The following is a 57,671-nucleotide window of genomic DNA, read 5'->3' as shown; positions in this document are numbered from 1 at the left end:
CCAGTCCCCGAACATTACCCGGTCTGGAAATCGACGGAACATACGTCATGACTTCTGATGAGGCATTGCAAATGGAGGCATTGCCGAAAACGATTATCATTGTCGGTGGTGGCGTCATCGGAATCGAATGGGCATCCATGCTTGCCGATTTCGGCGTAGCAGTTACGGTTGTCGAATCCTTGGAACAAATATTGCCAACTGAGGATGAAGCAATCGCCAAAGAGGTTGAAAAGCTTTTGCGGAAAAAAGGAATCACCTTTGTTAAAAGCGCAAAGGTTTTAGACAATACGTTAAAGATCAATAATGGAATCCGTATCGAAGCTGAAATTGCCGGCAAAAAGGAAAACTTCACAGCAGAAAAAATGCTGGTTTCGGTGGGGAGACAGGCAAATACGACGAATATTGGCCTGGAAAATACCGATATTGTGGTTGATAAAGGGGTAATCCGTACAAATCAATTTTATCAAACAAAGGAATCCCATATCTACGCCATTGGTGATTGTATCGGCGGGATGCAGCTGGCGCATGTCGCCTCACATGAAGGAATTACCGCAGTCGAACATATGGCTGATCAAAACCCGCTGCCGATTGATTATGAAAGCATTCCAACCTGCATTTATTCGAATCCCGAAGTTGCCAGTGTTGGTTTAACTGAAAAGCAGGCGAAAGAACAAGGCAAGGAAATAAAGATAGGTAAATTTCCGTTTAAAGCAATTGGCAAGGCGCTAGTTTACGGTGAATCAGAAGGCTTTGTCAAAATAATTGCCGATAAAACGAATGACGACCTATTGGGAGTTCATATGATTGGACCGCACGTAACGGACATGATCACTGAGGCAGGCATTGCCAAAGTGCTTGATGCAACACCATGGGAGATTGCCTCAAGCATTCATCCGCATCCGACATTATCGGAAGTGATGGGGGAGGCTGCTCTAGCGGTAGATGGGAAGCAAATTCACGGGTAAATTCGGAATGCAGGCTGTTCACAGCAGTTTGTACAGTAATTTGGATTTGGCGAAGTATTTGCGGTAATACTCGATTTAGGACAGTATTTTGCCTAAATTGGATTGTATACGATATGTTTGGCTTCAGCGAGTATGGTACAGCAGAAACTAAAAAGGAGGCACCTTTTATGTCAACTAATCGTCATGAAGCATTAGGTTTATCAGATAACCAGGTATTAGACATGTTTAAAACCATGTTATTAGCTCGAAAAATTGATGAAAGAATGTGGCTGTTAAACCGTTCAGGCAAGATCCCATTTGTCATTTCCTGCCAAGGTCAGGAGGCGGCACAAGTGGGTGCAGCTTTTGCACTTGATCGTGAGAAAGACTATGTGGCACCATATTATCGTGATATGGGTGTTGTTCTTTCCTTTGGGATGACCGCACAAGATTTAATGTTATCCGGTTTTGCTAAAAAACAAGATCCGAATTCAGGTGGCCGGCAAATGCCTGGTCACTTCGGCCAAAAGAAAAACAGAATATTGACCGGGTCATCACCAGTTACTACTCAGGTGCCACATGCGGTCGGTGTTGCGTTGGCAGCAAAAATGGATAACAACAACATTGTCTCATTGGTGACCCTGGGGGAAGGTTCCTCCAATCAGGGAGATTTTCACGAAGGGTTAAATTTTGCTGGTGTCCACAAATTACCAGTCATTACCATGGTGGAAAACAATAAATATGCTATTTCTGTTCCGATCGAACGTCAATTGGCATGTGAAAAAGTATCGGATCGCGCCCAGGGGTATGGCATGCCAGGCGTAACGGTTGATGGAAACGATCCGCTTGCCGTATACGAGGCGGTAAAAACAGCTCGGGAACGGGCAATTAAAGGGGATGGCCCAACATTAATTGAAACCATTTCATACCGCCTGACCGCCCACTCAAGTGATGACGATGATCGTCAATACCGGGAAAGTGAAGAAGTAGAGGAAGCAAGGAAAAAGGATTCTATTATAACGTTTGCAGCCTACTTAAAAGAAGCCGGAATTGTAACTGCGGAATTGGAAAAAGAGATTCAGGACGATATAAGTGAAGTTGTAAATGAAGCGACAGATTATGCGGAGAATGCAGCTTATGCAGAGCCGGAAGAGGCCTTGAAATTTGTGTATGAAGAAGCATAGAGAAGGAGGGAGTTATCTTGCCAGTAATGTCCTATATTCAGGCTGTAACGACAGCCTTAAAAGAAGAAATGCACCGTGATGAGAACGTATTTGTGCTTGGGGAAGATGTTGGCAAAAAAGGTGGTGTGTTTGGCGCTACAAAGGGGTTATATGATGAGTTTGGTGATATGAGGGTACTGGATACACCGCTAGCTGAATCGGCAATAGCTGGGGTTGGGATTGGTGCTGCCATGTACGGAAAACGTCCGGTTGCGGAAATGCAGTTTGCCGATTTTATTATGCCTGCTGTAAACCAGATTATTTCCGAGGCATCGCGTATCCGCTATCGTTCCAATAATGATTGGGACTGCCCGATTACCATTCGCGCCCCGTACGGCGGTGGTGTTCATGGAGCACTTTATCATTCACAATCGGTAGAAGCTGTATTTGCCAACCAGCCAGGTTTAAAAATTGTTATGCCTTCAACTCCATATGATGTGAAGGGATTACTTAAGGCATCTGTACGTGCTAATGATCCTGTGCTGTTTTTTGAACATAAGCGTGCCTATCGTCTGTTAAAAGGGGAAGTTCCCGAAGATGATTATGTGCTGCCGATCGGTAAGGCTGACGTGAAACGGGAAGGTTCAGATATCACGATTATTACGTACGGGTTATGTGTTCATTTTGCCCTGCAAGCAGCAGAAAAATTAGCAGAAGAAGGAATTGATGCACATATTTTGGATCTGCGGACAATTTACCCACTCGATAAAGAGGCAATCATTGAAGCGGCTCAAAGAACAGGGAAAGTATTGCTAGTTACGGAGGATAATAAGGAAGGCAGTGTGATCGGCGAGGTTGCTGCCATCATAGCTGAAAATTGCTTATTTGATCTGGATGCTCCAATAAAGCGCTTGGCAGGACCGGAAATACCTGCAATGCCATATGCACCAACTATGGAGAAATTTTTCATGGTTAATCCGGATAAAGTTGAAAAAGCAATGCGGGAGTTAGCGGAATTTTAACTAAAGAAGCATTTCACTAGACGCTAGACTGGATTTGGCTTGTTTCGCCATTAATTACAACCGCATTTAGCTATAGTTAATATTCATAAAGGAGGGATCCACATGGCTATGGAGAAGATTAACATGCCCCAGCTAGGTGAAAGTGTTACAGAAGGTACGATCAGTTCCTGGCTGGTAGGTATTGGCGATAAAGTGAACAAATACGATCCAATTGCCGAAGTCATGACCGATAAAGTAAATGCAGAAGTACCATCTTCCTTTACCGGTGTGATAAAAGAACTCATTGCCCAGGAAGGGGACACGATTGAAGTTGGTGAACTGATGTGTTATATCGACGCAGAGGACAGTTCTTCTGATGATAAAGCTCCTGGTGAAAATAATAACGAAAAAGCGCAAAAACCTGAGGAAGAAAGCAGCGCAAATGCCGATCAATCCATGAAAAAGCGTTATTCTCCTGCAGTATTACGGATGGCGCAGGAAAATGATATTGACTTAACACAGGTAAATGGCAGTGGTAAAGGCGGGCGCATTACTAGAAAAGATATTGAAAAAATCCTGTCATCCGGGCAAATACCTGCAGCAAGCGAGGAACCTGGCCGGGATAACCAACGACAAGATTCGATTCCGCAGACAACAGCACCAATGAAAGCAGTCCAGCAAACGACACAAGCTGGTGACATCGAGATTCCGGTTACTGGTGTTCGTAAAGTGATTGCCCAAAACATGGTGCGCGCCAAACAGGAAATCCCTCATGCCTGGATGACCGTCGAGGTGGATGTGACAGACCTTGTTTCCTATCGTAACGAAGTAAAAAATGACTTTAAACAAAAAGAAGGCTATAATCTTACATTCTTTGCTTTTTTTGTGAAAGCAGTCGCGCAAGCATTAAAAGAATACCCGCAATTGAATAGTGTCTGGGCCGGTGATAAAATTATCCAAAAAAAGGATATTCATTTATCCATTGCGGTAGCAAACGATCAGGAATTGTTTGTACCTGTGATTAAACATGCTGATGAAAAAAGCATCAAAGGAATTGCGAAAGACATTTATGAGCTTGCAGCAAAAGCTCGCTCTGGTAAACTAACGTCTGATGACATGCATGGTGGCACGTTTACGGTGAACAATACCGGGTCATTTGGATCGATTCATTCGATGGGGGTAATCAACTATCCGCAAGCTGCAATCCTGCAAATCGAATCAATTGTAAAACGTCCGGTGATTATCAACGATATGTTTGCCGCAAGAGACATGGTTAATTTGTCGTTATCGTTGGATCACCGTATTCTCGATGGGCTTATCTGCGGAAAATTTCTTGCGAGGGTAAAAGAAATTTTGGAACATCTCAACAAAGAAACAGTCAACATCTATTAATTGCTTTGTCCACAAGCAATTTAAATTGAAAACTGTTACTAAAATTGATAAGCTTAAAAAAGGATTTACCTATACTTAAATTACATTAAGGGGATGGATGTTCAGATGGATTTCAATCTATTCATGAATGATGTTGTCGATGCAGCACGCAAAGATATCATCGAAGCTGGTTACGAAGAGTTGAAAAGCCCGGAACAAGTAGAAGAAGCGCTTGACCGTAAAGGCACGACCTTGGTTATGATTAACTCTACTTGTGGGTGTGCCGGCGGTGTTGCTCGTCCAGCTGCTGCTAATGCCATTCATTACGATAAACGGCCGGATCACTTAGTAACCGTTTTTGCTGGCCAGGACCGGGAAGCTACGGAAAAGGCAAGAGAGTATTTTGAAGGGTACCCACCTTCATCACCATCATTTGCCTTTCTCAAGGATGGCAAGATCGTAACAATGCTGGAACGTCATGATATTGAGGGTTTTACAGCGATGGACGTGATTGGCAAGCTCCAGCATGTTTTTGATGAACATTGCGAAGAAATATAATGTTTTCCACGTATTTAAAGGGGGCTGTCTCTGGGTTAACGGGTCAGCCTCATTTTAATCAGACCAATTGATTTACAGTTCTCGTATTGGGTTCCAGATCGTTGTTAGGGGAGATTTTATAGTGAAAATTGGCTATAGGACAATTAAGACAGCAATAGGCACGCCGATTGCTATTACACTCGCTCAATTGCTAGGGGTAACAAATTATGTTTCTGCTGGAATTTTAACGATTTTGTGTATACAGCCGTCACGAAAACGGTCAGTTTTGAGTGCTTGGCACCGTTTTTTAGCCTGTACATTGGCCATTGTCTTCTCCTTTGTGTTCTTTGAAACGATAGGCTACAATCCAATATCAGTTGGAATCATGCTGGCATTTTTCATTCCAACTACCGTATTTTTAAAAATTTCACCGGGGATTGCGACTAGTTCCGTTATTATCTTACAATTGTATGGTGCTGGCCATATTTCCACTGCTTTTGTAATAGAGGAATTTTTGTTGATTTTGGTTGGTGTAGGAACTGGACTTTTGTTAAATTTATATATGCCAAGCTTGGATAATGAATTAACGATAAAGCAGCAGAAACTGGAGGAGAATTTCCGAACAATTTTGCAGGAAATTGCATTATACATACGAGACAAAAATCAAGCGTGGGATGGCAAGGAATTGACGGAGGCAGAACAAATTCTGCAGGAGGCAAATGATTTAGTGGCGCGGGACAGGGAAAATCACCTGTTACGAAATAAACATCCATACGCTGATTATTTTGTGATGCGGACAAAGCAATTTGCATTGCTTCAACGAATGCTGCCACTCGTCACAAGGCTGCCCAATACAGTTACCATTTCCGAGAAGATTGCTTGTTTTTTTGAAAAGTTGGCAGATGCTGTTCACCCTGGCAATACAGCTATTCTGTTTCTCGATGAATTGGATGAACTGCATAAGGCCTTTGACCAGGAACCGCTACCTGTTACGAAAGAGGAATTTGAAACAAGGGCAAACCTTTTTCGTCTGCTGCATGAAATTGAGGACTATTTAATTTTAAAAAAGAAGTTCAAAACAAGTGATGTAAAGAAAAATAAAAAGACTGGAGCTGAACAATCTGCTACCTAATCCAGTCTTCGGTTCTTTTGCCGATTATAAAAACATTGCTAATCCTGTTGTAAACAATGTCAAAACCATAGCGAGTATCATGATGTAGACAACTGCTTTAAATCGTTTTTCACGTTTTGACCGTTTCCTTGCTGCTTGTTTCGCTTGCTTGTTGATTTGTTTCTGAGCCACCGGAATTCCTCCTTCATTCCAACATGCTACTTGTATTTTATCGTTAAAATCGGGATTGGACAAGTGTAAAAAATAATGAATATGGTAATCAGAAAAAGAGATTTGATTTGAGGTGGCAAACAATGTCTGAAGACAAGATTCAACCTGATCAGAAAAAAGCCGTGGATAAGACGGTTGAAAGTTTTCCAGAACAGAGGACTGTTTGCACATCGTCATCGGAAATAGCAGTTAACCGGCTATATTTTGGTGACAAGGATAAGAAGCCAAAGAAAATTTCCCATATCGGGATTGCCGTACAGTCAATCGATGATACGATTTCCTTTTACACCGATGTATTGGGCCTTGAGCTTGAAGCGGTTGAGACGGTAGCGTCAGAAGGGGTAAAGATTGCGTTTCTTTCGATTGGTGAAACCCGGTTTGAACTGCTGGAACCGCTTCATGACACATCAATAATCCAAAAGTTTATCGATAAAAAAGGGGAAGGAGTTCATCATATTGCTCTTGCCGTGGATAATATCAAGGAGCGGCTAGTACAATATAAAAATGGTGGTATCAACTTAATCAACGAGGAAGCAAAACGAGGTGCAGATAACAGCAGAATCGCATTTCTCCATCCGAAGCAAGCGAACGGCGTTCTATTTGAGCTGTGCCAAGAGGAAGGCGGAAGTGAAGGATAATGGATGTTTTGATATAACAAATGATGCGATAGGTCAACCTCGTGAGTAATGGTACTGGATTTGCACCGGGGCATGGTGGAATTAAAATTCAAGCAAAAGGAGCTACAGTACAAATGGTTCAAATAAATCAAGAGCGCTTAATCAATGAATTTATGGAATTGGTACAAATTGACTCAGAGACAAAACAGGAGGCGAAAATTGCCGGTGTTTTAAAGCAAAAATTTACTGACTTGGGGCTTGATGTTATAGAGGATAACAGTAAAGCAGAAACCGGTCATGGAGCAGGTAATTTAATTTGTAATTTAGCAGGAACGAAAGCTGATGCAGATACCATTTATTTCACATCACATATGGATACGGTTGTTCCAGGGAACGGAATTAAACCATCGATTAAAGACGGCTATATTGTATCGGATGGCACAACTATACTCGGTGCAGATGATAAAGCTGGACTTGCAGCAATTCTGGAGGCAATTCGCACATTGCAGGAAAACAAAATCGAGCATGGCGATATTCAATTTGTGATCACAGTTGGTGAAGAATCAGGCCTGGTCGGGGCAAAAGCATTAGATTCTTCCTTGCTTAAAGCAAAATACGGGTATGCGATTGATAGTAACGGGGCTGTGGGTGATATCATTGTTGCTGCGCCGACACAAGCGAAAATTTTTACCGTTATCAAGGGAAAAACGGCACATGCCGGGGTTGCTCCCGAAAAAGGTGTTTCCGCAATTACACTTGCGGCCAAGGCTATAGCTAAGATGCCACTTGGCCGGATTGATGCGGAAACAACCGCGAATATCGGCAGGTTCGCAGGTGGCCAGCAAACGAATATTGTCTGTGATTATGTAGAAATTTTAGCAGAAGCACGCTCGCTTGTTCCGGAAAAAATGGAAGCACAGGTAGCTAAAATGAAAGATGCCTTCGAAACAACTGCAGAAGGACTTGGCGGCAGTGCTGAGGTTGATGTGAAGATTATGTACCCTGGTTTTAACCAAAAAGCAGGTGATCAAGTTGTGGAAGTTGCCCGTAACGCAGCAAAAGTGATTGGCCGCGAAAGCAAGCTGCTAAAAAGCGGTGGCGGCAGTGATGCCAATGTGATAGCTGGGTTCGGCATTCCGACTGTAAACTTGGCTGTCGGGTATGAAGAGATTCATACAACAAATGAACGGATTCCGGTAGATGAGCTTGTGAAAGTGACGGAGCTGATCACCGCAATTGTGGAGGAAGCAGCAAAATAATAGTCTAGGACAGTAAACAGTGGATTTTGGCTTGTGAATGACAATGGTTGGCCAGTAAATGCTTTTATTTGGCCAGTAAACAAAAATGGACAGTAAATAACACGAGTTCACCGGTGAACAACTATATAAAAATGAAAGAGACTGGGTTGGTTGGTATCCGGTCTTTCTTTTTTATGTTATAATAAAATATAGAAACAACCGTTCGTGAAGGGTGTTAAACATGTCTCACTGGTATCCGAAAAAAGGTCGCGTCATTTTTCATATTGATATGAACTGCTTTTATGCCTCCGTTGAAATGGCATATAATCCCAAGTTGAAAGGGAAACCGCTGGCGATTGCCGGTAACCCGGAAGAGCGTAAAGGAATTATTGTGACAAGCAGCTACGAAGCCAGAGCTAGGGGAGTCAAAACGACCATGACATTGTGGCAGGCAAGGAAACTTTGCCCAACTTTAATTATCATGCGCCCGAATTTTGACCGTTATCGAATGGCTTCTCAAGAAATGTTTAAAATGCTTGCCGAAATAACCCCCTTCGTGCAGCCGGTATCGATCGATGAGGGTTATATGGACATAACCGAATGCGAACAGCTTGGTAATCCAATCAGAATAGCTGAAAACCTGCAAAAACGGATTAAAGATGAATTGGATTTGCCATGCAGTATTGGAATCGCGCCAAATAAATTTTTGGCAAAAATGGCGTCCGATATGAAAAAACCGATGGGAATAACCATTCTCCGTAAACGTGATTTGCCACAAAAGCTATGGCCGCTTCCTGTTGGCGACATGTATGGTGTGGGTGAAAAAACAGCTCGCAAATTGAATGCGATTGATGTAAAGACAATTGGTGATCTTGCCTCCCGTGATGTCTATCACCTAAAACAAGTGTTAGGGATAAATGGTGAACGACTGCGTAATCGGGCAAATGGCATTGATCCAAGACCAGTCGATCCGGAGGCGGTGAACGAATTTAAAAGTATTGGCAGTTCGCAAACATTGCCCGAGGATACGACGGACGAGGTTGATATTCAAAAACTAATGGAGCAGCTTGCCAGTAATGTAGAGCGAAGAATGAACCGAAAACAGGCAGCAGGACTTGGTGTACAACTTATGATTCGTTATCATGACCGTAAAACGATTACAAGAAGCAAAAAGCTGCAATCCTACATTGAAAAGAAGGAAGATATTCTTCGTGTCGCCAATGAACTATTTCAAAAGCATTGGAACCTTGAACCGATTCGTTTACTAGGGATTACAGTTCAAGATGTAGAAGGAAAGCAAAATATCGCACACCAATTGGATTTATTTACGTATGAAGAAGAGGCAAGGAAAGAAAAACTCTATACAGCAATTGAAGAATTAACGAATAAATACGGCAAAAACCCTTTTAAACAAATGGAAAATCAGGGGCAGAACGATCAGCCGCGTACCAGTTTTCAAAAGGATTTTTTGGATGATTATAAAAGATGAAAGCTCACATTGTTACATTAGATGGGGGTTTTTTATAATTATCATGGAAATTATAAAGTTTATACGCTGTGGTAACTGACTGTTCAAGATGGCCACGTCAGGCGACAACACCCGCATCGGTACAATAAGTTTCAGTTGAAGTTCGGATAAAACACCCACGACAATCACCAATTGAAAAGAGCGAGCACGTCCTATACATTCCCACGCTCGTATTCTGAAAACCTATTTATAAATCCATTTATCCAAGCGTACAGCTCACACTTATGGAAACGTGTGGGCTGTTTTTTTATCCCCTATCTGAAAAAAATAAATTATTTTAAAATACCTATTGCATATTTATACTATATTATTTATAATAATACACAATCATTTTAAAGGGGCTGAATACAGGGTGAAGGCAGGAATAGTTGGAGCGAATGGGTATGGGGGTGTTGAGCTGGTTCGACTGTTGCATCACCATCCAATGGTAACGCTCGATTTACTCGTATCACATTCGACTCAGGGACAAAAGATTACTGACCAGTATCCACACTTACATAACATCTTAGAATTGCCTTTAGAGAAGCTAAGTTTGAATGAAATTACCGATCGGGTAGATGTGTTATTTTTCGCAACACCTTCAGGAGTAACGAAAGAAATCGCACCGCCGTTCGTTAAGGCGGGACTTCCCTGTATCGATCTATCTGGAGACTTTCGGTTAAAAGAAGGGCACTCATACGAACAATGGTATAAAAAATCACCAGCCGAACCGGAATTTTTGGATCAGGCGGTTTACGGATTACCAGAGATATTCCGTGAGCGCATCAAAGATGAAACATTCGTTGCCAATCCAGGCTGTTATCCAACGGCAGCATTACTCGGAATAATCCCTTTGATCAAGGAGGGTATTACGGAAACAACAGGGACAATTATTATCGACGGCAAAACGGGGGTGTCCGGAGCCGGGAGGAAACTAGTGCAGGGATCACTGTTTTCCGAAATCAATGAAAATACAAAAGCATATAATCTCGGAAGTCACCAGCATACACCGGAAATAGAACAAGTGTTGACCGATTTGCACGGCAAGAATATCAAGGTCAGCTTTAATGCCCATCTGGTACCAATGACAAGAGGGATTTTATGTACAATATACACACCGCTTAAAGAACGATTAGCAGATGCAGATCTTGTTCAATTGTATAAAGAAGCATATCAAGATGAATATTTCGTTCGCGTCAGACCGGAAAAAACATGGCCAGCAACAAAGGAAGTATATGGCACAAATTATTGCGATATTGGTGTTAAGGTTGATGAACGGACAAATATGGTCATTGTTGTTTCTGTCATTGACAATCTTGTAAAAGGTGCAGCAGGTCAGGCAATTCAAAATATGAATCTACTAAATAATTGGGATGAAAGGACAGGACTTGACACCATCCCTGTTTATCCATAGAAGGAGGGCGTAATGGAGGAGACACAAGCGGAATTGCAAGAAGTAACTGAAGGTGGTATTTTAACGGCCAAAGGTTTCCATGCTGGAGGAGTTCACTGCGGTATCAAGCGGAAGCGGCATGACCTGGGCTGGCTTTATTCGGAGGTGCCGGCACATACCGCTGCTGTTTATACGACGAATCTGTTTCAGGCCGCTCCACTTTTGGTAACAAAGGAAAGCATTGCGGTAGAACAGAAAATCCAGGGGTTAATCGTTAATTCCGGGGTTGCGAATGCGTGTACTGGTGAGCAGGGAGTCGCGAATGCATACCAAATGCGCCATTTATTCGCACAAAAGCTTGGGACTAGCGACCACCTCGTTGCTGTTAACTCAACTGGTGTTATCGGAGAGCAGCTGTCCATGGAAAAAATCAAACAGGGAATTGCGCAAATTAATCTGAATGAATCTGAGCAAGAAAGCTTTGCGAAGGCTATTTTGACAACCGATACGTATACGAAACATGTTTGTATTCAACTGGAATTAAACGGGGAGCTTGTAACAATTGGTGGAACGGCTAAAGGTTCTGGCATGATCAACCCGAATATGGCAACAATGCTTGCATTTTTAACGACAGATGCGAGCATTGAACCGGTTGCCCTGGATGTGGCATTAAGGTCGGCTGTAAACCAGACGTTTAATTGCATTACGGTTGATGGCGATACAAGTACGAATGATACGGTTATGATCATGGCCAACGGGGAAGCCAACAATCAATCGATAACATTGGCAGATAAGGGAAATTTTCAGCTGTTTACCGATGCTCTAACGAAAGTCTGTCAATCGCTGGCAAAACAAATTGCTAGAGACGGGGAAGGTGCCACTAAATTAATCGAGGTGCAGGTAACCGGAGCCGCTCGTATGGAAGACGCTAAGGCGATTGGGAAAACGATTGTTGGCTCAAGTCTTGTGAAAACAGCGGTATTTGGAGCTGATGCTAACTGGGGCCGAATCATTTGTTCGATTGGTTACAGCGGAATAGAGCTTGAGACAAGTAAACTTGCTGTTTCGATTGGGGATATACCTATTGTTCAGCATGGTATGCCAACTCATTTTCACGAAGAGCTGGTGAACAATTATTTAAAATGGAATGATGAAATCAAGATCACAGTGGATTTGCACAGTGGTAGTGAGGAAGCGTTCGCATGGGGCTGTGACCTATCTTATGACTATGTAAAAATTAATGCTTCCTATCGAACTTGAGGGGAGGGTGACGGTGGCTTATCAGATTATTAAATGTGGTGGCAGTGTTCTTGACCAGCTTCCGGAATCATTTTACCAGGAAGTCATTACCTTAATCGAGGACTATCAAGCCCAACCAGTAATCGTACACGGCGGGGGTCCAATGGTGTCCTCATTGCTCACGGATCTCAATATCGAAACGAAATTTGTAAACGGAATGCGTATAACAACCGAAGAAGTTCTTGATGTAGTAGAGATGGTTCTATCCGGCACCATAAATAAAAAACTTGTTCGTGCCATTGTAGAAAATGGCGGCGAAGCGTTTGGCTTAAGTGGTGTCGATGGAAAGCTGCTTCTGGCACGCGCTATACAAAGCAAACAGCAACTGGGCTATGTTGGGGAGGTTGTTTCCGTTAATACAACGCCACTAAAGATGGTTCTGGAACAAGGAAAAATCCCTGTTATATCACCCGTTGCCATTGATGAAACCGGACAGCGCTGGAACATCAATGCTGACCTGGCAGCGGCAGCAGTTGCCAAAGCGTTGAAAGCACCGTTATACATGGTTACAAACGTACCAGGTGTACTCAAAGACGGCAGCGTCATTTCTGAATTAACCGCTAACGAAGCAGAAAAAATGATTGCTGCCGGTCAAATCTACGGGGGAATGATTCCGAAAGTACAGGCGGCAATCGACTGTTTACGAGAAGGGGTGCAAAAGGTGGCGATCATTAATGGACAGGAAGAAAAGAGTCTGATCAAGCAGGTATCCGGGAAAAACGCAGGGACACTTTTTGCATTGGATGAAGCAGTAGAAACACCAGCTAATTTAGAGGCAGGAAGGGTGTGAATTGGTGGAAGCAAAAACGATTCAATCATCATTAATGCAGACGTACAATCGTTTTCCCATAACGGTTGCCAAGGGAAAGGGCAGTTATGTTTGGGATACGGATGGCTGCAGGTTTTTGGATTTTACTGCAGGGATTGCGACTTGCAACCTTGGCCATGTTCCGCAGGCAGTGAAAGAAGCGGTGTCCAGTCAACTAGAGGAACTGTGGCACTGTTCCAATTTATATCACATTGATGCTCAGGAAAAATTGGCAGCATTACTAACCGAATACAGTTGTCTGGATCAAGTCTTTTTCTGTAATAGCGGTGCAGAAGCGAATGAAGCAGCGATCAAGCTTGTCCGCTTGTTTAGTACAGAGCGCTCCAATATTGTAACGTTCCGCCAGTCATTTCACGGCCGTACAATGGCTACCCTGAGTGCAACAGGACAGGGGAAAATTCAGACCGGTTTTGCTCCTTTATTAAAAGGATTTACCTATTTTCCCTACAATGATCGGGTTAGTCTGGCAAGGCTGAAAGTGGAACAGCCTGCTGCGGTTATGCTTGAGCTTGTGCAAGGGGAAGGTGGTGTCATCCCGGCAGAACAGGATTGGATTGATGAGCTTGTTCAGATTTGTACAGACCTGCAAATATTGCTTGTTATTGACGAAGTGCAAACTGGCATGGGACGTACAGGTTCGTTGTTTGCCTACCAACAATATGGATTGGAACCGGACATCATCACCCTTGCTAAAGGTTTAGGTTCCGGATTTCCGATTGGTGCCATGCTTGCAAAAAAAGGGATAGCACAGGCTTTTCAGCCAGGGAGCCATGGTAGTACATTCGGCGGCAACCCACTGGCAGCAACAGCTGGTCTCGCAACGGTAACGGAATTAGTTCATTCACCGGTTATCCAAAATGGTGCCGAGAAAAGTATGTTATTGATCACCTATTTAAAACAGCTGAAACAGGAATTCCCGCAAATTAAGACGATTCGCGGGCGGGGGCTCTTGATTGGAATGGAAGTGGCGGATGTACCGGCGGGAGAAATCGTGCAAGCAGCTATTCAGGAAAAATTACTGATTCTGACAGCTGGCCCCTCCGTCATTCGGCTCTTGCCACCACTGACGATAACAGAAGACGACATTCTGTTGTTTATAAAAAAATTCCGAAGCGTACTGACACACGTATTTTCGTAAAACAGGAGGTTATGGCTTATCAATCAGGTAAAAAAGGTACTGGTTATTGGTTCAGGTCCAATTGTCATCGGGCAGGCCGCAGAATTTGATTATGCCGGTACAGAGGCATGCTTGGCATTGAAAGAAGAAGGAATCGAAGTCGTTTTACTGAACAACAATCCAGCAACAATTATGACCGATGAAACAGTTGCTGATCGTATTTACCTTGAGCCGATGACCGTCAACTCCATTGAAAACATTTTTGAAAAAGAACGTCCCGATGGGCTTATTGGGACACTTGGCGGCCAAACAGGATTAAATTTGACATTGGAAGTGCACAATTCTGGTTTATTGGAAAAATACGATGTTCAATTGTTGGGAACATCAGTAAATTCAATGCAAAATGGGGAAGACCGGGAAAAATTTCGTGCGCTTATGCAAGAACTAAACGAACCAGTACCTGATTCCCATATTATTACGACGGTGGAGCAAGCTGTCAGCCGTGCAGAGGAAATCGGCTATCCGGTAATTATTCGTCCAGCCTATACACTAGGTGGCACCGGTGGCGGTTTTGCGGAAAACAGCTTGCAATTACAATCAATTGTCACGAATGGACTGCAGATAAGCCCGATTCATCAGGTACTGTTAGAGAAAAGTATCAAAGGCTTTAAAGAAATTGAATTTGAAGTGATTCGCGATGTCCATGATGATTGTGTTATTGTCTGCAGCATGGAAAACGTCGATCCGGTTGGTGTCCATACAGGCGATTCGATTGTCGTTGCACCAGCACAGACATTAACAGAACAGCAAAATACAATGCTTTGTAATGCAGCGGTTACTATTATTCGCGAACTCGGGGTTATTGGCGCGTGTAATATTCAATTTGCCCTTGCCCATGATACAAACGAATATTATGTTATTGAAGTTAATCCACGGGTGAGTCGTTCGTCAGCATTAGCATCGAAAGCAACCGGCTGTCCGATTGCTAAAATCGCAACAAAATTGGCACTTGGTCAATCATTGGATGACTATTTCCCATCCAAGACTGATACCGTTCATCAACTATTTATCGATTATACGGTTGTAAAAATTCCGCGATTTTCCTTTGATAAGTTTCCGGAGGCAGATAGAAAGTTAGGGACACAAATGAAGGCTACCGGGGAAACAATGGCGATCGATCTAACCTTTGAAGCCGCATTGAATAAAGCAGTTCGCTCGTTGGATAACGGTTTAACATCCTTACAGCATCCGTTAATTACCGGTAAAGACTATCCGGTTTTGCTTGAACACATGCAGCAACCTACTGATTTACGGTTGTTTGCTGTGGCAGAAGCACTGCGGATGGGAAAAGGTGTGCAGGAAATTTATCATTTGACCGCGATCAGCCGGCTGTTTTTAAAGAAAATCAAACAAATTGTAGGGATGGAACAAACCCTAAAGACTGCATCATTAGATAAAGTCACTGCCGAGCAATTATTACAAGCAAAACATTTGCAAATCAGCAACAAGGCATTGGCTGAATTTTTCCAGGCAACGGAACAGGAGGTACAGGAAAAAATCAAGGAGTTTCAGTTAATGCCAAGTTATCAGGTAGTTGCTTCCGAAAATCATTTCCCATATTATTATTCGACCTGGTATAACAAAGAAATGCCCGATGCGGGATCTGTGCAAGGGAATAAAGTACTGATTCTTGGCTCTGGACCGATTCGTATCGGGCAAGGGATGGAATTTGATTATAGCTCCGTCCATGCGGTTTATGCCTTGAAAAAAATGGGTTACACAACTGTAATCGTAAATAACAATCCGGAAACTGTTAGTACGGACAGTTCAGTAGCCGATCATCTTTATTTTGAGCCATTAACGACGGAGGATATTTTAGCTGTAACCCGTCGGGAAAAGGTGGAAGGTGTATTTATTCAATTTGGCGGGCAAACCGCAATTAACCTCGCTAAAGATTTGGCGGATGCGGGAGTCCGGATTTACGGTACTTCACCAGAAAAAATTGACCAGCTGGAGGATCGGAAACATTTTTATCAGCTGCTTAAGGAGATAAACATTCCGCATATTCAAGGGGAAATGGCCTACAGTCTAAATGAAATCAAAGCCTGCGCTGAAAAAATCGGGTACCCGGTTCTGGTTCGCCCATCGTATGTGATTGGCGGGCAATCCATGTTTATTATTCATCAGGAGGCAGCATTGGTCGCCTATTTGGACACAATCCGTTATTCTGATCAGCGAATTTGGCCGATCTTGGTTGACAAATATACACCGGGGCTAGAGGCGGAAGTGGATGTTATTACCGATGGGGAACATTGCTTTGTGCCGGGGATTGTGGAGCATGTGGAACAGGCTGGTGTTCATTCTGGCGACAGCATTGCCGTCATGCCACCTGTTCGTTTATCTTCCATCCAACAGGAAATATTGCTTTATTATGCGCAATCCATTTGCAAAGCGGCAAATATAGTTGGCTTGGTTAATATCCAGTTTGTTATTACAGATGAGCAGATATATGTGCTGGAAGTGAACCCGAGAGCGTCACGAACCATCCCGATGATTAGCAAAATAACGGGGGTGCCAATGGTTGAATTGGCCATTCGTACCCAGCTTGGGGAGCGGCTTGAAAGGAATCGTGTACCGGAATCACTTGGTTATTATGCAGTGAAGGCACCAGTATTTTCGGCAGCACAATTAGCGGGCGTTGATCACAAGCTCGGTCCGGAAATGAAATCGACCGGTGAAGCGCTTGGTCTTGCAGCAACGTATAAGGACGCACTTGCTAAAGCAACTGATATGAAGGCGTATACGATCGAAAAAGATTCGGAAAAACGATATGTGCTTTGCTCAATAACGGATAGAGAGAAGCCGGCACTGTTGTCAATTAGCAAAGAACTGAGGAAAGATTTTTCATTACTTGCCACACCGGGAACGAGTGCCTATTTAAGCAAACACGAGATTGTCAATCAGACCATCGAAAGTAGTTCAGCAGAATTGGAAAGGGTTTTTCAGCAGCAAATCATAGCTGGGACAGTTGTCACTCCGACCGGTTTGCAAAATAAGAAAAGCGGAAGGCAGATCCGGGCACTTGCCGTAACGTATCAGGTTCCATTGTTTACATCGCTTTCGACATTACAGGCAGTAATCGAAAGTAACATACAGACTAATTCTGTTACATCATTACAGGACTATCTTCATACGTATTCAACTGTTTAGTGGAAGGGGATTGATTTTTATGACGAATGTACTTTCAACAGAGGATAAGGCTCGACCCATTTTGCAGCATAAGGATTTTTTAACCCTCGGTCATTTTAACAAAACTGAAATAACCATGCTGTTAGCTGAAGCGGTCAAGCTTAAAAAGCAAACGAAAGCGGGGATTTTTAACCCCTGCTTACGGGGAAAAGTTCTCGGAATGATTTTTGAAAAAGCATCTACCAGAACAAGGGTGTCATTTGAAGTCGGAATGTTGCAGCTTGGCGGCGAGGCAATTTTTCTTAGCGCGGGTGATATCCAGCTTGGCCGGGGAGAATCAAACGCAGATACGGCAAAAGTACTGTCACGTTATGTGGACGGCTTAATGATCCGAACATTCAGTCATAAGATTATCGAAACCTATGCACAATATGCTACCGTTCCAGTTATCAATGGGTTGACGGATCTGCATCATCCGACACAAGTACTTGCAGATTTATTAACCATTTACGAGCATAAAGGAAAACTGGCTGGCCTAAAACTCGCCTATTTTGGTGATGGAAATAACAACATGTGCCACTCTTTAATGGAGGGAGCAGTGAAGGTTGGAATGGATGTGGCAATTGCCTGCCCGACGAATTATCGGCCGAATCCGGAAATTCTCGGAGAACTCAAACAAGAGGCAACAGCAAATGGAACGAAGCTAAGTGTCAGCGAAAGCCCAGCAGAGGCGATGGTGGACGCGGATATTGTGGTGACAGACGTATGGGCAAGTATGGGAAAAGAACAGGAAAATGAAGAGCGGAAGAATATTTTCGCGCCGTATCAGGTCAATGAGAACTTGTGCAAGCATGCCAAAGCAGATTTTACATTTTTACATTGTTTGCCTGCACATCGAGGAGAGGAAGTTTCCGCTGCAATTATGGATGGTTCTCATTCGGTTGTGTTTGACGAAGCGGAAAATCGGCTGCATGCGCAAAAAGCATTGTTGAAACTGTTGCTGGGGTAATAGAGGTTGTTCAAAAAGTCAGCAAAGCTAAGCAACGACCTTTAAGAGTTGTAGAGGAACAGCCGATGCTCGGGACCCATGACGCCTCGACCTTCAAGATCCAATTTGGCGGCTTTTGAACACGAACGAATAAATAAATAAATTGGGGGTATGGAGATATGAGTGAAGGGAAAATTGTGCTAGCTTATTCAGGTGGATTGGATACATCTGTTTCAATTAAATGGCTGCAGGAGAAATATAATTATGATGTGATTGCATTGGCGATTGATCTTGGGGAAGAAAAGGATTTGGAGGCTGTCCGGCAAAAAGCATTAAACGTCGGAGCTATTAAAGCAATTGTTATTGATGCAAAAGAAATGCTGGCGAACGATTATCTCATGCCGGCATTGCAAGCAAATGCATTATATGAAGGGAAATACCCGCTATCTTCCGCATTGAGTCGTCCTTTAATCGCTAAACTGCTCGTTGATGTAGCTGAGCAGGAAGGTGCGATTGCAGTGGCCCACGGCTGTACCGGAAAGGGGAACGATCAGGTGCGTTTTGAGGTTTCCATACAGGCCCTGAACCCTGATTTACAAGTAGTTGCCCCTGTCAGAGAATGGGGGATGACACGTGATGAGGAAATCGCTTATGCAAAAGACAAAGGAATCCCGATCCCCGTTGATCTGGATAATCCATTTTCGATTGATGCGAATATTTGGGGACGTGCCTGTGAAGCAGGGGTACTCGAAAATCCGTGGAACGAGGCACCAGAAGCAGCTTTTGCCTGGACAAATCCGGTTGAAGCAACACCTCACGAGCCCGAATTAGTCGATATTTCTTTTGAAAATGGAGTTCCAGTAGCATTGAATGACGAGCCGATGGGGCTGGTTTCGATCATTGAGACATTAAATGCTGCAGGCGGTGAGCATGGAATCGGGCGGATTGATCATATTGAAAATCGTTTAGTCGGCATTAAATCCCGGGAAGTCTATGAAAATCCCGCCGCATTAATCTTAATCAATGCCCATCAGGAGATGGAATTTTTAACCCATACGCGGGAGGTTAGTCAATTCAAGAAAACGATTGATCAGCAATTTGCCCAAATGATTTATGATGGGCTATGGTACTCTCCATTACGCAAGGCTGTTGATGCGTTTGTTGCCGAAACGCAAAAAACGGTTTCTGGAAAAGTACGTGTAAAGCTGTTTAAAGGAAATCATACGGTTATCGCCCGGAAATCTGATTTCAGCTTGTACAATGAAACATTAGCAACCTATGAAAAAGGTGACATGTTTGATCATCATGCTGCGGTCGGCTTTATCAAGCTGTGGGGACTGCCAACGAAAGTTCATGCGGAAATTCACCAGAAAGAAAAGGTATATAAATAAAGTGAAACTTCATGCAGTAGGTGATCTTACTGCCTGCTTCCGGGATAAATTTTCTTTGCGGAGGTTCATCATTTGAACTTCCGTAAATTCTTTACATAAAGGAGAGAACTATTCATGTCTAAGCTTTGGGGTGGACGTTTTACAAAATCAACGAATGAGCTTGTTGAATCATTTACCGCTTCCATTGATTTTGATCAACAATTCGCAATGGAAGATATTAAGGGAAGTATCGCCCACGTTACGATGCTCGCTGAGTGTGAGATCATTGCCAGTGATGAAGCCTCAAAGATTATCAATGGCCTCAAAACCATTGAAAAAAAAATCAAGGCTGGATTGGTTGAATATTCGGTGGAGCATGAGGACATTCATATGAACATCGAAAAAATGCTCATTGACGAAATCGGGCCTGTTGGCGGGAAACTCCATACCGGACGAAGCCGAAATGACCAAGTTGCAACTGATATCCATTTATATGTAAATAAAAAAACAAAAGAAATCATCGAACTGGTGACAACTGTGCAAACGGCATTTGTGAAACAAGCGGAAGCAAATATCGATGTCATTATGCCAGGCTATACACATCTTCAGCGGGCACAACCAGTGTTATTTTCCCACCATATACTTGCCTATTTCTGGATGTTTGAGCGGGATAAACAGCGTCTGGTTGATAGTTTAAAGCGGGTAAACTGGTCTCCGCTTGGTGCCGGTGCGCTTGCTGGGACGACTTTTCCAATCAATCGTGAACGTACTGCAGCATTGCTCGGATTTGAAAACGTCTATCCGAACAGCCTGGATGCGGTTAGTGACCGTGATTTTATTTTGGAATTTTTATCAATTGCCTCAATCATAATGACCCATATATCACGACTTTCAGAGGAGCTTATCACGTGGTCAAGTCAGGAATTTGATTTTATCGAACTGGACGACTCTTTCTGCACTGGTTCAAGTATCATGCCTCAAAAAAAGAATCCAGATGTGCCCGAGCTTTTGCGTGGGAAAACGGGACGCGTTCATGGAAATTTATTCGGATTGCTAACGGTTTTAAAGGGACTCCCGCTAGCCTATAACAAAGACATGCAAGAGGACAAAGAAGGACTGCTTGATACTGTAAAAACACTGGATGGTTCATTACGATTACTTGCACCAATGATCGAAACGATGCAAGTAAAGAAAGAAAAAATGTACAAGGCTGTTGACCAGGATTATTCCAATGCAACCGATATTGCTGACTACCTTGTTACAAAAGGTCTTCCATTTCGTCAGGCACATGAAATCATTGGTAAGATTGTTTTGTATGCGATCCAGCAGAAAAAGTATTTGTTGGGACTATCACTTGACGAATATCGATCATTTAGTGAACTGTTTGCGGAAGATATTTTTGAAGTGCTTCAGCCAAAACATGTGGTAGAGGCGCGCAATAGTACTGGCGGCACTGCAGAAAAGCAAGTACGTGAACAGTTAGAGCAAGCGAAGGCTTTAGTGGAATAGAATCAATTTAAAAATAACTCAGTCAAACTGGGTTATTTTTGTGGATAAGCAGGAAATTGTGAAGTGGAGGTTGAAACTATAATTATGCTGCAACTTTTGTGAAATAAAACTGGGTTTTTTGATAACCGTTAAAAGGAGATTGAATGTTGAGTACAAATCCAAAATCACCACTAACACATGATGAAAAAGCAAGACTTCAAAAAGCTAAAATAAAAATAAGCGAAATACACTCGCTTAGCACGATTCAATTAGCACAAATACTGAATATCTCCGAAGACAGATCTCTAGTAGTTAAAGCACTAGCAGAATTTCAAACCGTTCCATCAATTGGACATAAATTAGCTGAAAAATTGGTAAACGTTTTAAAGATTTATTCATTACAAGAAATTAAAGATAAGAATGGTGCTATTCTTTTTGATTCATTAGAAAAGAAATTAGGTGTATGGACGGATAGTTGTGTAGAAGACCAAATTCGCTGTGGCATTAACTTTGCTAACGAGTAAGTAGCAGTAAACAATGGTTTGATTTTACAGATGAAAGAAAGAGATATCGTGAACAGTTTGGATATCCAAAAGACAGACCTCAAAAAGCTTGGTATGAGAAAGAGTAATGAAGACAAATTATCATAATCCATAATCTGAATTATCGTTCCTTTGTAATAAAACAAATTTTCCATAAGCAGTAGTACTTGATCTAGAATAATTTTTATACGGAGATGTCATAGTTGGAAATTGAGAATACAGTGGAAAAATTCTTAAGTTCAAATAAACCCGATCTTTCTTCTATTAGGAAATATCATCTAGCACATCCAAAAATTTTTAACACATACTTCAATGGTTATTGCAAAAAAACAACTGAAAAAATGAAAGCTGCAATATATCGCTATTCTGAGGATTATTCCAGACTACAGGAAATTGCCAAGTTACTACCCGGCGTTATAAAAAATGTGGCAGGTAAAGGAAAGGATTACTTCGGTTTTTCACTTGACGTTCCAGTACATATCTTTGTTGGGTTATATGCCTCGAATGCGTTTGTCGATCATAAAACTGAAATCTATTTCGCTGTTGAAAAGCTGCATCAGGATCCAAAGTTATTAGAAGTAATCGTGGCTCATGAATTTGTCCATAGTTATCATTATCATATATTAGGGGTGCGGGTATTGACTGGAATGCTATTAATTGGCTGGACGTCCGTATCTCTATGTATTTAGAAGGGATAGCTACGTATTTCTCTGAAAAACTGGTACCAGGTAATCCTAAAAGCGTTTATTTTTCTTATGATGAAAAGGGAGAGGATTGGTTTTCGTTTTGTCAGGAAAATTATATGAAGCTGGTGGAAGCTTTTAAGGATGAACTTGAAAATGGATCAGTAAACATGGAACAAGAATGGTTTAGGTTGTCAGGCGGGAAGCAATTCGGATATAGCCGACTTGGTTATTATTTAGGAACTTCATTTGTTCGGGATCTATGCAAAAGGTTAACTGCGAGCGAAGCATTAACACTATTAGCCAATGGGGACATCACAAACTCTGTCGACAATTGGTTTAAAGCTCAACTTTTGAATAAAGGGTAAAAGGGTATAAAAATGATGCTAACGGTATATATAGGTGTTTTATACAAAAACGCTTGGAAAAACTTCATTTCCAAGCGTTTTACCGTTATTTCATTATCCGCTTTACCAGTGAATGAGCTATTTTACTTCTCGGGTAGCGTAGTGGGATATCGAATTTAGTCGTTTGCTTCATGATACTCTTCCTGTGTGAAAATGTATCAAAACTGTATTTGCCGTGATATCCGCCAATTCCACTATTACCAACACCACCAAAAGGCAGATTTGGATTTGCTAGATGATAGAGTGTATCATTGATGCACCCGCCACCGAACGAGAGTTGCTGCAGAACCGTTTCCTGATCACGCTCATTCTCACCAAAATAATAGAGTGCGAGTGGTTTATCCATCTGTTTTAAGGTCGATATGACATCATTAAGCTTGGAAAATGTCAGGACCGGTAATAGAGGACCGAAGATTTCCTCCTGCATAATGGGGTCTTCCCACGTCACATTATCCAAAATCGTTGGCTCTATGCTGTTTTTATCTGTGTTAACACTTCCGCCATGAACTATTATTCCATTGGTTAGAAAAGCTTGTAATCTGTTAAAATGGTTTTCATTGACAATACGAACATAGTCTTCATTTTTTAACGGTTTCTTGCCGTAAAATGATTTAATGTGTTTTTTCATCGCTTTGAATAATTTTGGCTTGACCTTTTCATGAACATACAAGTAATCTGGCGCAACACAGGTTTGTCCGGCATTGGTGAATTTACCCCAAACAATTCGTTTTGCCGCCAGATCAATTTCAGCATCGTGGTTAATAATTGCCGGACTTTTGCCGCCTAATTCCAGTGTGACAGGAGTAAGGTGCTCACTTGCCTGGCGCATGATTATCTTTCCAACCTTCGAGCTTCCGGTGAAAAAGATATAATCAACAGGCTGTTTAACTAATTGTTCACTTATCGCTTTGTCACCCTCGACCACAGCAAAATAACGATGGTCAAATGTTGCAATGATCATTTCCGTAAACAACCCGGACATTGTTTCGGTAAATTCAGAAGGCTTCAGAATTACGGTGTTTCCGGCGGCGATCGCCCCAATTGCTGGTGCAAGCGCTAGCTGAAGCGGATAGTTCCATGGCGAAATAATTAACGTAACACCGTATGGCTCCGACATGATGTAGTTTTTTGTCCCCTTATGCGTCAGGGGAGCATCCACTTTTTCATCTTCCATCCAGCTTTTTAAATTTTTAAGTGCGAAGTCAATCTCGGTATATAAAAAGCCGAGTTCTGTCGTAAGTGTTTCATGTTTAGATTTGTTTAGATCCGTTTTCAATGCTTGATAAATTTGTGATTCATAGTTTTTCAGCATGGCTTTCAGCTTTCTCAACTGCTCCTTGCGAAAAGCGTACGTTAATGTTTCCCCGCTTAAAAAGAAATCCCGTTGCTCTTTAATCAATCCTTGCACTCGTTCCATTTAATCACTCCTTGAATTTTTCGTCTTAATAGTCGTACGGAAAAAATCATTGGCAATTTCTGTGTTTGGAAAAATGCTGCAAGCTTCTTTTCGTAACAATACGTTGTCCGCTTTTTGGTAGCGTGACGAGATATGTGTTAATATGAGTCGTTTGACGCCAGCATCACGGGCGAGCATTGCTGCCTGGGCTGTCGTTGAGTGAAAATATTCATGGGCAAGATCTGCTTTTTCCTGATCAAACGTTGCTTCATGGATTAAGCAATCAGCGTTTTCCACAAATGTTTTGTTTTGTTCGGTATTTCTTGTATCCCCAAGAATCGAAATGATTCGTCCGGGCTTGTCGGGTCCGAGAAAATCCTTCCGATGAATCGTTTTTCCATCGGCAGTTGTGACGACCGCATTATCTTTAATTTGCTGATAAATTGGTCCGGGCTGGATGCCAGCTTCCTTTAAATTGTCCGCTAATAGCACACCTGGTTTATCCTTTTCCACGATTCGATACCCATAACAGGGAATTCCATGCTGTAATTTTTTACAGTAGACGGTAAACTGAACATCGTCAAACACCTTACCTTCCGCTATCTCAACAATTTCGAGCGGATATTTAAGATGGGTCTCACTTGTTGTGAGACTTGTTTCAATAAACTCCTTGATCCCTTTAGGACCGTAAACAGTCAATAAATCATCTCCACCCTGGAAGGAGCGGCTGCTCAGGAAACCAGGAAGGCCAAAGATATGATCACCATGCATATGGGTGATAAAAATTTTGTTGATCTTCCGCGGCTTGAGCGATGTCTTCATGATTTGGTGCTGGGTTGCTTCCCCACAGTCAAATAGCCAGATGCTGTTCGCCTCCTGCAGCATTGTTAGCGCAATCGCCGATACATTACGTTCATTTGAAGGAACTCCTGCACCAGTACCAAGGAAAATTAATTCCATGATGACCTCCTCCTATTGCCAACCGCGTTCGTACTGGGTAGGTGCTTCCAATGCATAGCCTAGTTCATCGGCTGCTGCCTTTGCCCAATATGGATTTCTAAGTAATGCACGTCCAATAATGACAAGATCTGCCCGGTCATTTTGCACAATTTCTTCTGCTTGCAGTCCGCTTGTGATCAGGCCAACTGCACCGGTCGCAATAGCTGTTTCTTTTTTGATCGCTTCACAGCGTGGTACTTGATAACCAGGGTAGGAGTTGATTTTAGCTGGAACAACACCGCCGGAACTGCAATCAATTAAATCGATTCCTTGCTTTTTCATTTCACTTGAAAAATAAAGTATATCCTCCATTGTATTGCCAGCCTCATTGTATTCATCTGTTGAAATACGGACGAAAATAGGACCGTTCCACTCTGTTTTTACCGCCTCAATTATTTCTGATAAAAAACGGTAACGATTTTCCCGGGAACCGCCATAGTTATCTGTCCGCTGATTCGTTAAAGGAGATAGAAACTGATTTACTAAATAGCCATGGGCACCATGAATTTCTACAATATCAAATCCCGCCAATTTAGAGCGCCTTGCTGCTTGTTTAAACGCATCAATGGTTTGCTTAATATCTTCCTGGCTCATCTCTTTTGGTACTTTATAAGCGTCATTGAACTTAATCGCAGATGGGGCAAAAATATCCGATTCCAGCTCTGCCTTCCGACCAGCATGGGCAAGCTGAATGCCAGTTTTTGCACCATAGGCGTGAAGATGTTCGTTTAATTCCGTTAATCCGGCAACATGTTCATCTCCCCAAATTCCTAAATCCTCTGCAGAAATTCGTCCTTCAGGCTGAACGGCAGTCGCCTCAGTAATTACTAATCCTACCTGACCAACTGCCCGGCTAACCAAATGGGTGAAATGAAATGGTGTAATAATCCCGTCTTGTTTGAAGACCGAATACATACACATCGGCGACATCACAATCCGATTTTTTAGTTCAACATCTTGAAAGGTTATTGGTGAAAATAATTTTGCCATTAATACATCCTCCTAATTTAATTTGTTTGATGGAATTGTTTTCGTTGTTCTAACCCCAGATCAGGTACATCGGTAAAAATACCATCAGTTTTTAAAGCAAAGCACTTTGCCATCTTAATTGGCCGGTTAACGGTATAAACACGAACCTTTATTTTTTTACGCCGACATGCATCAACGAGTGATGGGGTAAGCAGCCGATATTTGATATGAAGCGCATTCGCTCCGATCCTTTTTGCATCATGAACAAGATTTCGATTTCTCCTTGATGTTAATAAGGCAATCTCGACATCACTGAATAGGTCTTGCATTCGTTGTACGCTGACGGGGTTAAATGTTGAGAGCGTTGTACGATCTAATAATTGATAAGACTTTAGCATATCGTATACAATTGTTTCCAAGTTCTTATAATCTATTTTAGTATTTTTTAACTCAATATTTAAATATAACGGCCTGGGTTTGATCCATTGCAGGAATTCATCTAAAGAAACGATCTTCGTTCCAGTATATTTTTTGGAAAACCAGGAACCAGCATCCAATTTTCTCAGCTCAGCAAACGTAAAATCTTTAACAAACCCTCTTCCGTTGGCTGTTCGCTTTACATGTTCATCATGAATTAGGACAGGAATATTGTCTTTTGTTAGCTGGACATCGGTTTCAATTCCATCTGCACCAAGCTTATACGCTAGTTTAAAAGCGGGCATCGTATTTTCCGGCGCAAGTCGTGATGCACCACGATGCGCGATAATGTTTGTAGTCAAAAGTTTCACCTCACGTTCGATTGTGTTGCAATTTTAACGAAAAGTCAATTTTCAGGGAGGAAATCTAGATGAAAAACTGGCAAACGAAAGAGGCGCTAACGGATCTATTATGTTCACTCGTTTCCCATCAAAGTATTACTGGAAGTCCCGCAGAAATTGCCCTTCCAGAGTATCTGCATCATTTGCTCATGCAAACAGAATACTTCCAGCAGCATCCTGAACTTCTAACGTTACATCCATTAGACGATGGCAGAAGATTGTTAACGGCGCTCGTTAAAAAGGGAAATGCAAGAAAGACAGTAATATTATTAAGCCATTTTGATGTCGTGGAGGTTGAGGATTATGGTTCGCTTAAGAATCTTGCCTTCCGTCCAAAGGAACTAACAAAAGAGATGGAACATATTAAGGGAGAACTCCCGGAACAGGTGCAGCAGGATCTAGCATCGGGTGAATGGCTGTTTGGCAGGGGAACAATGGACATGAAAGCAGGCCTTGCACTCCATTTAGCCATGCTTGAAAAAGCAATGAACAATGAATTTGACGGCAATATTCTGTTGTTGACGGTCCCGGATGAAGAAGTTAATTCACAAGGGATGCTGACCGCCCTTCCCGTATTGAAGCAATTAAAAGCACAAGAAAACGTAACGTATAATGCTTGTTTAAACAGCGAACCAATGTTTAGCAAATATCCAGGAGATGATCATTATTATGTATATACAGGATCGATCGGAAAAGTGCTTCCCGGCTTTTACTGTTATGGGAAAGAGGCTCATGTTGGGGAGCCGTTTTCTGGTATCAACCCGAACCTGATGATCAGTTTTCTTTCTCAGCATTTGGAATTGAATGAAGCTTTTATTGAGAAAATCGGTGATGAGGTAACACCACCGCCAACAAGTCTGATGCAGCGCGATTTAAAAGAGGCATATTCGGTACAGATGCCAAATGCGGCGATTGCGATGTACAATGTGTTGTATTTAAAACAGCCTTTCCATGAAATAAATACAAAACTATTAATGGCTGCTAAGGAAGCGGGCCAAGACATTGAAGCTTATGTGAAAGAAAAAGCCAGCTATTTTTCCGATGTGGCGAATGACTTTTCGTTGCCCGATTTTCAAGTAACCGTTTTGATGTATGAGGAATTATATGGCGAAGCTGTTAAACGCTATGGTCAAAAGGAAATTACGAGACGGCAAAATCTATTGGTCAGCAAGCGGGAACATGGGGACCGTGATTTTTCTACACTGCTTGTACAGGATTTGGCGTCATTGTGTAAAGATTTAGGCCCAATGATTGTTTTGTTTTATAGTCCGCCATTTTATCCTGCTGTATCATCCTATGGTGATCCGTATATAAAAAATGTCATTGATCATACAATAGAACAAACCCGTAGTTCATACAATATACATTTAACGGTCGCCGAATTTTTTACCGGGTTATCCGATTTGAGCTATGTTGGTCCGCCATCAGCTAAAAGCAGTAAGCTCAGTCAATTGACAACAAATATGCCGCTAAAAAATAATGGATTTATTTTTCCGGAAGAGGTGATAGAGGAACTGACCATGCCGGTATTAAACATTGGCCCGCTTGGCAGGGATCCGCACCAATGGACCGAGCGCCTGGAACTAACATACAGCTTTGAGTATTTGCCGGATATTTTAACAAGTGCGATTAAACGGTTGCTTAATTAGGTTGAACATAAGTGACAAAAACGGGGAAAAAGGGTAAGATAGAGATAAATGAATGACCATTCACTTTGGGGGCATATTGATGAAAGTTTTACATGATACGATTACCAAAATAACAATCCCAACACCATATGCAGTAGGGGATGTACATGTTTATCTTTTAAAAGGTGATACATTGTCACTTGTTGATGCAGGTGTGAAAACAAAAGCAGCGTGGGAGGCACTAGTAGCCCAATTAAAGCAGCTTGGCTATGCACCAAATGATATTGAACAACATATTTTGACCCACCATCACCCGGATCATATCGGGCTAGTAGGCGAATTTCCAAGGGCTTACTCAATTGTTGGCCATCAGTATAACGAACCTTGGCTAACCAGGGATAAAGCATTTCTGAAAAAGTATGAGCAATTTTATAAAGATTACTTTGCATTATCCGGGGTTCCCAACAAGTATTTAGAGAAGTTGGATAAATTAAAAGCACCACTGGCACTGATCGGTGAGGGAGAGTTAACGGTGGAGCTTAATGAGGGGGATCGTTTACCTGGCCATGAAGAATGGCAGGTGATAGAGACAAAGGGCCATGCGCAAAGCCATTTATCTTTTTACCGTGAAGCGGACGGATCGTTTATCGGTGGTGACCATTTGCTCAGATCTATTTCGCCGAATCCGATTTTAGAGCCGCCGCATGATGGGGAAAAGGAGCGTCCAAAGCCACTGCTGCAATACCGGGCCAATTTACGGAAGTGTCTGAAATTGGGGGTTAACACTGTTTATCCTGGACACGGAGAAATTTTTTCGAATGTGGATGAGTTGATTCCAATGCGCATGAAAAAACAGGAGCAAAGAGCAAAAAAAGTGTTTGACATCCTCCAGGAAAAAGAACAGACACCTTTTGCCATTTGTCAGCAGCTATTTCCGAAAAAATTTGAAGAGCAGCTTGATTTAACGATTTCCGAAACGATTGGGCAGCTTGATTTTTTGGAAGAAGAGGGTAAGGTAACAGTAAGAATGGATGACGGTCAACTTTTTTATCAAGTGAAATAGGTGATGTCTGTGGAGACAAACGTACGTAACAAATCAATTATTATAACGGGTGCATCAAGCGGAATCGGTGAGCGTATCGCGTGGCATATTGCTGAAAATGGCGGGACACCGATTATGATCGCTCGGTCGATTGATAAACTGGAGAACCTGAAAGAAAAGCTGCAACGGTCATTTGATATAACCGCACATGTATATCAGGCTGATATAACAGATAGAGATGCGTTTTCGAATGTGATACAGCAAATTTTGCTGGAACATAAAAACATCCATGGGCTAATAAACAATGCTGGGGCAGGAGTATTTGACTATGTGGAAGATATCAAAATGGAAGATATAGAGCGAATGTTTCAATTAAATGTCTATGCGTTAATCCAGGGGACACAATTGTTACTTCCGCATTTTTCGGCGAACCGGCGCAAATGTCATATTGTCAATATTGCCTCGCAAGCAGGGAAAATTGCAACACCGAAATCAGCCGTTTACGCTGCGACAAAACATGCCGTGCTCGGTTTTACTAACGCATTGCGGATGGAGGTCGCCGGAAAGGGAATTTATGTAACAGCTGTTAATCTAGGTCCAGTAAAAACAAACTTTTTTAAAACGGCTGATCCAAGCGGCAGTTATCAGAAAAGCGTTTCCCGTTACATGCTTGATCCGGATAAGACGGCAAGGAAAGTGGTAAAAAACCTGTTTAGAAAAAAGCGGGAGATTAATTTACCGCACTGGATGGAAGCCGGAAGCAAGTTCTATCAATTATTTCCACGTGTGATGGAGGTTTTGTTGCGGAAGCAGTTTAATCGGAAGTAAATGAATCTTTCGCAAAAATTTATTATTTTGAATAGACATGCTATAATATGTTTAAACTATACATCTATTATTCGAAAAGGAGTATCTGTATGACAGATATAATAAATGATGAAAATATGTCCACTTTAACATTAAAGGAAATACAAAATCGAATAAGGCAAAATTCCTATAGAAGCCAACGGGCAATGGAACAGATTACATTAGGTATTTACAATAAGAACCTAAGAAAAGGTCGAGTTCGCCCAAAAAATCCAACTGAAGCTAAAATCCTAGATGGTTTTTCAAGAAGGTAGTTGATTTATGGATGAAAAAATAGCAATTGAGAAATTAAGAGGCATTAAGAATATACCAAAATTTGAGGCGATGTTGTTAACTGCATCCGTTATCACGCAACTGTTAGATAAGCAAAATATAAAACCAATCATTGTGGGTGGGCTATCCGTTGAGATCTACACACAAAATGAATATACAACCAGGGATATTGATTTTGTTTCGGATGGTTATCAACAAATATCAAATATTCTTTTTACGTTAGGATTTCAAAAAGAAGGTAGATATTTTTATCATGAAGGTTTGGAAATAGCTATAGAAATTCCTGCAAGTGATTTAGCTGGGGATTATAGTAGAGTTACAAAATTAGAAATAGACGATGAAAATTACGTATATGTGATTTCTGTTGAAGATATTATAATGGATCGCTTACGTGCCGCTGTTCATTGGAAATCCGTGGAAGATCACTTCTGGGCGGCAAAAATGCTTGCAAGTAATTTTACCTCAATAGATAAAGGTTATTTGTTCAGTCAAACAGAATCGCCTAAAGAAACTGAGTTACTGAATGAATGGATGGAGCAACTGGAAAGAGATTTTAATGAATAAGCTCAACTTGAAACTTTGAACGGATGTATAGGTAAGCCCTCCCTTTATGGTAGGGCTTCTTTGTTAGAATTTCTTAAAACAAATAAAAGACATTCAAGTATTTGTATTCGACTTCTTCATCGATTCCCTGGTTAAGCGATGGTTATTTAAGCCTTTGTCGCTAAAAGCATTATCGCTATTCAAATGATCTTCAACTAACCCGCCGTTCAGATCGTCATTTCCGCTACTCGGGTTTCGTTCTTGCTTTTTATTATTTTCCATTATCATTTGTCAATTCTCTTTTTTAATTTGCGGAATAAGGACAATTTCATACGTTCTCGTGTAAAACAGTCCCCTTATCATATTCCTTTCTGCTTTGGTTAACCTATCGGTAGGAGGTGGAAGGATTGGCGAATAAAAAAGATAATAACGAAGAAATGCAAGAAAACATTAATGTTGAATTAGGTGGTATGGGTCTGTATGGAACGACATCCAATATGGAAATTGCCGGCTACAAGGCATCTGGTGATATTGAAAATGCTGGCAGATTGGATAAAGGTTTCCAAAAAGAGGAAGGTCATCGGGGCGCAACAGCCTCGTTAAAAGGGAAGCATCAACGGGATTAGTTTTACCTTGAAATGAAATACAGCCGCATTCCAGTTAAGGAGTGTGGCTGTATTGTGAAGGGTTTTTTAGTAATCCAGATACCTTAAAATCTCTTCATTATCGTTGATAATAATAATTTTATTTTTGTAAATTTTATCTTTAACGAAGTTTGGTATTGATTGTTGATTATAACCTACCGATTTTAAGATGGTAAATTCGGATTCCACTGTTTTGGATTTAGGATAACAGTGTGATATCCGTACAAAATAACACGATGGAGGTGTATGCAAAATGGATAAGAAGATGAAGAAGGATTTAAATGTAAATGGCGGGATAAGTGACGAGCAAGCTGTAAGGGGAAAACTGTCAAGGCAATTTGATCATGAATTTGCGAATGAACCGCTAACAGAGGCTGAAAAATTTAATAATAAAAAAACGAAGAAACGGCAGTGATAAGCAGTAAGATAAAAAGCAGTAGCCACAGCATACGGGAATATTTTATGTTGTGGCGATCCTCGTCATGTCTTAAGCAGGAATTTTGAAACGAAACCATCTTTCCTATCAGGATGCTAAGGGGGCTAATTTTCATTATCGATTTCGTTTGGTCTTATACTTTTTTCCATCGAAGCCAAAAGAATGAGTTTTTGAATGTTTACATTCCATAAATCCGTGGTATACTGTACATAGAAAGTATCATACAGCATAATATATAAAAAACCGTTCCATGCTGGTACATGGAACGGTAGCAATGACAGAACCCTTATCAATTGAGGGCGGCTCATTGTCCAGAAAAAAAGATCTCCCGAACAGAGCGGTTAACTCAGAGGGGAGGTCTTATTTCTTGTTGGACATAATCATTGCTACCAGTGTCCCAAACAAAATCATCAGGGACAAAGCCTGATAGGTTGATTCGTCCATGGCGTCACCTCCTTCCGTCCTGACATTGAACAAACCAATGGCTAACGACGGGTTACAGAGATGAGCCACCCTCCCTTGAGAAGTCAATCATTGCTTAGCCAATTTAACATAGTAATGATAAATCCAGTGAAAAATATAATGCAATTTGTTATTTTTAAAAAATAATAATCGCTTCAAAACATGTATTTTTTAGATATAAACAGAATATGTAATAAGGAGAGATACCTTCTCTGAAAGGGAAGATCAAAAAACGGAATATAATCAAATGAAGTCAAGACTTGTCCTTTGACTTCATTTGATTCATTCACAATTGGAGTTTCATCAGGTTTCCAAGCAAGTCATGCATGTAAGGCTTGTCCAGATTTTTAGCCTTTTCTCCCTTTATCAAATGTTTCATGAATAACGTCAATCACATCTTCTTTATCATTATGTTTTATCATTTTCTATCATCCTTTCCATTATTCATTTTTCCAACTGTGAGGTGATTTATACGTGAAAACAGTGACAATTCAACTGAAAGATGAGACTTATGATCAACTGAAGGAAATAACGGAGTTGGAAAACCTGATTAATCGACATCGGGACAAGAATCGAAACGATGATTATAAACTGGAAGAATTTATTGTTGGTTGTATCAAGGAGAAAATCGAACAAATCAAACAGTTTGACATGGTTAACCCGTTCTCGGAGGGCGATCGTCAACCTGTCATTAAAAACCGATTTAAGGAGATAGCTAAAAATAAAAATATCTATATAAAGGATATTGCCGATCAATTGAAAATGAAGCCGCCAAATATAAGCAAAATTTTTAACAATATATCCCAGCCGCGTTTGGAACTGTTTATTAAAATTTGGATGGTTCTAGGATGTCCGCCGTTACATAAATGTATTTACGTTGATGAAGAATCGCTTTAGATGCTTCGTCTTTTTTTTGCATAATTTTTAAAAAAGTGGAATAGGACAAGCTAGTTCGCCCATACCATTAAATATAATTATTTTTTGGAAAAGTTATCAAAAACATTATGAAATAATTTGGTTGCTGGATAAAACGGAAATAGAAGGAGGGTGATGCTAAAAATTTGCAGCTATTCATTGATGATGAAATGAGTTAATAAACATATGAAGCGACTTTACCACGCTTACGATACAGGAATCGGATAAAACAGCACAACTCCTTTAAGTTAAAAGGGAAAGGGAGATGCAAAATGTCTGTATTCGAGACGCTTGTACTGATGATATCGTTTGCAACATTGATGGTCGCGGTATTGTCGGAGCAAAAGAAATAACCCCATAAGCAGCATAATCATTAATAAAACCGATTAGTGATTTGCAGCACTATTCGGTTTTATTATTTTTAAACAATAAGCGCTTTAGTAGTGGCAAGCTAATTATAAGGTTTAGTATGGTTGACGAGGTGAATGCAACAATGGGGAAGCGTAAGAAAAAGAAATCCAACACGCCCAGACATAAGCGGATGAAACGACCACAACGATTACAAGCTGCCAGACACTGGATCCCAAAGTATGACGGCAAAAATCTTGTAAAAGGTTACAGCAAGCATTTTGGGGTAAATAAACTTTGTGCTGTCAAAGAGTTAGAAATGCTAGGTTACACGTATAGTTCTGCATACAAACAACAATTGAAAGAGAATGAATTACAAAAGCAACGGACCGCTAAAAAACGAAAGGCACGTAAACAAATGGAAACGGAAGAAGAATGGGATGGTTTTAGTAATGAAACATTTGCATTTATTGCCGGCTATACATCAGGTGGTGTCCCTTTTGGTACAACATGGGAAGAATTAGAGAACACTACGGATGACATGGATAAACTTCCGGAACCTGATGTTGATTCATTATATGGGGATAGAAATACAAAAAATAAATTTGATATTAATGATGACGACTTACCATTCTGAAGGATGTAACACTGTATGTGTAAAATTATACTCGGTAGTAATTGCGGTACTTTTTGATAGCCAAAAAAGAGAAGGCGCTCTATCATTAAAATGTATGCTTTGCACGGCATAATACATTTTAGAAAGAGGCCTTCTCATGGATCATATTATATCAAAGCTGTATGAATTAATAAAGAATACAACGAATCTGGTGGAGTTTGAAGAAAGAGCTCAAATTTTAATGTATAACTTCTTTTCCTCTTTGATGGGGCGCATGTTCAGTGAATTAAATCAAGTCATTGTAGCACAAAGACGTGCAGATGACTGGAAAGTGGAAACCACAGATTCAAGAAGTGTACAATTTATGTTTGGGACGGTTACCTTTGATCATACGTTGATGAGGGATAAAAAAGGAAAGGCAGTCTATCCATTGGATGAGTGGATTGGTCTGCGGGATAGGCAACGATACAGTCCATTGGTGGAACTGAAAGTAGCCGAAATGGCGAGTGAAAGTACTTACCGGCAAGTGGCCCGTACTCTCAAGGAATGGACACCTGTAAGCTTAAGTCACCAAACGGTAGGAAATATGGTAAAGACTGTGGGTAAAGCCCAGGCAGAGATGGATCAAGAGATGGTGAAAGAGTTGGATGAAGCAGCGTCCCTGCCAGAAGGAAAAAAGGTTGATTTCTTTTATGCGGAGGCAGATGGTGTTTTTGTCCGCGGACTCCAAAAAAAACAGAGTATGGAAGTGCACCATGCGATCATGTATGAAGGATGGGAGAAAAACGGGAAACGTGTATCCCTTAAGGAACCGACAGTAATTATGACAACGCAATCTACAGATGCATTTTGGGATGAAACGCAGGCGATGGCATCCAGCCGATATACACTGGAAGACGCACAGGTTGTTACTAACAGTGACGGTGGCCCGGGTTATACAGTTGAAAGGTTTCAAGCTGCTTTTTCCCAATCGAATAAACCGATTTTAAACCAACTGGATGACTATCATATCTCACAAGGATTTAACCGTGCATTTGGCAGTGCAGGAAATGCCTATAAAGATGCAGGGAGAAAGGCACTGAAGGAACATGATTTAGAAGGATTCAAGCTTCAATTAGATACATACGAAAGCACATTGGAAGACGATAAGCAGATGGAGAAAATCAACGTCTTTCGCAGTTACATTCTCAACAATTGGGAACGCATTTACGACTGGCGGGATATTGTAACAGACAGCCCTAGAGATGCCAGGAAACTCGGTGCTATGGAATCCAACCAGCGGCATGTGTCTTTTCGTATGAAAAAGCGTGGAATGCATTGGAGTAATGATGGTGCGGAGGCAATGGTGAAAATCAAACAAGGCATGTTGAATAATACATTGCGTAACGCTTATCTGAAATGCAATGAACGGAGTACCAGGAAACAACGGGATGTAAAAAAAGCTGTCAGAGTGGCCCAATTATTACGTCAGCCAACACAACCATCTATTGGTGTAAAACAAGGTTCTGTCGCTTTATATGCGGCTCATTCAACAGCCATAGGTAACTTATTTAAAATATTACAATAAACCTCGTTTTTGATGGAACGGTCTTTGGTTTTTAAGACCGTTCTGTCAAAAATGAGGCCAGCAAGCGACAGCGCGGTAGCCGAACAAGGTGTACAAAATGGGAGCGCCTGAAATATTGGTATGAAAGCAACGTCGAGAAAAACTTGACACATACTGTAACACTGTGTAATTTGTAAGCAGCGCCTAATTCTGTTATTATTTTATTAAAGAAATTTTAAATAGTATTTAAATACGTGTACGAACGCCAATTCCGTGGTATACTATACATAGAAAGAATAACATAGCATAGAATATAAAAACCGTTCCATGCACCAAACATGGAACGGTGCAATGACTTAACCCGTCAAAAGGGGCGGCTCATTGTCCGAAGAAAAGATCTCCCGACTAGAGCGGCTAACTCAGAGGGGAGGTCTTATTTCTTATTGGACATAATCATTGCTACCAGCGTCCCAAACAAAATCATCAGGGACAAAGCCTGGTAGGTCTGTTCGTCCATGGCATCACCTCCTCCCGTCGTGACATTGATTATCCAATGGCTTCCGACGAGCAACAGAAGTGAGCCACCTCCCTTGAGAAGTAGAATTATTGCTTAGCCAAATAATTATAGCTTATTCATGATGTATAAAGTTAAAATTTTAAAAATAATTGGCCATTAAATAAGGACATGACATTCAATTAGCGGTGTCATGTTTTTCCAATTGATACAGTGATATTTACAGTTTAGAATAGCCCCAAAATAAAGAGGATATTCTGATTAATGTGTAGAAAAGATATATAAAGGCTATGCAGTACATGACATATTGTGAAAAAGAGGGATCTGGAATGAATTTTGATGCGATAACAAAATTAAAAAATGAGCTGGATCAATACAGACCGCTTCCGCCGGAGGTTGTACAAAACCTCACTGAAGTTTATCGGGTAGAATGGACGTATAATTCAAACGCCATAGAAGGAAATACTTTAACACTAAATGAAACAAAGATTGTACTGGAAGAAGGACTAACCATTGGTGGAAAAAGGCTTCAGGAACATTTGGAAGTGATCAATCATGCCGAAGCCATTGATTTTGTTGAACAATATGTAAATGTGAACCGGACTATCAATGAAAATGTCCTTAAGAAGATTCATTATCTCATACTGAAAACGATCGATGATAAAAATGCTGGAAGGTATCGACAGGTTAATGTCAGGATTTCTGGTAGTAGACATACTCCTCCACATTTTCTGCAAATCCAGGATGAAATGGATGCATTATTTAATTGGTATGAAGAAAATAAAAATAAGCTGCATCCCGTGGAACTGGCTGCATTATTTCATTTTAAATTTGTCTATATTCATCCTTTTTCCGATGGGAATGGGCGAACTGCAAGATTAATCATGAATTTAATTTTAATGAAAAATGGGTATCCGCCCGCAATTGTGAAGGCGGAAAGTGAACAACGACTTCACTATTATCAATCGTTAGAGATGGCAAGTTTGCAACAGCATGTAGAACCATTTATCAGGTTGATTTCTGAGTGCGCTGCTAATAGTTTAAAGAATTATTTGGATACAATTAGATAACATACATCTCACTTGATAAAAGATAGGAGATTAATAGTCCACACCAACCTTTTCATTGTCTTTCGCGTTCGTTTGTATTATCATTTATAGTGTTTAGTTAAAGATTGTGTTTATTTGTGAAATGAATCACTTGATAAATTGCGATTTGGGAGTACCGTTTCCATAGCGCAATTCAAATTTAAACTGGTTAGCAGGAGAGATTAACATTGAAAATAGGAATAGACAAAATAGGTTTTTATGCACCACATCTTTATGTAGATATGAACAAATTGGCGGTCAGCAGAAACGTGGAACCGGAAAAGTATACGATCGGAATTGGACAGGAGAAAATGGCGCTTGCTCCAATTACGCAGGATTCCGTTACAATGGCGGCAAATGCGGCACTGAAAATTTTGGACGAAGAGGATAAGAAAGCAATCGACTTTGTTATTTTTGGGACGGAGTCAGGTATTGATAATTCCAAGTCTGCCGGAGTTTATGTCCATGATTTATTGGGGCTTAACCCATATGCCCGATCGATTGAAGTGAAACAGGCCTGCTACGGGGCGACTGCCGGCATCCAAATGGCAAAAGCTCATATTGCGCTGAATCCGAAGAGCAAGGTATTGGTATTAGGTTCAGACATTGCGAGATATGGGCTGAATACATCGGGAGAAGCAACCCAAGGAGCGGGTGCGGTTGCCATGCTAATCAGCGCAGATCCAAAAATCATGACGCTTGAAGAAAATAGTGCCTTTTTAACTGAGGATATTATGGATTTTTGGCGCCCAATACACGCTGACAAAGCATTTGTAGACGGCAAATTTTCTAATGAACAGTATATTGCATTTTTTAACAAAGTCTGGAACCAGTATAAGGCGAAGTCAGGTCTTGAGTTAAGCGATTTTGAAGCGATCTGTTATCACTTGCCATATACAAAGATGGGATTCAAGGCATTGAAGACAGTTTTGGATGAAGGTACGGACGAAGACAGAGAGCGGTTACTTGCAAACTACAAAATCAGCACGCAATATAATCGAAATGTCGGGAATATTTACACCGGTTCATTGTACTTAAGCCTGCTTTCCCTTCTTGAACTGAACGAAAACTTGCAAGCCGGTTCAAGAATCGGACTGTTCAGTTACGGATCCGGAGCGGTAGGAGAATTTTTCAGTGGTAAGTTGGAGGAAAATTACCGGGAGCATTTGCATGTAGTAGAGCATGAGCAGTTATTTTCCTCAAGAATAGAGATAACCGTTGCAGAATATGAGGAAATTTTTCAGGAAACATTGCCAGTTGACAGTTCAACAATGGAATTGGACCTGGAGAAAGATCCCGCAACAATTTGCTTGGCAGGGATAATGGACAATAAACGCCAATATGTGAATAAGGTTTTTGGGAAGGTTCCTGTGATGAAATAAACCATAGCAAATTTGCTATGGTTTTTTCTATCAGCACTATTTATCAATGTAATTTAAGCGTAAAATCAACGTAAATTAACGGAATCTCGACGTGCAAACCGCTGGCTCTCTTTTTGAACTGACACATTTTAATGAAATTGATATAATATAAAAAAGTTTATGTTCTTTTGTCCGGAGGGTAATAAGAAAGGAGTAACTGTAAAATGGATTTAACGATCGAATCTCTACCAGAAAACGAAATTTTAGCCATTTTGCGGGCAGCTGATGAAATTATTGCAGAGGGGGGTAGAACGCTGCTTGCGAAAATTTTAAGAGGGTCACGGGAGAAAAAAGTACTTGCATTGGAATTGGACAAATGTCCAGTCTATGGTTATTTCAAACCTGAAAAAACGGATAACGTGATGGAGAAAATAGATTGGATGATTGTTCATGATTTTCTGGATATTCAATACTCCGGAAAACTACCGATGATTATATTTACCGATCGAGGCTGGCACATTGAACGTGATCGACGGGCAGATGAATTTTTGGCAGAATGGGACAGGTGGCTGGAAGAGAACAAACCTGCACCAGACATGACTTATTTAAAAGACCGCAATCGTAAAATGATTTTATTGCTGCTGGAAAAAGCCAGGGAGTCAGGTAATAAAAGATACATTTCTTATTTGGAAGCCTGGGAGAAAGTAGATTATAAAAAAGTACGGGCTGAAATTCGGAGAACAATCGATACTTTGGAGTCTGGCCAACCAATTGACTTGAACAATGCCCAACAAAGACAAGCAGAAATCAATGAAGCAATGAAAGGTTATACTCCGCATGATTTGATTTTGAAGTGCTGGGATTGCGGCAAACGGTTTACCTTTACTGTCGGTGAACAGAAGTTTTATAAACAAAAAGGCTTCTCAGACCCTAAAAGATGTGAAGAGTGCCGGCTCGAACGGAAATTGCTTGGGGGATTTTTTTAGATTGTTGTTATTAAATAATGGGCGAGAATGGATGGGACGGATGGTAACTTGGAAAAGTACTATCACTATTTACAGAATCATTTGGTATTTCCTTTTCGAGCCTCATATAAAGAAGAAGCTGGTCCATTATCTGTTTCCAAATACGATGTAAATTGTCTTCGTTTGGATCAAGAGATGAAATATGAAGAATTTTATATTCCAAGAAACCTATAATCTATCAAGAGGAGTGCGGGAGAGTTGATGGTTAATCCGGGAAAAAAGAACGATATGTGGGATGCGGAACTTTATGATGGAAAACATGCATTCGTTTCAACGTATGGAAATGACTTAATTAACGTATTGGAGCCGAAAAAAGGCGAAGCTGTCCTTGATCTCGGCTGTGGAACCGGAGATATAGCAAAGAGACTGTATGATTTTGGTGTTCATGTTACTGGGATTGATAAATCGAAAAATATGATCTTGCAGGCTCAGCGCAAATATCCCAATATAACATTCCAGGTTGGAGATGCAACAGAATTAAAATTTCGTGAAACGTTTGATGCTGTATTTTCAAACGCCACACTGCACTGGATAAAAGCTGCAAATGAGGCGCTATGTTGTATATTTGATAGTTTAAAAAAAGGTGGCCGTTTCGTGGCTGAGTTTGGCGGAAAGGGAAATGTCCAGACAATAACCAGTGCTATTAGAAAGCAATTTCAAATTTTAGAATTGACCTATTGTGAGGAACGTTTTCCCTGGTATTTCCCTAGCATTGGTGAATATACAACTTTAATGGAGCAGGCGGGGTTTAAAGTAATTTTTGCCAGACAATTCGAAAGGCCAACACCACTTGAAGGAATGAACGGTTTGAAAAACTGGATTGATATGTTTGGAAAAACGATGTTTGCAGGATTGGACAATGGAACTGTCACTAAAATAGTTACCAACGTTGAGAATGATTTGGCAAAAGCTATTTTTCATGATCAGCATTGGATTGCCGATTATCATCGAATTAGGGTCATGGGAATAAGGGAATGATACGGAAACACAGGAGCAGGTAATGCCCGTGCCACCTGGTTATTTTCTGTCCATTGCTTTCCCGGAAAACCCCGTATAAACAAAACAGGCAATAAACGCAATCGCTGTAACAATAATGGCAAAAACTAATCCAATTGCACTCATGAACGTATCTTCACCTGGATAGGCAGGTTTCAGGCTCATGAAGCCATAAATAAAAACAATTGTCAAAATAAGATAAAAGCTGCTGCCGATAAATCCTAGCTTGAAGCGGTTCTTTTTTGTTCCTTGCCAAGCCTTGTTCACTACAATCCAAGAGAACACACTGGAAATAACGGCAAACAGCATGATAACCCAATGGATGTAAGGGATCGGCAAGAAAGTAAGAACATAAAGCAGAAGACAGGTGAAAAAGAATAGCACCGCATTTAATGCGAACAGAAACATTCCTGCAGGCCACGTCTTTTGAAACCATTCCGCATTTTTAAGCTTCTTTACAAACTTGTTCTTAATTCCAAACATTTCTATTATTAGTGCTTTGAAAAAAATAATAAAAAGCATGACAATAAGGCCGATAAGCAAGATTGAGGACACGATCGTAACGCTCCAATCTAATTAATTCTTTTTTTGTATCAACGTTTACGAAATGTATTGTTTTTTCCTTAACAGCCAATGATTGCACCAAAGATCATATAAAAATTGATCGTGTAGAAAAAGATTACTCCTGCAGCAAACAAGGATATAAAAAATATGAAAACAAATCTCGAACACTCTTGATTTGTGCATCCCCCATATATGTTAATAGCGTTTAAACCTATATTAACATAATTTTTTAATGAATGTTATCCGAGATATCATTTTCGTTTGTACCTTAAAAAGAAAAATGATTTTTAAGGTAGATGTATTCATTATAAAGGGGTTAGTTTAGTGGTAGAAGTTTTGATTAAGAGGCAGAACAATTTCAAGTTCCAATAATACATTCGATTAACGCGCATTTGGGGACAGGGAAGGTCCCCAATGAATGTAGTTCAATTTACTGCGCATTAACCTCTATCGCGCCGTCATAAATTTCATTAAAGACCTTCGCAAATGCATCAACCGTGTTCTTTAGCTCTTCCTTCGTATTATCAACACCCCCCATTTCGATTAGGAGCGAATGATTGGAAATATCCTGATTATATACACCATTACCCTCAAATTTTGACTTTGGATATATTCCTCTGCTTATGCCAGGATATTTTGCTTCCAATTTTTCATTGATTTTCTTTGCAAATGCCAAATTATTTTCATAGTTTTCATGCTCAACGCCGACCACAAAATATAATTTAGCATATTTTTTTCCGTTAATTGTTGCCGTTGTTTTATCTTTTCTAGCCGCGTCCCGGTGAATATCAATAAAGTATTCCATGCTTTTATGCTGGGCGACAGCTGTTTGTACAAATTCTCGTGTTAGATCATAGGAATTATCCGAGTCCCATCCCTTATCGTGCAAAGCCTGTCCCATGTTTACTTTATTATGGAATGTGCTTATCCCATAATGTTCCAATTGTTCCGTTAACATAGAACCAACAAGAACAACATTTTCATCGTTATCAACACTTGATGAAACACTAGGCTTCACATCTTCCTCTATCAGCGGCAGAAACCCTTCCCAGCTGTGTGAATGGTAAATATATACAGAAGGATTGGCTGGATTTTTCTTATTTTTGTTGTCAGGAGCTGACTCCTCATCTTCATTTGGATCCTCACCGGCTAGCAATTCATCAAAATTTGGTGGTGGTGACTCTTGTGGCATATCGCCATCGTTTACTTTTTCACCAGCAATATACCTTCCGGATTTCGCGAGATGAACTCCGGGTATCTCCTGCAAAAAAGAGGTTGCCAGATTATCGATTTTAATCCCTGTCAGAGATTCGATAGCTACATTTGATAGGGAAGGTGTGCTTAACTCATCGCTAAATGTATCCTCGAATTGGGGAATTTGATCACCTAGCATATGGAGAAATATATTGGTAAATGTCCCTGATTTTGTTAACTGTTCGAGGCTTTGCGATTGAAAGACTTTAACTTGCAACGAGCTGATGATTACGATTGCAGCAAATGTCAGTACAATAAAACCAACTATTTTTGTTAGCAAATGGAGTTTGCTTTTTTTATTATAATTAGTCTTCATCATTTTTCACCTCACGTTTAAATCTATGAAAATGGAAATACTAATAGAAGGGGTATTCGTAATTTTTCAGTGTATCCCCAGTGATTGGTTTATTAGCTCCATGGATCGCTGGGGCAGCAATGGCATTCATTCAGTAAGTGTCGTTTCCAACTCCCTTGGCGTAAAAAAGGGTAAAAATATAAGAAACAATCCTTTGAAGGGGGGTGAAATGGAATGGAAAAGTTGACGCTTGATGTAAAAGGAATGACATGTGGCCATTGCAAATCATCTGTTGAAGGTGCACTAGGTGAGCTAAACGGCGTAACGAATGTTGAGATAAATTTAGCCACTGGTAAGGTAGACGGTACGTATGACGATACAAAGGTTACCGTTCAAGACATGCGTGAAGCAGTAGAAGATCAAGGTTACGATGTTGTAGCATAACTTAAATAATGGCTGATTCCTTTCCGGAGATCAGCCTGTTCAAGTTGTCAATAGTCGAACAGAAAACAGCAATCATGTAAAAGCATAAATGATCAAATTGCAGTTTACTGGATTTTTATAATTTGCATTTACTGATTAAAATTGTTTGTTATATACGGTACAGGGGTAAATTATTTAAAAGTCCAGAAGATGATTAGTACACTTTGAATGAAATATCAGTTAAAAAAGAAAAGCTATAATAATTATCAAGGAGAGATAAGCTTGGCAAACCATGATAATAAAACACGCAAACATAGTGAGCACGAACATCACGCTCACGAAGAATATGGACCGTACAGCCATAACGGCCATGAGCAACACAATTATCATGAGAATAGCAATCATGAGGGGCATGGTCATCACGGCCATCATGGTCATGGAGATATGGTGAACGATTTCAAGAAACGATTTTATGTTTCCCTGATTGTTACGATTCCAATTCTAATTTTGTCGCCAATGATCCAAAGTTTTATTGGTGTGGATTGGCAATTTCCGTATACCCAATATATTTTGTTTGGGCTTGCTACATTTATCTTTTTCTATGGTGGCTGGCCATTTATTAGTGGCGGGATTAGTGAATTAAAAGACAAAAACCCTGGAATGATGACGCTTATAGGTCTTGCCATCTTGGTTGCATATGTCTATAGTTCGCTCACTGTATTTGGCCTGGCGGGAAAAGACTTTTTCTGGGAACTAGCTACACTAATCGATATTATGTTATTAGGGCACTGGATTGAAATGCGTTCGGTAATAGGCGCATCCAACGCACTGGAAGAACTCGTCAAACTTATGCCTAATGAAGCCCATAAACTGGATGAAAATGATGAGGTACGAGATGTGCCGGTATCTGATTTAAAAAATAAGGATAGGGTTCTTGTAAAACCTGGTGAGAAAATTCCTGTTGATGGAACTATTACTGATGGCAAATCGGCTATTGATGAATCAATGCTGACCGGAGAATCTGTGCCCGTTGAAAAAAATAAGGGTGATGAAGTAATCGGCGGTTCGGTAAATAAGGAAGGATCGCTTACAATACAGGTTGAAAAAACAGGCGAGGCTTCATACCTATCCCAGGTTATAACACTGGTAAAAGAGGCACAAGAATCAAAGTCCAGAACACAAGATATTACAAACCGAGCAGCAAAATGGTTATTTTATGTTGCCCTGGCAGCAGGTTTTATCACATTGTTCATCTGGCTAATCCTGGGGTATTCTTTTGATGTTGCCCTTGAGCGAATGGTTACCGTGATGGTTATTACTTGTCCCCACGCACTTGGTTTAGCAGCGCCACTTGTCATAGCAGTTTCAACATCGATTTCTGCCAAACATGGACTGCTCATCCGCAATCGTGCCAATTTTGAAGGGGCAAGAAACCTGAATGCAGTTGTTTTTGATAAAACAGGAACACTGACGAAAGGTGAATTCGGAGTTACAAATATTGTACCAAATGAAGGCTATAAAGAAGAAGAAGTCCTGAACTGGGCAGCCAGTTTGGAACAAAATTCTGAGCATCCAATCGCAACTGGTATCGTAAAATCAGCAAAAAACAAAAAGATAAAGTTTAAAAAGATAACCGATTTTGAATCAATTACTGGTAAGGGGATTCAGGGAATAATCGATGGAAAAAAAGTGAATGTTGTTAGCCCTGGTTATGTTACTAGTCAAAATACGGGGTATGATGAACAGCTATTTAATGAAATGTCGGAAGAAGGAAAGACAGTTGTATTTGTTTTACTGGATGATAAATTGGTTGGTATGATTGCTCTAGCTGATATCGTTCGGGAAACAGCGAAAGAGGCAATTGCTGCTCTTAAGGAAAATGGCATCCATTCAATCATGCTGACTGGAGATAATAAGAAGGTTGCTAATTGGGTTGCCAAACAATTGGATATTGATGAAGTGTACGCAGAAGTTTTACCTGATAAAAAGGCAGATCAGGTGAAGAAGATTAAAGAAAAAGGATGGAAGGTAGCAATGACTGGGGATGGTGTCAATGATGCACCCGCATTGGCAACTGCTGATTTAGGTATCGCAATCGGAGCAGGTACTGATGTAGCTATGGAAACAGCGGATATCGTCCTGGTCAAAAGTAACCCGAAGGATGTTGTTTCGTTAATCGATCTATCGAGAAAAACGTACCGGAAAATGATCCAGAATCTGTGGTGGGCGACCGGGTATAATATTTTGGCAATACCACTTGCAGCAGGTGTTTTAGCGCCGGTTGGCATCGTGTTAAGTCCGGCAGTTGGGGCTGTATTAATGAGCCTGAGTACGGTAATTGTTGCGATAAATGCGAAGTTGTTGAAGGCATAATTCGGGAAAACTTAGTATACCCCCAGACAATGATTTTCCTGGGGGTATATGTTAGTTAAATATCAGATCTTTGTATAATACTATCAGCATTAGCTGTTAGTATTCCAGGATATACTTTTTTACATATAATTCATTTGCAAAGGAGGGGAGAGTCTATTTTTATTACTTAAAAGCGAAAACCGTACATCACAGAAACAGGGTCTTCTCAGGATTCAGAATATATCCTGTTATTTCTAATAAATCATAATGTTTTTTTAAGCAAACATTTTCTGAAAATGCTGGTACGTATTTATTTGATCCTGTGTTGGAACGCGAGGGGTAAAATCCCATCCCATTCGTTTCATAAATTCTGCGTACATTTCCATTACCTGAAATTGCTGTAAGGCCATCTCAGCATAGACATGCCTAACATTTTGATCTTGTATCATTAAAGCTGAGGAGTAATTCTCATCAGCCATTGACTTAGCTGTCGTGTGCGATTCCAATGTGATCCATTTATTATCGGTTTCTGCACGATAACGATACTCCATATGGTGAGGAAGATGGAAACTTCCTGGATGAATTGCGTTTAATGGTGGGAGTTCAACATAACCGTGATGATATGGATTTATTAACGTTAACATTATGTTTACATGTACGCGCATCATATTCGCTTGTAGCCGAATCATGTCTCTTAGTTCGATAATAGTTACTTTTTCCTGATACAACTCCAATTTATTTATGACACCCTTATGTGCCGTCAAATGTTCGACCATAATTCAAAGGTCTGCTGCAGGTAAACTAGTCATTTGGTCACCTTCTTTATTCGAAAAAATGGGTTGATTCATTATACTGTATGAAAGGGTGTTTGGATTGTTGAATCAGGCTAATATATGGAAGGAGGGGCCAATGTTTCGTGTTTGCATAGCCATTTTCCATTAGGACTATTTGTAGTAAAAAAGAAAGAAAAGGACGTAACAGTAGCAGTCACGTCTTTTGAAAGGGTTTCTTCTTGATGTTTTTAAATTCAAAAATGTTAACTAAACTAGCACAGGAAGCGAAGCATCTAATCTAAATTCTCCAGACGTTCCTCCAACAGTTGCATGCGGTCATTGAACAGTGTTGGGTATGACAAATAACCAAGCATGATGCTTGTGACAACCGCCGTCGTCAGAAGCAGAAACAAGATGAGCAATTGGAACATGACAGCCTGAACTGGGTCCGCACCTGCGATAATTTGCCCGCTCATCATTCCGGGGAGCTGGACAAGTCCGATCGTTTTTTGGCTTTCGATGGTCGGAATGGTACTTGCCTGAATGGAGGTAATCAACTGCCTGTGAATGGCTTGCTTCGGAGTACCGCCAAGCGACAGGATAAGTTCGGTTTCTTCCCGGTGTGATGCCATTTCAGCTGTAAAACGGTTGAGGAACAAAATTCCGAGCACCATGGAGTTGCCAATGACCATTCCACTGATTGGGATGATATATTGTGCAGTGGGAGGGGTAATGGTTAACCCAAGCAGAATACTTTGCGTCAAAACTTCTACAAATATAAAGGTCAGCACCAATTTCCATGTGATCCCTTTTATGGATGCCCCTTTTTTTCGGGCATTCTGCGCGGCTGCCCCAACCATGAGTGTAATCATCAATAAAATATAAATCATGTTTTCCGAATCGAATACAAATTGCAGGATATATCCAACGGCTAGCAATTGAATGATAGAACGTACTGTTGCAATGAGCGTATCTTTTTCCAGACCTAAGTTAAGGGTTTTGGATAAAACAAGTGGAATGATAACGAAAATTAGGGTAATGGATAATGTTAGAAAACTCATTCCACTTCCCCCTTTACAAAACGTTTCACTTTGTCATTTTCTGGATTTCTTAGCAAATCGCTAGTTCCGGTTTCGATGAGTTCTCCGTTCATCATCACCCAGGTATATTTACCAATAGTCAAAGCTTGTTCCAAGTTGTGTGTAATCCAAATGATGGTCGTTCCGTATTCCTGGTTGATTTGCCCAATCAGCTTCTCAATATCCTGCTGAGAGACGCGGTCCAGGGAAGAGGTGATTTCATCCAGCAGCAAAATTTTTGGCCGATTCACAAGGGTGCGGGCAATTGATAGTTTTTGGCGCTGGCCACCTGATAAATCTTTGCTGTTCCGTTTCAGAAAATCTTTATCCAGGCCCACTACATGCATTAATTCTTCCGCATCTTTTTGTGGTAACGCTTTTCCTTGCAGTGTTAATGGGAGTTCCAGATTTTTTCTTACACTGCCGTTTATCATCGTTGCATTTTGCAGTGCAATTCCAACATTCTGTCGCAGTTCCGCTGGGTCGTAGCTGTTGATCGTTTTTCCGTGAATGTAAATCTCTCCTGAACTTGGTGATTTCAATCCGTTACATAACCGGAACAACGTTGTCTTTCCTGCACCGGAAGGACCTACTAATGTTGTGATTTCACCTTTGGGGAACGATCCGGTAATATTTTTGAGTATATGTAAACTGTCTACCGTATAATGGACCTGTTCAAAACGGATTGCTTCTAGGTTCGTTGTCATTTAGAACACTTCCTTTTCGGTCGAAACAGTGCAAAAGGGGAGTATGATAGCTTATTAATAGCTTCATTTTACTTTTCGCATTTTGCAGTTTCTTTATCCATGGGTAGGAAATAAATATATATTTCCACCATTCATTATAACTATTATAAATTAATATAACATATTATCGTTTTTATACAATTTAATTGATAATAAAAAGATATAAATGATAATGATAATCGATATTATTTAAATAATGCTTGTTTAACTTTTGTAATTATTGTATAATTTGTATAACTCCATAACCTCCTATGAAAATACCTTCATTGAATTCTTCTTAAACGATTTATTTAAGCTTGAATTTCCACTTTTCTGCGTTGCTTTTTTACCATTATTGAACTATTTTTTAATAAGGAGCGTGTTTCAATGGCATCTACTTATTCTGCAATTGCGTGCCCTCATTGCGGCTGCTGTGCTACAGAGGATTATTATTACAAAACATGGGAAAAATTCATTTGGTGTTATCGTTGCGGCTACAGTTATGAAAAAACAATTGATTACTGGAAAAACGCTAATGAGCCTGTTTATTCGGAAAGGGAATACAAAGGTCACGGGATGTGCCTTGTACACAAACGTGATAAGAAAGGATTCCGTAAAATATTACATCGTACGTTAACAAGTGAGGAAACATCTGAATGTCTGAAGGCTTTCCTCGATGAAGACGTGGATTTAAAGGAAAGTTATTTTGTTACTTTCGAGAATGGGATATTTACGACACTCGCTGGTACTCCCCCGAAAGATTTTTATTTACCCTACGACGAATACAAAGAGAAAAAGGAAGCGAATAATCAGCAACTCGAGATTATTTTGCCTGGTATAAAATCTTTCTAGCTGAGTGAAGCTTTCGATATAAGTTAATCTCAAGAAAACAGTTAATGCATAGTGTGGTCAGGTTATGGAGTTTACTAAGGCACCAACGTCAAAGACCCTTTTAGACCTGCTCCTTAATAATCAATTTCTTCAAAATCCTGCGGTTGTGGTGTTGGCTGCATTTGTTTTAACTCATTTTTACTTGTTATTTCGTTATTAATCTCCTGATAAGGTTTTACTTTGCCCAGCTGTTCTTTTGAATGTTTTTTGTTTCCTTTATTTTTATCCATTTAAACACATCCTTTTGTCATTTATGATCGTTATCTTCCCCATATTATTAAAAATTATGATGGGGTATTGTTCCTGAAATAATGACTAAACATATTGAACTTCTGCAAGTATTTTGCTTGTGGCAATAATATAGATAGATGAGGAAGATTCCTTTAGAAGGGCACATATCCGAAATAAGGGTATGTGCCCATTTTGCATTCGTTATGGAAGTATTAAACGCAATGACTATCGATTCGTTTTCTCCCTTACAATTATGTAAGGATGATGAAAGAATTATCTATGGTTTTCAATAAATGGATTAATTATATTGAAATTAGTTAGCCTGTAAATTATAGGAAAGGAAAGATTCACATGAAAAGAAAAGGTAAGCGTAAATTTTTACTCATTCCACTACTGATCATCGCAATTCTTGCAACCGCTATATTTACATTTACTGTACTTGTGCAAAATGAGATAGCAGACAAGCTAAATCCATTTCTACCAAAAACGGATGTGTACGTACAAATTAACGAGACTGGCAAAAAAAGAAAAATAGGCGATTATGAATATACGTTAACTGGCTACGATGAATCAGGAAAACAAAGGGAAGTAACGTTCACTGCCCAGAAAAAACTTCAAGAAGATGCCTACTTGCGAATAGTTACTAAAAGAATTTACGTAGAAACGTGGGAAGAAGTTCAATATGAAGAGATGCCCTTAGCCGTACAAGGAAAATTTAAGTGATAGTTGGATTGTACTACGAGGGAGCAGACTATTCCCCAAAATGCTTGAGTTGATGGTATTTATCATTTCTTTTAAGCATTCAAGCAAAAAAACAAACTTGATCATATCGATAAGAAGAAAGATGGGTGTAGGCTTAACTGGACTAACGGCTCCTTTATTATAGAATCGTTAGTCATTCAGTTGTCCAAACGTCAGGTAAACCATCTAAACAATAAAAAAAGACAAACGTTTTTAACTTGATCAGATAGATTTCAGCAAAGAATTTAACCTTTTACACGGCTATTAACAAGTAATATGATAAAAAAGCAAAAAATGCTAATATAAAGATAACAAATCTGTGCAAAAGAGTTCGTAATGGGACTTTATCAAAATAGAGAAGTTTCGGTAGAGGGGTACTTTCAAATTCGTGAAAGCAATGATGCATTATTGGAATATATTGATAGATTTATCCTGGAGATTTGGTTTTGCCGCCTTTTCCACGGAAGCATAGAATGTTTGCATATCAACCAAAAGAATGGCTCGTTTCATCCATAAAACCCCTTCATGAAAACTAACGTTCGTCTATTCATTATATACGAATGCACGTTCTTTATAAAATGGAAATTATTAGAGCAAACGGTTTTTTAATAGAAAGGTGCCCTGGGGAATTCTATGTAAGAAAAAAAGCAAATAGAACCAATTAATGTTAACTTATTTCATTTGTAAAGCATGTCACCCTTTTTTAAACAGGCTGTAAACGCAGACAGGAGGATATCATGGTAGGATGAGCTTGTCAGTAATTTAAAAGGGGGACAACACAATGAAAAAGTTGGTATCTTTATGTATCGTTCTAATTACTTTAGGAATTTCTGCAATGTCAGTCTCTGCAGCCGAGTATGAAGTACATAAGGGAGACACGCTTTGGGATATAGCAAGCAGCCACGATACAACCGTGGACGAATTGATGGATATAAATGGATTAAAGTCTTCTTTGATTTTTCCAAAACAAGTGTTGAAACTTAATAAAGCGTATTACACTGTACAAAAGGGAGATACACTGAGTGAGATCAGTCAAGCATATGGAGATAAAGTAACTGTTTTGGACCTGAAAAGCTGGAATGATCTTCCTTCTGATTTAATTATTGTTGGACAACAGCTGATCGTAAATGGGTCAGAAACTCAGCCTGAATCAAAACGAGTGGAAAAAACAGCTAATACAGATGCTCGCACCCAAAAATCTGAGTCAGTTGCCGAAAGCAAGGAAGTGAGTAAACCGGATGTAGAAGAGAAGACCGAGGAGCCGCAAACAAAAGCAGAAGGCAGAACATTATCTGTCGAAGCGACTGCATACACAGCTTACTGTACAGGATGTTCAGGAATCTCTGCAACCGGTGTGAATTTACGGGAAAATCCTAATGCAAAAATAATCGCTGTTGATCCGGACGTTATCCCGCTAGGCTCCAAAGTTTATGTAGAAGGCTACGGGTATGCTGTAGCAGCTGATACCGGTGGTGAAATTATTGGGAATACAATAGATGTCCATCTCCCGACGAAGGAACAAGCATACAGCTGGGGCAGAAGAACAGTAGACGTTACCATCGTGGATTAGAAAATAGCTGGCTTTATGAATATGATTTTATAGCAGGATAGTAAGGACAACAGTGTCTGAGTTAAGCTGACATACTGAAGACAATCTAATCTGAAAAAATAAATAATATCAGGGCGATGCTAATTTCTCCAATCCTGGTAATTGGTTAGTATGTTACAATGAAAATATAGAATGTTTAACAACGAGGCTGGATTAGTTGAAAAAATAAGATAGGATGTGGAAAGATGACAAAGCTTGGATTTGTGCGCCATGGAGTGACCGATTGGAACAAAGAGAGGAGAGCACAGGGAAGTTCCGATGTAGCTCTTAATGAGGAAGGGCTTTTACAAGCGGAAACACTTGCTGATCGTTTAGGTACGGAAGACTGGGATGTGATCTATTCCAGTGATCTAGCAAGGGCGAAACAAACCGCTGAAACGATTGGAAGTAAACTGAAGGATGTGTCTGTTTATTTCGATCCCAGACTACGTGAAGTTGGTGGTGGGCTGATTGAAGGGACAACAGAAAAGGAAAGAATAGCCAAGTGGGGAGATAATTGGCGGGAACTGGATTTAGAGAGGGAAAGCAACGACAGTATATTGGCCAGAGGTCGATCCATCATGGATGAGATCCTGAAAAAACAGAATGGGAAGAACATATTGATTGTCAGTCACGGATCTTTTATCAAACATCTTCTTAAAGAATTGCTGCCAGATGAGGATGTAGAAGAATCTCTTGGCAATTGTTCGTTGACGACACTGCAAAATAATAAGGATACCTGGAAGCTGGAGCTGCATAATTGTACGAGACATTTTAGTGAACATTCGTTGCATTAAGTTTATATTGGAAGTCGTAAATGCCTTTTCCAATATGGAAAGGCTCCCTGAACAGAGAGCCTATGTGCAGCCATATTACCAGTTCTTAATAAGGAGAGAGGAACTGGTTCCTCAACCCTAAAGTTGATAGAACTTATACATATTTGCAAGTTCACTTAAGGTAAGGGAGGAAGGATCCTTGTCTGAATCATTCAATACATTAGCATCTCGAAGTTTTCGAATGTAAAATTGTTTCAACTCATCTATACCCTTACGAAGCTGGTTTTGTTTCATCATACACCTCCATAAGCTCATAATGATCTTGAAATGACGCTTTACATGTTTTTTATAAATGGGAAATGTAGGCGAGAATGGGAACGAAAACAGACAGAAATAATGCAGATGTAGTCATAGCAATACTTCCCATCGCCCCTTCCTCTTCGCCCCATACAAGCGAACGATTTGCCCCAAGCATTTGTGCTGAAGTACCCATTGCCAATCCCATCGCAGATTTGCTTCTAACCCCAAATCTTTTTAATAATTTCGGTCCAATCGTTAAAGAAATAAGGGCAGAAATAATTACAAAAATTACTGTCGTTGAAGTAAGTCCGCCAAGGTCGCGGGATACAGTCAAAGCAATAGGGAGGGTTACTGATCTTGGAATCAGTGACGCTCTCGTCTGTTCCGGTAAATGAAAAATCTGGGACATTCCTAGCACAGCTATCAACCCTAATGCGGTACCACAAATAACTCCAGTACAAATTTTTTTGAAATTTTTCTTTAAGAATGACCATTGTTTGTAAAGTGGAACGGCTAAAGAAACGACAGCAAGCTGCAACAGTTGGTTAAAGATAAAGCTTCCTTCCCGGTAGCTTTCCCCTTGAATTGGTAAAACAAGCAGCAGAAGAATAAGCAGGATGGATGCAGTGTATAAAGGGTTAAGCCAGCTCTTTTTATACTTGCGATAGAGTTTTAGGGAAATAAGATAACAGACGAAAGTAATCGACATACAGAAAAAAATATTTACGATAAAATTTGTCATTTCATACCTCTCCTTTTTTCAAGCCACTCCACAGCCAATGCTGTCCCTAATAAACAGCAAATACTGCTTACAATTAAAATAATCAAGATATTCCACTGGAGGATTTCAAGAAAACCTGAAGATAAAAACAGACTGACAATTGGTGGAATAAACAGTAACGTCAGGTGTTTCAATTGAAAGGAAGAAACTTTTTCTATCCATTCCACATTCAAAATTCCGGTGATGAGAACTACAAAAAGCAGTAGCATTCCAACTACACTACCTGGCAGCGGAATAGGAAATACAGCGACGATACCGTTACCAAGGAGCAGAAACCCTATGATGATTATAAGTTGCAGAACCATATCCAGGTTCACTTTATCTACCTCCTTCTAAGTTAATTGGTTAATCCTAGCTTAAAGCACCTTAAAGTCATTGTCATTGAATCTGTCAGGAAACCTAACATGTTTTTTGATATGATGGAAGAAAACCTTACAAACCATCCGCTTAGCGACGTTGACCACGATTTTTTAACTCATTTATGTACACCTTGGAATAAAAAAAGGATATTTAGTCTTGCGAATGGAATGTGTTATGGAGGGGAACTTGAAAATAAGGGAGGAGATGCCCTGCAAGTTTAGATAAGGATGGTGTAGTTCATCTCCAGTTACTGGACGGTAACGAAAAATAGTTGTTTCGGTGATATCAAATCACGAAATGGATGGTCAATTCCCTATGAGTTATCAGATCAAAGGGATCGCTATTCGCTGACCATATAAACCAAACGATATAAGATGATCCAATATAGAAAAAAATTGACGGACAATTTGGCTAGCCCGGGGGCTGACAACTAAGAGCAGGGTTTTAAGATAAATAATAGAATAATTGGGTCTTCATGAAAAAATCAATAGTGAGGTGAAGCAATGTCTCTTTTTTTAAGTGGAAATCTTGCCCGGAGAATAGAACAATCAGAGATAGAGGCTCTGAAGTCCAGACTAACAGCTATAAAAGAAATGGATGGTAACCCAATGAACGTTGAAATAAAAGAATTTGGCAATGCCACAGCGTTTTCCGTAAAGAATATTCCTGGTCCTTCCTTTAATACGGTTAAAGGAATTAGTGGCAGCGAAGAGAAGTATTTGGACGCTATATTGGAATTTTACAAGGAAAGGGGAGTTCCGGCCAGATTTGAAATAACTCCGGCACATGCATCTTTGGAGTTATTTAAGGCTCTTCATGAGAAAGGATACTTTCAATCTGGGTTTCATACTGCACTCGCAGGTTCATTATCTCACGATGTTATTACGAACGAAGAAACAGATGCATCCATTTCTATCCGCAAAATCAGGGAACATGAATTTGAGACTTTCGGAGACATTTATACAAAAGGTTTTCATATGCCTTCTTTTTTAAAAGAACATGTCGCGCAAAACAATAAAGTATTATATAATCACGACAATTGGACTTTTTATTTGGCAAGTTATGAAGGAGAACCTGCTGGAATAGGAGTCTTATTTGAATATGATGGTATAGGGACACTCGCGGCTTCTGCTACTATTCCGGAATTACGAAATCGGGGTGTGCACAGTGCCCTGATCTTGAAACGATTACAACAAGCAAAGCAACATAATTGCAATTTGATTGTTGGGCAGGCAACGTATGGAAGTGTCAGTCAAAAAAATATGGAAAGAGCAGGAATGCGGATTGCTTATACGAAAAGCATTTGGGCGAAGCTTTAGGCCTTATAGTTCAAACCAGGTGCATTTCCTGAAATGGGGAATAGAATGAGAAGGGTTAAGGTAACAGCCTATAATGAAAAATGGCCGTTGATGTTTGCAAAAGAAGCTAATAAATTACGAGAGGTTTTTGGTCCTGAAATTGTTCAAATTCACCATATTGGCAGTAAATCCGTAGTAGGGCTGAAAGCAAAGCCGATTATTGATATCATGCCGGTAGTAAAAAATATCAACCGGGTTGCTGCATTTAACGCAGCAATGAAGGACATCGGATATGAGGCAAAGGGAGAGAATGGTATACCTGGGCGGCGTTATTTCCAAAAAGGAGGGGATAATCGCACACATCATGTTCATATTTACGAATTCGGCGATTCTGAAATAGAACGACACATCGCATTCCGGGACTACATGCGGACACACCCAAATGTGACCGAAAAATATGGAAGTTTAAAAGAGGAATTGGCCAAACGTTTTCCTCATAATATTACGGATTACATAAAAGGAAAGGAACAGCTTGTTTTGGAAATAGAAAGAAAGGCGATGGCATGGTATCAAGCTTTAAACGCTTCACAATAATGGGATAAAAAGGAAGTGATTATATGAAGCATGCACTAATTATTGGTGGAACCGGTATGTTAATGGATGTTTCAAAATGGCTTATTCAGCAATCCGCCTATACTTCGGTAATAGCACGAAACAGAGAAAAACTGAATCGTCTCCAATCTGCTGGTTCAACAGCTAATGTAGATCTCGTTTCCCAAGATTATAAAAACACGGAAGCATTAAGAGAGATTATACAAAACGCGATAGCCAATTATGGGGCTATTGATACGGTGGTGGCGTGGGTGCACGGAGATGCTCCGCAGGCAATTCCGGCAATCCTCGATGAAATCAGCAGCCGGCAAAAAGCAGTTTATAATTTTTTTCATATTAAAGGCAGCAGCTATCACTTAAAATCGATCCAATCGCAGGTTTCAACGCCAGAAAACTGTCAATACCGTGACATACAGCTTGGTTTTGTTGCAGAAGGGAATACATCCAGGTGGTTGAATCATAAGGAAATTGCTGAAGGGGTAATTACGGCGATAAAAAACAGTAAGAAAAGGATGGTAATTGGGCAACTGGAACCGTGGGAGAAGAGACCGTAATACAATCCAGGATATTTTCTTATTACTTTTTGGGAGGTGTTGAAGTTTAACAAAAAAACAAGAGCACGAATCGGGTTGATTTCCAGCCTTATCATCTGCATTTACGGTGTGTATGGATTAGTAACGAAAGACTCCATATCGAATTTGTCGTTTATCCCTATTATTCTAGCAGCAGGCGGCTTTATCGGTTTTATAGGTGGCATCGTCGAAATAAGAAAAATGGAGAAATAACCTTAATAAGGGAGGGAGAAGTAATGGTTTCAGAAGATATTTCTGGCAAGGACGTTGAAAACGGCATTACTGTGAAGGAGTATGTGGAGATTAATGGTCACAGACAAGGGATGATGATTAAAGGGGATGATACGAACAGTCCAGTGTTGTTATTTTTGCACGGTGGCCCTGGATTTCCTGCATATCCGATGATTAAAAAAGCCGGGCTGAAATTGGAACGTTATTTTACGGTCTGCTACTGGGACCAACGAGGAACGGGTATGTCCTATAACAACGAAATAGCAAAAGCCCGTTGACGGTAGAGCAGCTTATTGAGGATACCAATGAAATAA

At 40.4% G+C, this 57,671-nt stretch carries 64 protein-coding genes (1 of these 64 cut by a window edge); 48 read left to right on the top strand and 16 right to left on the bottom strand.

What is annotated here, in order from left to right; all coding sequences use genetic code 11:
• The 6 genes from lpdA to CZ382_RS07535 all read left to right on the top strand — a co-directional run.
• Positions 1-965, top strand: partial view of a dihydrolipoyl dehydrogenase gene (gene lpdA / locus CZ382_RS07560; RefSeq protein WP_088050579.1) — the 3' portion only. Its footprint begins 457 nt before the window's first position; only the last 965 of its 1,422 coding nucleotides appear in the window; its start codon lies off the left edge, out of view; it ends in the stop codon at positions 963-965.
• A gap of 167 nt (positions 966-1,132) precedes the next feature.
• Positions 1,133-2,128, top strand: a complete 996-nt coding sequence (locus CZ382_RS07555; protein WP_088050578.1) for a thiamine pyrophosphate-dependent dehydrogenase E1 component subunit alpha — start codon at positions 1,133-1,135, stop codon at positions 2,126-2,128.
• A 17-nt stretch (positions 2,129-2,145) separates the two neighbouring features.
• A complete protein-coding gene (locus CZ382_RS07550; protein WP_088050577.1) occupies positions 2,146-3,129 on the top strand; it encodes an alpha-ketoacid dehydrogenase subunit beta in 984 nt (327 codons plus the stop codon).
• 102 nt (positions 3,130-3,231) lie between these two features.
• Positions 3,232-4,500 (top strand): dihydrolipoamide acetyltransferase family protein, encoded by a 1,269-nt coding sequence (locus tag CZ382_RS07545; protein ID WP_088050576.1) that lies wholly within the window; start codon positions 3,232-3,234, stop codon positions 4,498-4,500.
• Between the two features lie 105 nt (positions 4,501-4,605).
• On the top strand, positions 4,606-5,037 hold the full coding sequence (locus CZ382_RS07540; RefSeq protein ID WP_088050575.1) for a BrxA/BrxB family bacilliredoxin: 432 nt from the start codon (positions 4,606-4,608) through the stop codon (positions 5,035-5,037).
• 121 nt (positions 5,038-5,158) lie between these two features.
• A complete protein-coding gene (locus tag CZ382_RS07535; protein ID WP_188724748.1) occupies positions 5,159-6,148 on the top strand; it encodes an aromatic acid exporter family protein in 990 nt (329 codons plus the stop codon).
• Positions 6,149-6,172: 24 nt separating this feature from the next.
• Here the strand turns inward: CZ382_RS07535 and prli42 are convergent, their stop codons facing one another.
• Complete coding sequence (prli42, locus tag CZ382_RS24155; RefSeq protein WP_088050574.1) at positions 6,173-6,319, bottom strand: stressosome-associated protein Prli42; 147 nt, start codon at positions 6,317-6,319, stop codon at positions 6,173-6,175.
• Between the two features lie 122 nt (positions 6,320-6,441).
• Here prli42 and mce point away from each other — a divergent pair, with 122 nt between their 5' ends.
• The 14 genes from mce to CZ382_RS07460 all read left to right on the top strand — a co-directional run bounded on the left by mce (position 6,442) and on the right by CZ382_RS07460 (position 22,986).
• Positions 6,442-6,996, top strand: coding sequence for a methylmalonyl-CoA epimerase (gene mce, locus CZ382_RS07525; RefSeq protein WP_088050573.1), 555 nt, complete (start codon positions 6,442-6,444; stop codon positions 6,994-6,996).
• Positions 6,997-7,109: 113 nt separating this feature from the next.
• Positions 7,110-8,234, top strand: coding sequence for a M20/M25/M40 family metallo-hydrolase (locus CZ382_RS07520; protein ID WP_088051006.1), 1,125 nt, complete (start codon positions 7,110-7,112; stop codon positions 8,232-8,234).
• A gap of 220 nt (positions 8,235-8,454) precedes the next feature.
• Entirely contained in the window at positions 8,455-9,702 is a 1,248-nt protein-coding gene (locus CZ382_RS07515; RefSeq protein WP_088050572.1) for a DNA polymerase IV, read from the top strand.
• Positions 9,703-10,093: 391 nt separating this feature from the next.
• A complete protein-coding gene (gene argC / locus CZ382_RS07510) occupies positions 10,094-11,134 on the top strand; it encodes an N-acetyl-gamma-glutamyl-phosphate reductase (RefSeq protein ID WP_088050571.1) in 1,041 nt (346 codons plus the stop codon).
• 12 nt (positions 11,135-11,146) lie between these two features.
• Positions 11,147-12,373 (top strand): bifunctional glutamate N-acetyltransferase/amino-acid acetyltransferase ArgJ, encoded by a 1,227-nt coding sequence (argJ, locus tag CZ382_RS07505; RefSeq protein ID WP_088050570.1) that lies wholly within the window; start codon positions 11,147-11,149, stop codon positions 12,371-12,373.
• Between the two features lie 13 nt (positions 12,374-12,386).
• On the top strand, positions 12,387-13,202 hold the full coding sequence (gene argB / locus CZ382_RS07500; RefSeq protein ID WP_088050569.1) for an acetylglutamate kinase: 816 nt from the start codon (positions 12,387-12,389) through the stop codon (positions 13,200-13,202).
• 34 nt (positions 13,203-13,236) lie between these two features.
• A complete protein-coding gene (locus CZ382_RS07495) occupies positions 13,237-14,379 on the top strand; it encodes an aspartate aminotransferase family protein (RefSeq protein ID WP_088051005.1) in 1,143 nt (380 codons plus the stop codon).
• An 18-nt stretch (positions 14,380-14,397) separates the two neighbouring features.
• Positions 14,398-17,568 carry a carbamoyl-phosphate synthase (glutamine-hydrolyzing) large subunit gene (gene carB / locus CZ382_RS07490; RefSeq protein ID WP_088050568.1) on the top strand — a complete coding sequence of 1,057 codons (3,171 nt, stop codon included), beginning with the start codon at positions 14,398-14,400 and terminating at the stop codon, positions 17,566-17,568.
• 19 nt (positions 17,569-17,587) lie between these two features.
• The gene (argF, locus tag CZ382_RS07485) at positions 17,588-18,556 is read left to right on the top strand and encodes an ornithine carbamoyltransferase (RefSeq protein ID WP_088050567.1); all 969 of its coding nucleotides are present in this window, start codon (positions 17,588-17,590) and stop codon (positions 18,554-18,556) included.
• Positions 18,557-18,714: 158 nt separating this feature from the next.
• Positions 18,715-19,926, top strand: coding sequence for an argininosuccinate synthase (locus CZ382_RS07480; protein WP_088050566.1), 1,212 nt, complete (start codon positions 18,715-18,717; stop codon positions 19,924-19,926).
• A gap of 114 nt (positions 19,927-20,040) precedes the next feature.
• Entirely contained in the window at positions 20,041-21,414 is a 1,374-nt protein-coding gene (argH, locus tag CZ382_RS07475; protein WP_088050565.1) for an argininosuccinate lyase, read from the top strand.
• A 146-nt stretch (positions 21,415-21,560) separates the two neighbouring features.
• A complete protein-coding gene (locus CZ382_RS07470; protein WP_235000398.1) occupies positions 21,561-21,917 on the top strand; it encodes a helix-hairpin-helix domain-containing protein in 357 nt (118 codons plus the stop codon).
• A 221-nt stretch (positions 21,918-22,138) separates the two neighbouring features.
• Positions 22,139-22,624: a hypothetical protein gene (locus tag CZ382_RS07465; RefSeq protein WP_088050564.1), complete on the top strand. Its 486-nt coding sequence runs from the start codon at positions 22,139-22,141 to the stop codon at positions 22,622-22,624.
• Entirely contained in the window at positions 22,615-22,986 is a 372-nt protein-coding gene (locus CZ382_RS07460; protein WP_088050563.1) for a hypothetical protein, read from the top strand. Before CZ382_RS07465 ends, CZ382_RS07460 begins: the two co-directional genes overlap by 10 nt.
• A gap of 85 nt (positions 22,987-23,071) precedes the next feature.
• Here CZ382_RS07460 and CZ382_RS07455 read toward each other — a convergent pair whose 3' ends face one another.
• Genes CZ382_RS07455 through CZ382_RS07440 form a run of 4 tightly spaced genes read right to left on the bottom strand, consistent with a single transcriptional unit; the run spans position 23,072 to position 27,168 of the window.
• Positions 23,072-24,442 carry an aldehyde dehydrogenase gene (locus CZ382_RS07455; protein ID WP_088050562.1) on the bottom strand — a complete coding sequence of 457 codons (1,371 nt, stop codon included), beginning with the start codon at positions 24,440-24,442 and terminating at the stop codon, positions 23,072-23,074.
• Entirely contained in the window at positions 24,443-25,381 is a 939-nt protein-coding gene (gene rnz / locus CZ382_RS07450; RefSeq protein WP_088050561.1) for a ribonuclease Z, read from the bottom strand.
• Between the two features lie 12 nt (positions 25,382-25,393).
• On the bottom strand, positions 25,394-26,410 hold the full coding sequence (namA, locus tag CZ382_RS07445; protein WP_088050560.1) for an NADPH dehydrogenase NamA: 1,017 nt from the start codon (positions 26,408-26,410) through the stop codon (positions 25,394-25,396).
• Positions 26,411-26,427: 17 nt separating this feature from the next.
• Positions 26,428-27,168: a glycerophosphodiester phosphodiesterase gene (locus CZ382_RS07440; protein WP_088050559.1), complete on the bottom strand. Its 741-nt coding sequence runs from the start codon at positions 27,166-27,168 to the stop codon at positions 26,428-26,430.
• Positions 27,169-27,236: 68 nt separating this feature from the next.
• Between CZ382_RS07440 and CZ382_RS07435 the strand changes: the two genes are divergently transcribed.
• From CZ382_RS07435 to CZ382_RS07415, 5 genes are all read left to right on the top strand, one after another.
• On the top strand, positions 27,237-28,856 hold the full coding sequence (locus CZ382_RS07435) for a M20/M25/M40 family metallo-hydrolase (RefSeq protein WP_088050558.1): 1,620 nt from the start codon (positions 27,237-27,239) through the stop codon (positions 28,854-28,856).
• Positions 28,857-28,935: 79 nt separating this feature from the next.
• A complete protein-coding gene (locus tag CZ382_RS07430; RefSeq protein ID WP_088050557.1) occupies positions 28,936-29,898 on the top strand; it encodes an MBL fold metallo-hydrolase in 963 nt (320 codons plus the stop codon).
• A 3-nt stretch (positions 29,899-29,901) separates the two neighbouring features.
• Positions 29,902-30,705, top strand: coding sequence for an SDR family NAD(P)-dependent oxidoreductase (locus CZ382_RS07425; protein WP_407701302.1), 804 nt, complete (start codon positions 29,902-29,904; stop codon positions 30,703-30,705).
• An 89-nt stretch (positions 30,706-30,794) separates the two neighbouring features.
• On the top strand, positions 30,795-30,998 hold the full coding sequence (locus tag CZ382_RS07420) for a hypothetical protein (RefSeq protein WP_088050556.1): 204 nt from the start codon (positions 30,795-30,797) through the stop codon (positions 30,996-30,998).
• A gap of 7 nt (positions 30,999-31,005) precedes the next feature.
• Positions 31,006-31,581, top strand: coding sequence for a DUF6036 family nucleotidyltransferase (locus CZ382_RS07415; protein WP_088050555.1), 576 nt, complete (start codon positions 31,006-31,008; stop codon positions 31,579-31,581).
• Positions 31,582-31,674: 93 nt separating this feature from the next.
• Here CZ382_RS07415 and CZ382_RS23685 read toward each other — a convergent pair whose 3' ends face one another.
• Positions 31,675-31,848 carry a hypothetical protein gene (locus CZ382_RS23685; protein WP_155554380.1) on the bottom strand — a complete coding sequence of 58 codons (174 nt, stop codon included), beginning with the start codon at positions 31,846-31,848 and terminating at the stop codon, positions 31,675-31,677.
• A 119-nt stretch (positions 31,849-31,967) separates the two neighbouring features.
• Here CZ382_RS23685 and CZ382_RS07410 point away from each other — a divergent pair, with 119 nt between their 5' ends.
• Both CZ382_RS07410 and sspO read left to right on the top strand, forming a co-directional pair.
• Positions 31,968-32,186, top strand: a complete 219-nt coding sequence (locus tag CZ382_RS07410) for a hypothetical protein (protein WP_230856031.1) — start codon at positions 31,968-31,970, stop codon at positions 32,184-32,186.
• 271 nt (positions 32,187-32,457) lie between these two features.
• Positions 32,458-32,619: a small acid-soluble spore protein O gene (sspO, locus tag CZ382_RS07405; RefSeq protein ID WP_088050554.1), complete on the top strand. Its 162-nt coding sequence runs from the start codon at positions 32,458-32,460 to the stop codon at positions 32,617-32,619.
• A 381-nt stretch (positions 32,620-33,000) separates the two neighbouring features.
• On the opposite strand, the gene CZ382_RS23680 is transcribed toward sspO, so the two are convergent.
• The gene (locus CZ382_RS23680) at positions 33,001-33,153 is read right to left on the bottom strand and encodes a putative holin-like toxin (protein ID WP_159457773.1); all 153 of its coding nucleotides are present in this window, start codon (positions 33,151-33,153) and stop codon (positions 33,001-33,003) included.
• A 423-nt stretch (positions 33,154-33,576) separates the two neighbouring features.
• Here CZ382_RS23680 and CZ382_RS07400 point away from each other — a divergent pair, with 423 nt between their 5' ends.
• From CZ382_RS07400 to CZ382_RS07390, 4 genes are all read left to right on the top strand, one after another.
• Positions 33,577-33,999 (top strand): helix-turn-helix domain-containing protein, encoded by a 423-nt coding sequence (locus CZ382_RS07400; RefSeq protein ID WP_088050553.1) that lies wholly within the window; start codon positions 33,577-33,579, stop codon positions 33,997-33,999.
• A 290-nt stretch (positions 34,000-34,289) separates the two neighbouring features.
• A complete protein-coding gene (locus CZ382_RS24775) occupies positions 34,290-34,370 on the top strand; it encodes a putative holin-like toxin (RefSeq protein WP_371871272.1) in 81 nt (26 codons plus the stop codon).
• 140 nt (positions 34,371-34,510) lie between these two features.
• Positions 34,511-35,002: a hypothetical protein gene (locus tag CZ382_RS07395; RefSeq protein WP_088050552.1), complete on the top strand. Its 492-nt coding sequence runs from the start codon at positions 34,511-34,513 to the stop codon at positions 35,000-35,002.
• A 136-nt stretch (positions 35,003-35,138) separates the two neighbouring features.
• The gene (locus tag CZ382_RS07390) at positions 35,139-36,548 is read left to right on the top strand and encodes an ISLre2 family transposase (RefSeq protein WP_088049371.1); all 1,410 of its coding nucleotides are present in this window, start codon (positions 35,139-35,141) and stop codon (positions 36,546-36,548) included.
• Positions 36,549-36,960: 412 nt separating this feature from the next.
• Here the strand turns inward: CZ382_RS07390 and CZ382_RS23675 are convergent, their stop codons facing one another.
• The gene (locus CZ382_RS23675; RefSeq protein WP_155554378.1) at positions 36,961-37,098 is read right to left on the bottom strand and encodes a putative holin-like toxin; all 138 of its coding nucleotides are present in this window, start codon (positions 37,096-37,098) and stop codon (positions 36,961-36,963) included.
• A 272-nt stretch (positions 37,099-37,370) separates the two neighbouring features.
• On the opposite strand from CZ382_RS23675, the gene CZ382_RS07385 reads away from it, so the two are divergent.
• The 5 genes from CZ382_RS07385 to CZ382_RS07365 all read left to right on the top strand — a co-directional run bounded on the left by CZ382_RS07385 (position 37,371) and on the right by CZ382_RS07365 (position 41,493).
• Positions 37,371-38,111 (top strand): Fic family protein, encoded by a 741-nt coding sequence (locus tag CZ382_RS07385; protein ID WP_088050551.1) that lies wholly within the window; start codon positions 37,371-37,373, stop codon positions 38,109-38,111.
• Positions 38,112-38,317: 206 nt separating this feature from the next.
• A complete protein-coding gene (locus tag CZ382_RS07380) occupies positions 38,318-39,511 on the top strand; it encodes a hydroxymethylglutaryl-CoA synthase (RefSeq protein WP_088050550.1) in 1,194 nt (397 codons plus the stop codon).
• 203 nt (positions 39,512-39,714) lie between these two features.
• Positions 39,715-40,476, top strand: coding sequence for an RQC-minor-1 family DNA-binding protein (locus tag CZ382_RS07375; RefSeq protein ID WP_088050549.1), 762 nt, complete (start codon positions 39,715-39,717; stop codon positions 40,474-40,476).
• Positions 40,477-40,503: 27 nt separating this feature from the next.
• Positions 40,504-40,689 carry a calcium-binding protein gene (locus tag CZ382_RS24770; protein ID WP_088050548.1) on the top strand — a complete coding sequence of 62 codons (186 nt, stop codon included), beginning with the start codon at positions 40,504-40,506 and terminating at the stop codon, positions 40,687-40,689.
• Between the two features lie 27 nt (positions 40,690-40,716).
• Positions 40,717-41,493: a class I SAM-dependent methyltransferase gene (locus tag CZ382_RS07365; RefSeq protein ID WP_088051002.1), complete on the top strand. Its 777-nt coding sequence runs from the start codon at positions 40,717-40,719 to the stop codon at positions 41,491-41,493.
• Positions 41,494-41,532: 39 nt separating this feature from the next.
• Here CZ382_RS07365 and CZ382_RS07360 read toward each other — a convergent pair whose 3' ends face one another.
• Both CZ382_RS07360 and spoIIP read right to left on the bottom strand, forming a co-directional pair.
• On the bottom strand, positions 41,533-42,066 hold the full coding sequence (locus CZ382_RS07360) for a hypothetical protein (RefSeq protein ID WP_200809514.1): 534 nt from the start codon (positions 42,064-42,066) through the stop codon (positions 41,533-41,535).
• 439 nt (positions 42,067-42,505) lie between these two features.
• On the bottom strand, positions 42,506-43,648 hold the full coding sequence (gene spoIIP, locus CZ382_RS07355) for a stage II sporulation protein P (RefSeq protein WP_088050547.1): 1,143 nt from the start codon (positions 43,646-43,648) through the stop codon (positions 42,506-42,508).
• A 210-nt stretch (positions 43,649-43,858) separates the two neighbouring features.
• Between spoIIP and copZ the strand changes: the two genes are divergently transcribed.
• Together copZ and CZ382_RS07345 are read left to right on the top strand one after the other, a co-directional pair.
• The gene (copZ, locus tag CZ382_RS07350; RefSeq protein WP_088050546.1) at positions 43,859-44,068 is read left to right on the top strand and encodes a copper chaperone CopZ; all 210 of its coding nucleotides are present in this window, start codon (positions 43,859-43,861) and stop codon (positions 44,066-44,068) included.
• 207 nt (positions 44,069-44,275) lie between these two features.
• A complete protein-coding gene (locus CZ382_RS07345; RefSeq protein ID WP_088050545.1) occupies positions 44,276-46,420 on the top strand; it encodes a heavy metal translocating P-type ATPase in 2,145 nt (714 codons plus the stop codon).
• A 254-nt stretch (positions 46,421-46,674) separates the two neighbouring features.
• Here CZ382_RS07345 and CZ382_RS07340 read toward each other — a convergent pair whose 3' ends face one another.
• The 3 genes from CZ382_RS07340 to CZ382_RS07330 form a co-directional block, all read right to left on the bottom strand.
• Positions 46,675-47,175, bottom strand: coding sequence for a hypothetical protein (locus CZ382_RS07340; protein WP_230856029.1), 501 nt, complete (start codon positions 47,173-47,175; stop codon positions 46,675-46,677).
• Between the two features lie 290 nt (positions 47,176-47,465).
• Positions 47,466-48,233 carry an ABC transporter permease gene (locus CZ382_RS07335; protein WP_088050544.1) on the bottom strand — a complete coding sequence of 256 codons (768 nt, stop codon included), beginning with the start codon at positions 48,231-48,233 and terminating at the stop codon, positions 47,466-47,468.
• The gene (locus tag CZ382_RS07330) at positions 48,230-48,958 is read right to left on the bottom strand and encodes an ABC transporter ATP-binding protein (protein ID WP_088050543.1); all 729 of its coding nucleotides are present in this window, start codon (positions 48,956-48,958) and stop codon (positions 48,230-48,232) included. Before CZ382_RS07330 ends, CZ382_RS07335 begins: the two co-directional genes overlap by 4 nt.
• A gap of 405 nt (positions 48,959-49,363) precedes the next feature.
• Between CZ382_RS07330 and CZ382_RS07325 the strand changes: the two genes are divergently transcribed.
• A complete protein-coding gene (locus CZ382_RS07325) occupies positions 49,364-49,828 on the top strand; it encodes a hypothetical protein (RefSeq protein ID WP_088050542.1) in 465 nt (154 codons plus the stop codon).
• Between the two features lie 113 nt (positions 49,829-49,941).
• Here the strand turns inward: CZ382_RS07325 and CZ382_RS23670 are convergent, their stop codons facing one another.
• Complete coding sequence (locus CZ382_RS23670; protein ID WP_155554374.1) at positions 49,942-50,097, bottom strand: hypothetical protein; 156 nt, start codon at positions 50,095-50,097, stop codon at positions 49,942-49,944.
• A 352-nt stretch (positions 50,098-50,449) separates the two neighbouring features.
• Between CZ382_RS23670 and CZ382_RS07320 the strand changes: the two genes are divergently transcribed.
• The 3 genes from CZ382_RS07320 to CZ382_RS07310 all read left to right on the top strand — a co-directional run bounded on the left by CZ382_RS07320 (position 50,450) and on the right by CZ382_RS07310 (position 53,224).
• Positions 50,450-50,821 (top strand): YxeA family protein, encoded by a 372-nt coding sequence (locus tag CZ382_RS07320; protein WP_088050541.1) that lies wholly within the window; start codon positions 50,450-50,452, stop codon positions 50,819-50,821.
• Between the two features lie 799 nt (positions 50,822-51,620).
• Positions 51,621-52,409 (top strand): LysM peptidoglycan-binding and 3D domain-containing protein, encoded by a 789-nt coding sequence (locus tag CZ382_RS07315; RefSeq protein ID WP_088050540.1) that lies wholly within the window; start codon positions 51,621-51,623, stop codon positions 52,407-52,409.
• Between the two features lie 224 nt (positions 52,410-52,633).
• Positions 52,634-53,224 carry a histidine phosphatase family protein gene (locus CZ382_RS07310; protein WP_088050539.1) on the top strand — a complete coding sequence of 197 codons (591 nt, stop codon included), beginning with the start codon at positions 52,634-52,636 and terminating at the stop codon, positions 53,222-53,224.
• 325 nt (positions 53,225-53,549) lie between these two features.
• On the opposite strand, the gene CZ382_RS07305 is transcribed toward CZ382_RS07310, so the two are convergent.
• Both CZ382_RS07305 and CZ382_RS07300 read right to left on the bottom strand, forming a co-directional pair.
• Positions 53,550-54,245, bottom strand: coding sequence for an LrgB family protein (locus CZ382_RS07305; RefSeq protein WP_088050538.1), 696 nt, complete (start codon positions 54,243-54,245; stop codon positions 53,550-53,552).
• A complete protein-coding gene (locus CZ382_RS07300) occupies positions 54,242-54,601 on the bottom strand; it encodes a CidA/LrgA family protein (RefSeq protein WP_230856028.1) in 360 nt (119 codons plus the stop codon). The genes CZ382_RS07305 and CZ382_RS07300 overlap by 4 nt, the downstream gene beginning before the upstream one ends.
• A gap of 87 nt (positions 54,602-54,688) precedes the next feature.
• Here CZ382_RS07300 and CZ382_RS23665 point away from each other — a divergent pair, with 87 nt between their 5' ends.
• The 6 genes from CZ382_RS23665 to CZ382_RS24150 all read left to right on the top strand — a co-directional run bounded on the left by CZ382_RS23665 (position 54,689) and on the right by CZ382_RS24150 (position 57,635).
• The gene (locus CZ382_RS23665; protein WP_155554373.1) at positions 54,689-54,865 is read left to right on the top strand and encodes a hypothetical protein; all 177 of its coding nucleotides are present in this window, start codon (positions 54,689-54,691) and stop codon (positions 54,863-54,865) included.
• A gap of 282 nt (positions 54,866-55,147) precedes the next feature.
• Positions 55,148-55,963, top strand: coding sequence for a GNAT family N-acetyltransferase (locus CZ382_RS07295; protein WP_088050537.1), 816 nt, complete (start codon positions 55,148-55,150; stop codon positions 55,961-55,963).
• A 45-nt stretch (positions 55,964-56,008) separates the two neighbouring features.
• Positions 56,009-56,536, top strand: coding sequence for a GrpB family protein (locus CZ382_RS07290; protein WP_088050536.1), 528 nt, complete (start codon positions 56,009-56,011; stop codon positions 56,534-56,536).
• Between the two features lie 23 nt (positions 56,537-56,559).
• The gene (locus CZ382_RS07285; RefSeq protein WP_088050535.1) at positions 56,560-57,108 is read left to right on the top strand and encodes a Rossmann-fold NAD(P)-binding domain-containing protein; all 549 of its coding nucleotides are present in this window, start codon (positions 56,560-56,562) and stop codon (positions 57,106-57,108) included.
• 39 nt (positions 57,109-57,147) lie between these two features.
• On the top strand, positions 57,148-57,339 hold the full coding sequence (locus CZ382_RS07280) for a hypothetical protein (protein ID WP_088050534.1): 192 nt from the start codon (positions 57,148-57,150) through the stop codon (positions 57,337-57,339).
• Between the two features lie 23 nt (positions 57,340-57,362).
• The gene (locus CZ382_RS24150) at positions 57,363-57,635 is read left to right on the top strand and encodes an alpha/beta fold hydrolase (protein ID WP_230856027.1); all 273 of its coding nucleotides are present in this window, start codon (positions 57,363-57,365) and stop codon (positions 57,633-57,635) included.
• Positions 57,636-57,671: the final 36 nt, after the last annotated feature.

Origin of the sequence: Virgibacillus dakarensis, from assembly GCF_900155625.1 — a bacterium.
Lineage (GTDB): Bacteria > Bacillota > Bacilli > Bacillales > Amphibacillaceae > Lentibacillus_C > Lentibacillus_C populi.
Note: the sequence above shows the minus strand (reverse complement) of the source record. Positions and strands in the feature narration are given on the sequence as shown.

Excerpts from the sequence above, each read along its gene's own strand:
- CZ382_RS07395 (WP_088050552.1), top strand. The coding sequence starts at position 34,511 with ATGGGGAAGCGTAAGAAAAAGAAATCCAACACGCCCAGACATAAGCGG.
- CZ382_RS07390 (WP_088049371.1), top strand. The coding sequence starts at position 35,139 with ATGGATCATATTATATCAAAGCTGTATGAATTAATAAAGAATACAACG.
- rnz (WP_088050561.1), bottom strand. The coding sequence starts at position 25,381 with ATGGAATTAATTTTCCTTGGTACTGGTGCAGGAGTTCCTTCAAATGAA.
- CZ382_RS07315 (WP_088050540.1), top strand. The coding sequence starts at position 51,621 with ATGAAAAAGTTGGTATCTTTATGTATCGTTCTAATTACTTTAGGAATT.
- CZ382_RS07520 (WP_088051006.1), top strand. The coding sequence starts at position 7,110 with ATGGTTCAAATAAATCAAGAGCGCTTAATCAATGAATTTATGGAATTG.
- CZ382_RS07340 (WP_230856029.1), bottom strand. The coding sequence starts at position 47,175 with ATGGTCGAACATTTGACGGCACATAAGGGTGTCATAAATAAATTGGAG.
- CZ382_RS07480 (WP_088050566.1), top strand. The coding sequence starts at position 18,715 with ATGAGTGAAGGGAAAATTGTGCTAGCTTATTCAGGTGGATTGGATACA.
- CZ382_RS23670 (WP_155554374.1), bottom strand. The coding sequence starts at position 50,097 with ATGGATAAAAATAAAGGAAACAAAAAACATTCAAAAGAACAGCTGGGC.
- CZ382_RS07325 (WP_088050542.1), top strand. The coding sequence starts at position 49,364 with ATGGCATCTACTTATTCTGCAATTGCGTGCCCTCATTGCGGCTGCTGT.
- CZ382_RS07310 (WP_088050539.1), top strand. The coding sequence starts at position 52,634 with ATGACAAAGCTTGGATTTGTGCGCCATGGAGTGACCGATTGGAACAAA.
- CZ382_RS07435 (WP_088050558.1), top strand. The coding sequence starts at position 27,237 with ATGAAAAACTGGCAAACGAAAGAGGCGCTAACGGATCTATTATGTTCA.
- argJ (WP_088050570.1), top strand. The coding sequence starts at position 11,147 with ATGGAGGAGACACAAGCGGAATTGCAAGAAGTAACTGAAGGTGGTATT.
- CZ382_RS07415 (WP_088050555.1), top strand. The coding sequence starts at position 31,006 with ATGGATGAAAAAATAGCAATTGAGAAATTAAGAGGCATTAAGAATATA.
- CZ382_RS07375 (WP_088050549.1), top strand. The coding sequence starts at position 39,715 with ATGGATTTAACGATCGAATCTCTACCAGAAAACGAAATTTTAGCCATT.
- namA (WP_088050560.1), bottom strand. The coding sequence starts at position 26,410 with ATGGCAAAATTATTTTCACCAATAACCTTTCAAGATGTTGAACTAAAA.
- CZ382_RS07385 (WP_088050551.1), top strand. The coding sequence starts at position 37,371 with ATGAATTTTGATGCGATAACAAAATTAAAAAATGAGCTGGATCAATAC.
- CZ382_RS24150 (WP_230856027.1), top strand. The coding sequence starts at position 57,363 with ATGGTTTCAGAAGATATTTCTGGCAAGGACGTTGAAAACGGCATTACT.
- CZ382_RS07330 (WP_088050543.1), bottom strand. The coding sequence starts at position 48,958 with ATGACAACGAACCTAGAAGCAATCCGTTTTGAACAGGTCCATTATACG.
- CZ382_RS07285 (WP_088050535.1), top strand. The coding sequence starts at position 56,560 with ATGAAGCATGCACTAATTATTGGTGGAACCGGTATGTTAATGGATGTT.
- argF (WP_088050567.1), top strand. The coding sequence starts at position 17,588 with ATGACGAATGTACTTTCAACAGAGGATAAGGCTCGACCCATTTTGCAG.
- sspO (WP_088050554.1), top strand. The coding sequence starts at position 32,458 with ATGGATAAGAAGATGAAGAAGGATTTAAATGTAAATGGCGGGATAAGT.
- CZ382_RS07290 (WP_088050536.1), top strand. The coding sequence starts at position 56,009 with ATGAGAAGGGTTAAGGTAACAGCCTATAATGAAAAATGGCCGTTGATG.
- CZ382_RS07455 (WP_088050562.1), bottom strand. The coding sequence starts at position 24,442 with ATGGAACGAGTGCAAGGATTGATTAAAGAGCAACGGGATTTCTTTTTA.
- CZ382_RS24775 (WP_371871272.1), top strand. The coding sequence starts at position 34,290 with ATGTCTGTATTCGAGACGCTTGTACTGATGATATCGTTTGCAACATTG.
- CZ382_RS23665 (WP_155554373.1), top strand. The coding sequence starts at position 54,689 with ATGTTTTTTGATATGATGGAAGAAAACCTTACAAACCATCCGCTTAGC.
- copZ (WP_088050546.1), top strand. The coding sequence starts at position 43,859 with ATGGAAAAGTTGACGCTTGATGTAAAAGGAATGACATGTGGCCATTGC.
- CZ382_RS07545 (WP_088050576.1), top strand. The coding sequence starts at position 3,232 with ATGGCTATGGAGAAGATTAACATGCCCCAGCTAGGTGAAAGTGTTACA.
- CZ382_RS24770 (WP_088050548.1), top strand. The coding sequence starts at position 40,504 with ATGGATGGGACGGATGGTAACTTGGAAAAGTACTATCACTATTTACAG.
- CZ382_RS07345 (WP_088050545.1), top strand. The coding sequence starts at position 44,276 with ATGAAATATCAGTTAAAAAAGAAAAGCTATAATAATTATCAAGGAGAG.
- argH (WP_088050565.1), top strand. The coding sequence starts at position 20,041 with ATGTCTAAGCTTTGGGGTGGACGTTTTACAAAATCAACGAATGAGCTT.
- CZ382_RS07425 (WP_407701302.1), top strand. The coding sequence starts at position 29,902 with ATGTCTGTGGAGACAAACGTACGTAACAAATCAATTATTATAACGGGT.
- CZ382_RS07305 (WP_088050538.1), bottom strand. The coding sequence starts at position 54,245 with ATGACAAATTTTATCGTAAATATTTTTTTCTGTATGTCGATTACTTTC.
- spoIIP (WP_088050547.1), bottom strand. The coding sequence starts at position 43,648 with ATGATGAAGACTAATTATAATAAAAAAAGCAAACTCCATTTGCTAACA.
- CZ382_RS07365 (WP_088051002.1), top strand. The coding sequence starts at position 40,717 with ATGGTTAATCCGGGAAAAAAGAACGATATGTGGGATGCGGAACTTTAT.
- mce (WP_088050573.1), top strand. The coding sequence starts at position 6,442 with ATGTCTGAAGACAAGATTCAACCTGATCAGAAAAAAGCCGTGGATAAG.
- CZ382_RS07540 (WP_088050575.1), top strand. The coding sequence starts at position 4,606 with ATGGATTTCAATCTATTCATGAATGATGTTGTCGATGCAGCACGCAAA.
- CZ382_RS07320 (WP_088050541.1), top strand. The coding sequence starts at position 50,450 with ATGAAAAGAAAAGGTAAGCGTAAATTTTTACTCATTCCACTACTGATC.
- CZ382_RS07430 (WP_088050557.1), top strand. The coding sequence starts at position 28,936 with ATGAAAGTTTTACATGATACGATTACCAAAATAACAATCCCAACACCA.
- CZ382_RS07495 (WP_088051005.1), top strand. The coding sequence starts at position 13,237 with ATGCAGACGTACAATCGTTTTCCCATAACGGTTGCCAAGGGAAAGGGC.
- CZ382_RS23685 (WP_155554380.1), bottom strand. The coding sequence starts at position 31,848 with ATGATAATGGAAAATAATAAAAAGCAAGAACGAAACCCGAGTAGCGGA.
- CZ382_RS07515 (WP_088050572.1), top strand. The coding sequence starts at position 8,455 with ATGTCTCACTGGTATCCGAAAAAAGGTCGCGTCATTTTTCATATTGAT.
- CZ382_RS07335 (WP_088050544.1), bottom strand. The coding sequence starts at position 48,233 with ATGAGTTTTCTAACATTATCCATTACCCTAATTTTCGTTATCATTCCA.
- CZ382_RS07295 (WP_088050537.1), top strand. The coding sequence starts at position 55,148 with ATGTCTCTTTTTTTAAGTGGAAATCTTGCCCGGAGAATAGAACAATCA.
- CZ382_RS07460 (WP_088050563.1), top strand. The coding sequence starts at position 22,615 with ATGTATTTAGAAGGGATAGCTACGTATTTCTCTGAAAAACTGGTACCA.
- CZ382_RS07420 (WP_088050556.1), top strand. The coding sequence starts at position 30,795 with ATGACAGATATAATAAATGATGAAAATATGTCCACTTTAACATTAAAG.
- CZ382_RS07555 (WP_088050578.1), top strand. The coding sequence starts at position 1,133 with ATGTCAACTAATCGTCATGAAGCATTAGGTTTATCAGATAACCAGGTA.